The 56,185-nt window shown below is 66.6% G+C and carries 56 protein-coding genes and 2 pseudogenes (2 of these 58 only partly in view); 17 read left to right on the top strand and 41 right to left on the bottom strand.

Going from position 1 to position 56,185, the window contains the following annotated elements:
- Both PT015_RS19250 and PT015_RS19245 read left to right on the top strand, forming a co-directional pair.
- Positions 1-949, top strand: partial view of a sigma-70 family RNA polymerase sigma factor gene (locus PT015_RS19250; protein WP_285186557.1) — the 3' portion only. 119 nt of this gene lie to the left of the window's left edge; the window shows 949 of its 1,068 coding nt (coding positions 120-1,068); the start codon falls outside the window, past its left edge; its stop codon occupies positions 947-949.
- A 42-nt stretch (positions 950-991) separates the two neighbouring features.
- Entirely contained in the window at positions 992-1,570 is a 579-nt protein-coding gene (locus tag PT015_RS19245) for a dihydrofolate reductase family protein (protein ID WP_285186555.1), read from the top strand.
- Positions 1,571-1,651: 81 nt separating this feature from the next.
- Here PT015_RS19245 and PT015_RS19240 read toward each other — a convergent pair whose 3' ends face one another.
- Positions 1,652-2,788 carry an NAD(P)H-dependent amine dehydrogenase family protein gene (locus PT015_RS19240; protein ID WP_285186554.1) on the bottom strand — a complete coding sequence of 379 codons (1,137 nt, stop codon included), beginning with the start codon at positions 2,786-2,788 and terminating at the stop codon, positions 1,652-1,654.
- A 116-nt stretch (positions 2,789-2,904) separates the two neighbouring features.
- Here PT015_RS19240 and PT015_RS19235 point away from each other — a divergent pair, with 116 nt between their 5' ends.
- The 4 genes from PT015_RS19235 to PT015_RS19220 all read left to right on the top strand — a co-directional run bounded on the left by PT015_RS19235 (position 2,905) and on the right by PT015_RS19220 (position 6,975).
- Positions 2,905-3,729, top strand: a complete 825-nt coding sequence (locus tag PT015_RS19235) for a MarR family transcriptional regulator (protein WP_285191180.1) — start codon at positions 2,905-2,907, stop codon at positions 3,727-3,729.
- 4 nt (positions 3,730-3,733) lie between these two features.
- Positions 3,734-4,450, top strand: coding sequence for a pirin family protein (locus tag PT015_RS19230; RefSeq protein ID WP_285186553.1), 717 nt, complete (start codon positions 3,734-3,736; stop codon positions 4,448-4,450).
- Positions 4,451-4,477: 27 nt separating this feature from the next.
- Complete coding sequence (locus tag PT015_RS19225; RefSeq protein WP_285186552.1) at positions 4,478-5,779, top strand: YhgE/Pip domain-containing protein; 1,302 nt, start codon at positions 4,478-4,480, stop codon at positions 5,777-5,779.
- Between the two features lie 86 nt (positions 5,780-5,865).
- Positions 5,866-6,975 carry a phosphodiester glycosidase family protein gene (locus PT015_RS19220; protein ID WP_285191179.1) on the top strand — a complete coding sequence of 370 codons (1,110 nt, stop codon included), beginning with the start codon at positions 5,866-5,868 and terminating at the stop codon, positions 6,973-6,975.
- On the opposite strand, the gene PT015_RS19215 is transcribed toward PT015_RS19220, so the two are convergent.
- The 13 genes and pseudogenes from PT015_RS19215 to fadD5 form a co-directional block, all read right to left on the bottom strand.
- Entirely contained in the window at positions 6,972-7,685 is a 714-nt protein-coding gene (locus PT015_RS19215; protein WP_285186551.1) for a mammalian cell entry protein, read from the bottom strand. The genes PT015_RS19220 and PT015_RS19215 overlap by 4 nt on opposite strands.
- Positions 7,652-8,257 carry a mammalian cell entry protein gene (locus PT015_RS19210; protein WP_285186550.1) on the bottom strand — a complete coding sequence of 202 codons (606 nt, stop codon included), beginning with the start codon at positions 8,255-8,257 and terminating at the stop codon, positions 7,652-7,654. Before PT015_RS19210 ends, PT015_RS19215 begins: the two co-directional genes overlap by 34 nt.
- Positions 8,254-9,306 (bottom strand): RDD family protein, encoded by a 1,053-nt coding sequence (locus tag PT015_RS19205; RefSeq protein WP_285186549.1) that lies wholly within the window; start codon positions 9,304-9,306, stop codon positions 8,254-8,256. Before PT015_RS19205 ends, PT015_RS19210 begins: the two co-directional genes overlap by 4 nt.
- Positions 9,303-9,992 carry an Mce protein gene (locus PT015_RS19200; RefSeq protein ID WP_285186548.1) on the bottom strand — a complete coding sequence of 230 codons (690 nt, stop codon included), beginning with the start codon at positions 9,990-9,992 and terminating at the stop codon, positions 9,303-9,305. The genes PT015_RS19205 and PT015_RS19200 overlap by 4 nt, the downstream gene beginning before the upstream one ends.
- Positions 9,962-11,527, bottom strand: a complete 1,566-nt coding sequence (locus PT015_RS19195; RefSeq protein ID WP_285186545.1) for an MCE family protein — start codon at positions 11,525-11,527, stop codon at positions 9,962-9,964. Before PT015_RS19195 ends, PT015_RS19200 begins: the two co-directional genes overlap by 31 nt.
- Entirely contained in the window at positions 11,521-12,690 is a 1,170-nt protein-coding gene (locus PT015_RS19190) for a virulence factor Mce family protein (protein ID WP_285186543.1), read from the bottom strand. The genes PT015_RS19195 and PT015_RS19190 overlap by 7 nt, the downstream gene beginning before the upstream one ends.
- A complete protein-coding gene (locus tag PT015_RS19185; RefSeq protein ID WP_285186542.1) occupies positions 12,690-14,321 on the bottom strand; it encodes a virulence factor Mce family protein in 1,632 nt (543 codons plus the stop codon). Before PT015_RS19185 ends, PT015_RS19190 begins: the two co-directional genes overlap by 1 nt.
- Positions 14,318-15,895, bottom strand: coding sequence for a virulence factor Mce family protein (locus PT015_RS19180; protein ID WP_285186541.1), 1,578 nt, complete (start codon positions 15,893-15,895; stop codon positions 14,318-14,320). The genes PT015_RS19185 and PT015_RS19180 overlap by 4 nt, the downstream gene beginning before the upstream one ends.
- A complete protein-coding gene (locus PT015_RS19175; RefSeq protein WP_285186540.1) occupies positions 15,892-16,932 on the bottom strand; it encodes a virulence factor Mce family protein in 1,041 nt (346 codons plus the stop codon). The genes PT015_RS19180 and PT015_RS19175 overlap by 4 nt, the downstream gene beginning before the upstream one ends.
- Positions 16,929-18,230, bottom strand: coding sequence for an MCE family protein (locus PT015_RS19170; RefSeq protein ID WP_285186538.1), 1,302 nt, complete (start codon positions 18,228-18,230; stop codon positions 16,929-16,931). Before PT015_RS19170 ends, PT015_RS19175 begins: the two co-directional genes overlap by 4 nt.
- 6 nt (positions 18,231-18,236) lie before the next feature.
- Positions 18,237-19,105 (bottom strand): annotated as a pseudogene (locus PT015_RS19165) (ABC transporter permease).
- Between the two features lies 1 nt (position 19,106).
- Positions 19,107-19,823 (bottom strand): MlaE family ABC transporter permease, encoded by a 717-nt coding sequence (locus PT015_RS19160; RefSeq protein ID WP_390888037.1) that lies wholly within the window; start codon positions 19,821-19,823, stop codon positions 19,107-19,109.
- A gap of 299 nt (positions 19,824-20,122) precedes the next feature.
- Positions 20,123-21,781: a fatty-acid--CoA ligase FadD5 gene (fadD5, locus tag PT015_RS19155; protein WP_285186535.1), complete on the bottom strand. Its 1,659-nt coding sequence runs from the start codon at positions 21,779-21,781 to the stop codon at positions 20,123-20,125.
- A gap of 108 nt (positions 21,782-21,889) precedes the next feature.
- Here fadD5 and PT015_RS19150 point away from each other — a divergent pair, with 108 nt between their 5' ends.
- Positions 21,890-22,579: a GntR family transcriptional regulator gene (locus PT015_RS19150; RefSeq protein WP_285186533.1), complete on the top strand. Its 690-nt coding sequence runs from the start codon at positions 21,890-21,892 to the stop codon at positions 22,577-22,579.
- On the opposite strand, the gene PT015_RS19145 is transcribed toward PT015_RS19150, so the two are convergent.
- A complete protein-coding gene (locus tag PT015_RS19145; RefSeq protein WP_285186532.1) occupies positions 22,576-23,010 on the bottom strand; it encodes an SRPBCC family protein in 435 nt (144 codons plus the stop codon). The two genes, PT015_RS19150 and PT015_RS19145, sit on opposite strands and share 4 nt — an antisense overlap.
- Before the next feature lie 42 nt (positions 23,011-23,052).
- The gene (locus PT015_RS19140) at positions 23,053-23,511 is read right to left on the bottom strand and encodes an acyl-CoA thioesterase (RefSeq protein WP_285186531.1); all 459 of its coding nucleotides are present in this window, start codon (positions 23,509-23,511) and stop codon (positions 23,053-23,055) included.
- Positions 23,512-23,525: 14 nt separating this feature from the next.
- On the opposite strand from PT015_RS19140, the gene PT015_RS19135 reads away from it, so the two are divergent.
- Positions 23,526-24,632: an alcohol dehydrogenase catalytic domain-containing protein gene (locus PT015_RS19135; protein ID WP_285186530.1), complete on the top strand. Its 1,107-nt coding sequence runs from the start codon at positions 23,526-23,528 to the stop codon at positions 24,630-24,632.
- Positions 24,633-24,685: 53 nt separating this feature from the next.
- On the opposite strand, the gene PT015_RS19130 is transcribed toward PT015_RS19135, so the two are convergent.
- From PT015_RS19130 to PT015_RS19090, 9 genes and pseudogenes are all read right to left on the bottom strand, one after another.
- Positions 24,686-25,573, bottom strand: coding sequence for an alpha/beta hydrolase (locus PT015_RS19130; RefSeq protein ID WP_285186528.1), 888 nt, complete (start codon positions 25,571-25,573; stop codon positions 24,686-24,688).
- Positions 25,570-27,033: a flavin-containing monooxygenase gene (locus tag PT015_RS19125; RefSeq protein WP_285186527.1), complete on the bottom strand. Its 1,464-nt coding sequence runs from the start codon at positions 27,031-27,033 to the stop codon at positions 25,570-25,572. The genes PT015_RS19130 and PT015_RS19125 overlap by 4 nt, the downstream gene beginning before the upstream one ends.
- Complete coding sequence (locus tag PT015_RS19120; protein WP_285186525.1) at positions 27,015-27,725, bottom strand: SDR family NAD(P)-dependent oxidoreductase; 711 nt, start codon at positions 27,723-27,725, stop codon at positions 27,015-27,017. The genes PT015_RS19125 and PT015_RS19120 overlap by 19 nt, the downstream gene beginning before the upstream one ends.
- Complete coding sequence (locus PT015_RS19115; RefSeq protein ID WP_285186523.1) at positions 27,722-28,468, bottom strand: HpcH/HpaI aldolase family protein; 747 nt, start codon at positions 28,466-28,468, stop codon at positions 27,722-27,724. Before PT015_RS19115 ends, PT015_RS19120 begins: the two co-directional genes overlap by 4 nt.
- Positions 28,465-29,436 (bottom strand): zinc-binding dehydrogenase, encoded by a 972-nt coding sequence (locus PT015_RS19110; protein ID WP_285186521.1) that lies wholly within the window; start codon positions 29,434-29,436, stop codon positions 28,465-28,467. The genes PT015_RS19115 and PT015_RS19110 overlap by 4 nt, the downstream gene beginning before the upstream one ends.
- A 1-nt stretch (position 29,437) precedes the next feature.
- A complete protein-coding gene (locus PT015_RS19105) occupies positions 29,438-30,652 on the bottom strand; it encodes a cytochrome P450 (protein ID WP_285186520.1) in 1,215 nt (404 codons plus the stop codon).
- A complete protein-coding gene (locus PT015_RS19100; protein ID WP_285186519.1) occupies positions 30,649-31,353 on the bottom strand; it encodes an NIPSNAP family protein in 705 nt (234 codons plus the stop codon). Before PT015_RS19100 ends, PT015_RS19105 begins: the two co-directional genes overlap by 4 nt.
- Positions 31,353-31,895: a hypothetical protein gene (locus tag PT015_RS19095; RefSeq protein ID WP_285186517.1), complete on the bottom strand. Its 543-nt coding sequence runs from the start codon at positions 31,893-31,895 to the stop codon at positions 31,353-31,355. The genes PT015_RS19100 and PT015_RS19095 overlap by 1 nt, the downstream gene beginning before the upstream one ends.
- A 79-nt stretch (positions 31,896-31,974) precedes the next feature.
- A pseudogene (locus tag PT015_RS19090) lies at positions 31,975-33,142 on the bottom strand (CaiB/BaiF CoA transferase family protein).
- 32 nt (positions 33,143-33,174) lie between these two features.
- On the opposite strand from PT015_RS19090, the gene PT015_RS19085 reads away from it, so the two are divergent.
- On the top strand, positions 33,175-33,852 hold the full coding sequence (locus PT015_RS19085; RefSeq protein WP_285186516.1) for a DUF427 domain-containing protein: 678 nt from the start codon (positions 33,175-33,177) through the stop codon (positions 33,850-33,852).
- Here PT015_RS19085 and PT015_RS19080 read toward each other — a convergent pair.
- Genes PT015_RS19080 through PT015_RS19070 form a run of 3 tightly spaced genes read right to left on the bottom strand, consistent with a single transcriptional unit; the run spans position 33,831 to position 36,860 of the window.
- Positions 33,831-35,015: an acyl-CoA dehydrogenase family protein gene (locus PT015_RS19080; protein WP_285186514.1), complete on the bottom strand. Its 1,185-nt coding sequence runs from the start codon at positions 35,013-35,015 to the stop codon at positions 33,831-33,833. The two genes, PT015_RS19085 and PT015_RS19080, sit on opposite strands and share 22 nt — an antisense overlap.
- Before the next feature lie 5 nt (positions 35,016-35,020).
- Positions 35,021-35,902, bottom strand: a complete 882-nt coding sequence (locus PT015_RS19075; protein WP_285186512.1) for an acyl-CoA thioesterase — start codon at positions 35,900-35,902, stop codon at positions 35,021-35,023.
- 37 nt (positions 35,903-35,939) lie between these two features.
- Positions 35,940-36,860 carry an LLM class F420-dependent oxidoreductase gene (locus PT015_RS19070; protein ID WP_285186511.1) on the bottom strand — a complete coding sequence of 307 codons (921 nt, stop codon included), beginning with the start codon at positions 36,858-36,860 and terminating at the stop codon, positions 35,940-35,942.
- Positions 36,861-36,987: 127 nt separating this feature from the next.
- Between PT015_RS19070 and PT015_RS19065 the strand changes: the two genes are divergently transcribed.
- Both PT015_RS19065 and PT015_RS19060 read left to right on the top strand, forming a co-directional pair.
- Positions 36,988-37,842: an SMP-30/gluconolactonase/LRE family protein gene (locus tag PT015_RS19065; RefSeq protein ID WP_285186510.1), complete on the top strand. Its 855-nt coding sequence runs from the start codon at positions 36,988-36,990 to the stop codon at positions 37,840-37,842.
- Positions 37,839-38,645: a thioesterase family protein gene (locus PT015_RS19060; protein ID WP_285186508.1), complete on the top strand. Its 807-nt coding sequence runs from the start codon at positions 37,839-37,841 to the stop codon at positions 38,643-38,645. Before PT015_RS19065 ends, PT015_RS19060 begins: the two co-directional genes overlap by 4 nt.
- Before the next feature lie 3 nt (positions 38,646-38,648).
- On the opposite strand, the gene PT015_RS19055 is transcribed toward PT015_RS19060, so the two are convergent.
- Entirely contained in the window at positions 38,649-39,245 is a 597-nt protein-coding gene (locus tag PT015_RS19055) for an SDR family NAD(P)-dependent oxidoreductase (RefSeq protein WP_285186507.1), read from the bottom strand.
- Positions 39,246-39,369: 124 nt separating this feature from the next.
- On the opposite strand from PT015_RS19055, the gene PT015_RS19050 reads away from it, so the two are divergent.
- Positions 39,370-39,903 (top strand): TetR/AcrR family transcriptional regulator, encoded by a 534-nt coding sequence (locus PT015_RS19050; RefSeq protein WP_285186506.1) that lies wholly within the window; start codon positions 39,370-39,372, stop codon positions 39,901-39,903.
- On the opposite strand, the gene PT015_RS19045 is transcribed toward PT015_RS19050, so the two are convergent.
- Positions 39,900-41,252, bottom strand: coding sequence for an FAD-binding oxidoreductase (locus PT015_RS19045; RefSeq protein ID WP_390887863.1), 1,353 nt, complete (start codon positions 41,250-41,252; stop codon positions 39,900-39,902). The two genes, PT015_RS19050 and PT015_RS19045, sit on opposite strands and share 4 nt — an antisense overlap.
- Positions 41,253-41,298: 46 nt before the next feature.
- On the opposite strand from PT015_RS19045, the gene PT015_RS19040 reads away from it, so the two are divergent.
- A complete protein-coding gene (locus PT015_RS19040; protein WP_390887862.1) occupies positions 41,299-42,195 on the top strand; it encodes an alpha/beta hydrolase in 897 nt (298 codons plus the stop codon).
- On the opposite strand, the gene PT015_RS19035 is transcribed toward PT015_RS19040, so the two are convergent.
- Both PT015_RS19035 and PT015_RS19030 read right to left on the bottom strand, forming a co-directional pair.
- The gene (locus PT015_RS19035) at positions 42,185-42,958 is read right to left on the bottom strand and encodes an SDR family oxidoreductase (protein WP_285186503.1); all 774 of its coding nucleotides are present in this window, start codon (positions 42,956-42,958) and stop codon (positions 42,185-42,187) included. The genes PT015_RS19040 and PT015_RS19035 overlap by 11 nt on opposite strands.
- Positions 42,955-43,602 (bottom strand): TetR/AcrR family transcriptional regulator, encoded by a 648-nt coding sequence (locus PT015_RS19030; RefSeq protein ID WP_285186501.1) that lies wholly within the window; start codon positions 43,600-43,602, stop codon positions 42,955-42,957. The genes PT015_RS19035 and PT015_RS19030 overlap by 4 nt, the downstream gene beginning before the upstream one ends.
- A gap of 141 nt (positions 43,603-43,743) precedes the next feature.
- On the opposite strand from PT015_RS19030, the gene PT015_RS19025 reads away from it, so the two are divergent.
- Positions 43,744-43,875: a hypothetical protein gene (locus PT015_RS19025; RefSeq protein ID WP_285186499.1), complete on the top strand. Its 132-nt coding sequence runs from the start codon at positions 43,744-43,746 to the stop codon at positions 43,873-43,875.
- A 37-nt stretch (positions 43,876-43,912) separates the two neighbouring features.
- Here PT015_RS19025 and PT015_RS19020 read toward each other — a convergent pair whose 3' ends face one another.
- From PT015_RS19020 to PT015_RS19005, 4 genes are all read right to left on the bottom strand, one after another.
- Entirely contained in the window at positions 43,913-45,355 is a 1,443-nt protein-coding gene (locus tag PT015_RS19020; RefSeq protein WP_285186498.1) for an NAD(P)(+) transhydrogenase (Re/Si-specific) subunit beta, read from the bottom strand.
- On the bottom strand, positions 45,352-45,687 hold the full coding sequence (locus PT015_RS19015; protein WP_285186497.1) for an NAD(P) transhydrogenase subunit alpha: 336 nt from the start codon (positions 45,685-45,687) through the stop codon (positions 45,352-45,354). The genes PT015_RS19020 and PT015_RS19015 overlap by 4 nt, the downstream gene beginning before the upstream one ends.
- Positions 45,688-46,776 carry a Re/Si-specific NAD(P)(+) transhydrogenase subunit alpha gene (locus PT015_RS19010; RefSeq protein ID WP_285186495.1) on the bottom strand — a complete coding sequence of 363 codons (1,089 nt, stop codon included), beginning with the start codon at positions 46,774-46,776 and terminating at the stop codon, positions 45,688-45,690. It lies immediately after the preceding gene.
- A gap of 95 nt (positions 46,777-46,871) precedes the next feature.
- Complete coding sequence (locus PT015_RS19005) at positions 46,872-47,333, bottom strand: nuclear transport factor 2 family protein (RefSeq protein WP_285186494.1); 462 nt, start codon at positions 47,331-47,333, stop codon at positions 46,872-46,874.
- A gap of 67 nt (positions 47,334-47,400) precedes the next feature.
- Between PT015_RS19005 and PT015_RS19000 the strand changes: the two genes are divergently transcribed.
- From PT015_RS19000 to PT015_RS18990, 3 genes are all read left to right on the top strand, one after another.
- Positions 47,401-48,612 carry an acyl-CoA dehydrogenase family protein gene (locus PT015_RS19000; protein ID WP_285191177.1) on the top strand — a complete coding sequence of 404 codons (1,212 nt, stop codon included), beginning with the start codon at positions 47,401-47,403 and terminating at the stop codon, positions 48,610-48,612.
- Positions 48,613-49,434, top strand: a complete 822-nt coding sequence (locus PT015_RS18995; RefSeq protein ID WP_285186492.1) for a tyrosine-protein phosphatase — start codon at positions 48,613-48,615, stop codon at positions 49,432-49,434.
- A gap of 198 nt (positions 49,435-49,632) precedes the next feature.
- Positions 49,633-51,174, top strand: a complete 1,542-nt coding sequence (locus tag PT015_RS18990) for a PE-PPE domain-containing protein (RefSeq protein ID WP_285186490.1) — start codon at positions 49,633-49,635, stop codon at positions 51,172-51,174.
- A gap of 63 nt (positions 51,175-51,237) precedes the next feature.
- Here PT015_RS18990 and PT015_RS18985 read toward each other — a convergent pair whose 3' ends face one another.
- The 5 genes from PT015_RS18985 to PT015_RS18965 form a co-directional block, all read right to left on the bottom strand.
- The gene (locus PT015_RS18985) at positions 51,238-52,101 is read right to left on the bottom strand and encodes an SDR family oxidoreductase (protein ID WP_285186489.1); all 864 of its coding nucleotides are present in this window, start codon (positions 52,099-52,101) and stop codon (positions 51,238-51,240) included.
- Between the two features lie 50 nt (positions 52,102-52,151).
- Entirely contained in the window at positions 52,152-53,570 is a 1,419-nt protein-coding gene (locus PT015_RS18980) for an aldehyde dehydrogenase family protein (protein WP_285186488.1), read from the bottom strand.
- Positions 53,571-53,650: 80 nt separating this feature from the next.
- Entirely contained in the window at positions 53,651-54,589 is a 939-nt protein-coding gene (locus PT015_RS18975; RefSeq protein ID WP_285186487.1) for a class I SAM-dependent methyltransferase, read from the bottom strand.
- Positions 54,586-55,560 (bottom strand): class I SAM-dependent methyltransferase, encoded by a 975-nt coding sequence (locus tag PT015_RS18970; protein WP_285186486.1) that lies wholly within the window; start codon positions 55,558-55,560, stop codon positions 54,586-54,588. Before PT015_RS18970 ends, PT015_RS18975 begins: the two co-directional genes overlap by 4 nt.
- Positions 55,561-55,623: 63 nt before the next feature.
- Positions 55,624-56,185, bottom strand: the 3' portion of a protein-coding gene (locus PT015_RS18965) for a TetR/AcrR family transcriptional regulator (RefSeq protein ID WP_285186485.1). 74 nt of this gene lie beyond the right edge of the window; 562 of the gene's 636 nt are visible here — the last part of the coding sequence; the start codon falls outside the window, past its right edge; its stop codon occupies positions 55,624-55,626.

Raw genomic sequence — 56,185 nt, 5'->3', positions numbered from 1 at the left:
CGAATTAGCCGATGACGGCCACCCCGATTTCTCCGCGACGGCGGAACCCTACCGCCGCGAATTGCTCGCGCACTGCTACCGGATGACCGGGTCGCTGCACGACGCCGAGGATCTGGTGCAGGAGACACTGCTGCGGGCGTGGAAGGCCTACGACCGTTTCGAGGGGAAGTCGTCGGTGCGCACCTGGCTGCACCGGATCGCCACCAACACCTGCCTGACCGCGCTGGAGAGTCGGCAGCGCCGGCCGTTGCCGACGGGACTGGGCGCGCCCAGTTCTGACCCGACGGCCGATCTGGTCGAGGGTGCCGAGGTGCCGTGGCTCGAGCCGTTACCGGACCCGGCAACCGTCGTCGGCACCAGCGAATCGGTCCGCCTCGCATTCGTGGCGGCGCTGCAGCACCTCTCCCCGCGGCAGCGGGCCGTGCTGGTGCTGCGCGACGTGCTGCAGTGGAAGGCCGCCGAGGTGGCCGACGCAATCGGGTCCACCACCGCGGCCGTCAACAGCCTGCTGCAGCGCGCCCGCGCACAACTCGACGCCGCCGGGCTCAGCGCCGACGACCGGCTGAACGCACCCGGCTCCGCCGACGCCCAGAACCTGCTGGCCCGCTACATGGCGGCCTTCGAGGCCTACGACATCGAGCGACTGGTCGACATCTTCACCAGCGAGGCGATCTGGGAGATGCCACCGTTCGTCGGGTGGTATCAGGGGCCGCAGGACATCATCACGCTGATCCACCAGCAGTGTCCGGCCGAATTGCCGGGCGACATGCGGATGCTGCCACTGACCGCCAACGGTCAACCCGCGACGGCGATGTACATGCACGCCGGCGACCACCACGTGCCGTTCCAGCTCCACGTCCTGGACGTGACGCCCGACGGCGTCACCAAGGTGGTGGCATTCCTCGACACCGCACTGTTCGCGAAATTCGGCCTGCCCGAACGTCTTTAACGCGGGCGATGAGTTTCGCCGCGGCCGGCGGTCTGTATCTGCATGACGATTACCTACACCTTCGACGTCTTCTTCAGCCTCGACGGATTCGGCGGAGTCAACGGCGGCGACTGGGGCGGTTACTGGGGCAAGCAGGGGCCCGAACTGCTCGACCGGCTACTCGCCCTCTACGACGGGGAGCAGCGAATGGTGTTCGGCGCCAACACCTATAGGTTGTTCGCGCAGATGCTGGCCGAGAGCACCGAGGACTCCGACGTGCGTGACCCGTGGGTCGACCGGATGCGACACCTACCGGCGACCGTGGTGTCGACGACCCTGACGGGTCCGCTCGACTGGCCGGACGCAACCGTGGTGAGCGGCGACGCCGTCGACGTCGTCGCGCGACTCAAGTCGGAATCCGACAGGCCGTTGCGCTCACACGGCAGCCTGTCGATGAACCGGGCGCTGATGGCCGCCGGCCTGGTCGACCGGGTCCACGTCACGCTCTTCCCGGTGATCACCGGCCGGACCAGCGACGACCCGATCTTCAAGGGCGCGGCCGACTTCGACCTCGAACTGATCGAGAGCCGCACCCTGGACGGCGACATCCAGGAGCTGATCTATCGGCCGACGCTGCACTGACGGCTTCCGCGGTGTCGAACGTGAAGTTGGCTTCACACCGGTGACCGAACGTGAACCCAGCTTCACGCTCGGCGAGGACGGCTACGAGAACAACCGGCTGTCCGGCGGCGTCCCCTCCACCGCGCCGACCAGACCAACCCCGGTGACCAACGGCAGATCCAGTGCCGACAGCAGACCTGGCCGTGCCTGGCAGACCGCGGGAATCACGTTGACCATGCGCGACGCGCCGGCCATCCGGGCGCCGAGATCGTGGTCGTGGTCGTCGGCCATCTCGAACTCACACCGCATCGTCGGCGACCTCTCGATTTCGACGCGGTAGAGACCACGGCCCGATGCCGCCCCGTAGCCGAGGTCGCGCGGCGGGATCGAGATGTGCGGCTGCGGCCAGTCCGGCGCCAGGTCGTCGGACATCCGCGTGACGTGGTCGATGACGAAAGTCGGCCTGCCGTCGACATATCCGGTGAGGGTGGAGCGCATCGCGCCGACCGTGCCCGCCTCGATGCGCCCCGTGGGGGTGTCGAACGGCTCCTCAGCGACAACCCGCTCGACGTTCTCCTCGATGTTGTCGACCTTGACGCCCAGCCCCGCCGCGAGTTGGTGCACGACCGGACCCCAGCCGAACGTGAACATCCCCGGCGCCGCGGCGAAAGCGACGAATTCCGGCGGCTTGCCGAAGCCCAGAATCTCGTAGACCGCATCCTTGTCCGGGTAGGTCGCGTAGTTGAACATCTCGGTGATGCGCACCGACTCGACCACCCGGGACACCCCCGTAAGCACCAGTGGCAGAACGTCATTGGCGAAGCCGGAGTCGATGCCGGTGGTGAAGAACGATGCACCGCCGGCGGCGGCCGCCTCGCGCAGGGGCGCGGTGAATCCCGCGTCGACACCGTTGGGGTAGACCAGCGGCACCACCGAACACGACACGACATTCTTGCCGGCCCGCAGGAGCGAGACCATGTCGTCGATCGCCTCGGCCGGCCGCAGGTTGGCCGCCGCCGCGTAGATCACCGCGTCCGCGTCTCCGGCCAACAACGCGGCGGGATCCTGCGTCGCGGTCACGTCCGTCGTCCCCGCGCCGCACAATTCGCCCGCGTCCCGCCCCGCCTTCGCGTCGCTGTGCACGACGAGGTCGACGAGTTGCAGATGCGGGTGGTCGATCACCCCGCGCAGGGCAATCAGCCCCATCGAACCCGGACCCCAGACGCCGACCTTGTACATCGTGTTCTCCTAATATTAGGATATGTTTGGCTGTATTTTGGAAGGATCGTAGGAAGGCTTTCGTGGATTCGTCAACCGCGTCCCCGCAATCCAAGTCGCCGCCCACCGGCCGCGTGATGAATGTGCTTGCGGCGCTGGCGGATTCACCGGAGGGTCGAAGTTCGGCCGAGTTGGCCAAGCGGTGCGAGATCAGCACGTCGACCTGCGCGCTGGTGCTGGCCGAACTCGAAGGCCGCAACTGGGTGACGCGCCGCGACGACCGCCGCTACACCCTCGGCAGCGGATTGTTCGGACTGGTCCATGGCCTGCGGGCGCAGTTCCCGCTGCTGGACCGGGGCCGCGAGACGCTCGGCTACCTGCACGACACGCTGGGCGCGGGCTGCTCGATGTCGAAGATCGGCAAGACGCACCTGACCACCATCGACGCCGTCGGCCACGGAACCGATGGTGAGCATGCGGTGGGTCAACGCTTTCCAATCGGTCCGCCGTTCGGCCTGGTCGCGATGGCCTGGCGTGACGAAGAGACGATCGACGGGTGGCTGCACCGCGTGACGCCGCGGCTGACCGATGCCGACATCGCGGCACACCGGCTGGTGCTCGCCGAGATTCGCGGCCGCGGCTACGGGGCCTGGCGGTTCGACGCCGCGCACACCTCGTTGCACGACCGGCTGGCCACCGTGCTCGCTTCGCTTGAGCCGACCGCGCAGGTGACGCGCGAGCTCAACACCCTGATGACCATCGTGACGCTGCAATCGATCACCAGCCGGCTCGAAACGGACTTGGCGTCAGCCGAATTCGTGGTGCTGCCGATATTCGGCCGGGACAGTCAACCGGAGTACCAGATCGAGATCCACCTGGGCGGCCGCAGTGAACTGCCCCTCCCTGAGCTTGACGACGCCCTTCGACATGCCCAGGCACTGCTGCGCCCCGGAGTAGCGTGACACCGTGACAGTCGACATCCGTCGTGCCGGTGAGCGTGCGGTCACCACGACCTCGTGGCTGAACTCGCGGCACTCGTTCTCGTTCGGCGATCACTACGACCCGGGCAATACGCATCACGGCGTGCTGCTGGTCAGCAATGACGACATCGTCTCTCCGGCTGCAGGTTTCGACACCCATCCGCACCGCGACATGGAGATCGTCACCTGGGTGCTGGAAGGCTCGCTGGCGCACCGCGACTCAGCCGGCAACAGCGGCGTGATCTATCCCGGCCTGGCACAACGGATGTCGGCCGGTAGCGGGATCACCCACTCCGAGAAGAATGCCTCCGACACGGAACCGGTTCGGTTCGTGCAGATGTGGGTGCAGCCCGACGTCGCCGGCATCGATCCCGGATACCAGCAACAGACCATTACCGACGACGACCTCAACGGCCGCCTGGTGCCGATCGCGTCAGGCATCCCCGGCCACGATGCCGCCGTCAGCATCCACAACCGATCGGCCGCGCTGCACATCGCGCGCCTGCAGCCCGGCGACGAGATCACGTTGCCGGGCGCCGCGTTCCTCCATGTGTTCCTCGCTCGCGGGCGGGTCGAGTTCGAGCAGGCCGAGTTGCACGAGGGCGACGCTCTGCGTCTGACGGCAGCGGACGAGGAACGGGTGATCGCCCGCGAAATCGCCGAATTGCTCGTCTGGGAGATGCACGCAGGTCTCGGCGGCTAGGGTTGGCGCGGACGAACAGGAGCCGGCATGTCTGAACCGCACGCGCGCGATGTCGCTTACGACGACGGCGCATCCGCGAGCCACCGCTATGCCGGTCCGAAACCCACTCGGACAGTGAAGTTTTGGGGTCTACCCGTGCTGCTGACGCTGGTCATTGCGGCGGTGCTGTCGGCCTTCTATCTCACCGGCGTTCTGCAGCCGATGACCAACCTGCGCCACTTCCCCGTCGCGATCGTGAACGAGGATGCCGGGCCGACGGGCGCGCAGGTGGTCAAGGGGATGCTGGCCAGTTTCGACCACGACGCCTACGACGTCCGCGTGCTCGATCGCGACCAGGCCAAGAATCAGATGGACAGCGCTCAAATCTTCGGTGTGGCCGTGATACCGCCCAACTTCTCGACGAAACTCCAGTCCTACGCGAAGAGTGCCCTCACTCCCGGCCGGGTCGAACGCGCCGTCGTCATCGTCTCGACTAACCCGCGGGCGGGTGTTCTCGGCGCGACCATCGCCAGTCAGGCCTTGCAACGTGAGGTCACCTTGATCGACCAGCGTGTCGGCCAGAAGCTGTCGCAGGAAGTCGCACAGCAGACCGGCGAGAAGCCCGCGCCCGGTGCAATAGCACTCATGCTGGCCAATCCCGTTGAGGTCAAGACGACCGTGCACAACCTGCTGCCGGAAGGAACCGGTAATGGGTTGTCCGCGTTCTACTATGCACTGCTGCTGGTGTTGGCGGGCTTCATCGGCAGCATCGTGGTGAGTCGCTCTGTGGATGCGCGACTCGACGAGCAGACGCCGCGGCTGCGCACCCTGCTGATCAAGTGGGCGATGATCGCCGTGACGGCGCCGCTGACCTCCGTCGCCTACGTGGCGATCTCGGCCAAGCTGGGCATGCCGGTCCAAAACCCGCTCACGCTATGGCTTTTCGGTACTTTTGCGATTCTGGCGGTCGGAGTGACATCCACATCCCTGATCACCCTCCTGGGCGCGGTCGGCGTCCTGGTGAGCCTGTTCGTGTTCGTCATCCTGGGCCTGCCGTCTGCGGGCGCGACCGTGCCGCTGCAGGCCACGCCCGCGTTGTTCGAGTGGCAGGCGAAGTTCGAGCCGATGCACCAGGTCTTCATCGCCGCAAGGTCTTTGCTGTACCTGGACGGCCGCCCCGGCTCGGGTTTGTCGCCCGCGCTGGTGGCGATCGCGATCGATCTAGTGATCGGTCTGTTGTTGGGCGCCTTCGTGATTCGCGGCGAACTACGACGTCGCCGTCCGGCGTCCCCCGCGCCCGTCGAAGCCCCGTCCGACACCTTCCAGGAAGCCCCGCCCCAGGTGCAGTAAACGTTCAGTGGCCGAACGTCATTGGACTGGGGCCGAACCGTCATTCCGCTGTTACGCACGTTGCTGTGTAATACCTGAGCAATGACATTCGCGCTGAAGGGGCAACCGTGTCATCTCTCGCTGCCGCCTTCCGGCGTATCGCAGCCTGCTGTGCGAGCGGCGCACTGTGTCTGACGCTGGCCACCAGCACCGGGCAACCTGTCGCCCGGGCCGAGGCCCGCGAGTTGCTGGCCAGTGCGATCGCCAATACCCAAGGCTCCTATCTGGTGTACAACTTCGGCGGTGGCCATCCGGCGCCGATGCTCAACGCCGCAGGCAACTGGTATGACGGGGGCGGCGGCGGTCACCTGATGATCATCAAGGCCGCGTCGCAGCGACTCGAACCGCATCTGCTGGTGGACAGTCATCAGGGCTATCAGTCGCGCTGCGAGCGTAATCCACACGCGCGCACCGGCGACGGGCTGATCCAGGCCTCGGAGACCTATACGGCGGTGCAGGCCTGGCAGGCGCTGGGCAAGCCGACGATCGCGATCAACGCGAACTTCTTCGACATCCGCGGACAGAAGGGTGGCTCCTGGCGCTCGACCGGATGCAGTTCGCCGCTGGGCGCCTATGTCGACAACACCCGCGGACAGGGCCGTGCCAACCAGGCGGTCACCGGGACCATCCCCTACGCGGGCAAGCAGGGTCTGTCCGGCGGCAACGAGAACTGGAGCGCGCTCGCCACCATGATCGTGCCGAAGCACGGCGCACCATCGGTGTTGTGGCCCAGGGGCGGTCGCGACGGGCACGACTACGACGCCGCCACCTCGGTGGTCACCGGCCTGGTCGATCGCGGCGACCAGTTCGTCGCCGTCAGTGGACTCGGGCTGTTGTCGCCGGGAAACACCGGTCAGCTCAACGACGGCGGGCCCAGTGCCGCGCGGACCGCGCTGGCCTACTCCAAGACGCGCGACGAGATGTACGTGTTCCAGGGCGGCAGCTACACCCCCGACAACATCCAGGACCTGTTCCGGGGGCTGGGCAGCGACAGCGCGGTGCTGCTCGACGGCGGCACCTCGTCGGCGATCGTGCTGCGCCGCGACACCGGCGGCATGTGGGCCGGAGCCGGTGTGCCGAAAGGCAATTGCGACAACTACGAGGTGCTCTGTGACGCGCACGAGCGGTCACTGCCAGGTTGGCTGGCGTTCAACTAGAACTTGGGCGTGAGGTCCAGCGAGGTGATCGTAGTCATCTTGGTGACCAGCCAGCGCTGGTGATCACGTTGCAGCACAAGTCGATACGAAAGGTACTTCAGCGACGGCACGTCCTTGGTGGTCGGACTCGTCGAGGCCGTGTTGGTGTAGACGATCGCGGTGGCGTCGGATCCGGCGAGTGATTCCACCGCCGCGCCCACCACCTGCGTGGTGTTGGTGACCTTGGCCTGCTTGTTCGGCGCGACGAGCGCGTCGAGATATTTGCGGTACGCGGCTTGGAAGTCACCGCTGAGGTACTGCGACGCCCGGTCGGCAAGCTTGTCGATGTTGTCCGGGTTGTAGGTCCACAGCGTCGTGATCGCGTTGGCCGCGGTGCGGGCGACGTTCAGTTTGGTGGCGACGGCGGCCCGGTCGGCAAGGTACGGCTGCATCATCGCGCCGGCGAAGGCTCCGGCGCCGACGAACAGCACGGCGGCCACCGCAGCCGCGATGGTCGTCCACTTGGTGGCCGGCCGACGTTCGCGAAAGCGCACGATGCCGGCGTCGTCCTCGGTAGACTCGTCAGCGTCTTCGCCTGCGTCGTCGATGTTTTCGGCGTCGACCAACTCCTCGGTGGCGGACTCGACGGGCGCGGCTTCGGTCTCAGCGGCGGCGGTGTCGACGGCCGACGCTGAAGTCAGATCACCTGTTGCAGGCTGCTGATCTTCCACTGCTTACCTTCCCGCTGAGCGGTCACCACCCAACGATTTGTGTTGTCGATCTTCTGCTTACCGTCGGGCGACTTCATCGAGACGTCGGTCGCCACCATCACGTTGACGGTGCCGTCGTCATTCCAACGCTCAACCCCGGCCGCGAGGGTAGTGCCCTTCGTCGGCTCGGCCTGGGCGATCTGGACCAGGATCTCATTGTGCTTGTCGTGATACTGCTTGGCGAAATCGCCGGTGGCATTGGCCATTACCCGGTCGTAGTACGCGTTGGCGTGGAACGGGTCCAGCGTGGTGAAACCGGCCATGAACGCCTTGACGTAGCCGAGCACGTCGACTTCCTGCATGGCGTCGCGGTGATGCGACCGCTGATCGACCAACACCACCGAGGACGTCGCGATGGCGCCGAGCGTGAGGACCGTCGCGCCGGCCACTGCCGTCGGTAGCGCCCACGACCGCGACGGCTTCCACCACTGGTCCGAGAGCGTCGGCCGCCACGGCAACTTCGACCACAGCGTCGCCTTGGGCGCCTTCAGCAGCGGCTCTTCACCGGGCTGAATTCGCCTGCGGGGACTCACTTCTCGCCCTTCGGCGGAGCGGGCGGCGCCGGCGATGCGGGGCCGGGCGGTGCCGGGTTGGGCGCGCTCTTGGCCGGCGCCGGCTTGGGTTTGGTCACCACGTCCAGGTTGTCGACCAGCCACTGGCCGTTGCCGCCCTTGACCAGCGCCACCCGGACCGTCGCGGTGATGAAACGCTCTTCGTCCCCGCCGCCCCGGTGGCCCTGCATGAACAGCAACATGTTCGCGCTGCGCCGCGACGCCGACAGCACCGTGCTGTCGGTCACCCAGTATTCATTGATCACCGGATGGCCCTTCTGGACCGCCTCCTGCTGCTTGACCAATTCCGGCCGGTACTTGTCGGTGGTCAGCGAGCGAGCGTGATCGAAGTCCTGCTGCAACGTCTTCGGGTCGTAGGTGAGCATCTGGGCGACGATCCTGGGCCCTTGCGCGTTGACCTCGGTACGGGTCTGGTCCGCCGCGCGGTCCGGCAGAAAGATTGCGAAAATGCTGATCGCGGCGCCCGCGACACAGAGTGCCACCGCCACCCCGACCGCAATTGCGGTGCGCCGCTTGATGTCCGCGGGTCGCGCCGCCGCGTCGACGACGCGCACCTCGGTGCCCGTCAGCAGGTCGGCGAAGGTGCGCCGGCGCGAGTCCCACAGCGGCCACAGCCATCCGACGAAGACCGACAGCGTGTCGAGCAGATGGGCGAGCTCACGCACCATCAACCGGCCGACACCGACCGCGGCGCCGTCCTGCCGCACGACCGAGATGCCGAACAGCGCGCGCCCCAAGCTCCACCCGAGGACAGCCGGCAGCACCGCCCGGTTGGCCATCGTTGCGAGCGCGGCGAAGACGAGGATCGAGATCGAGACCCACCACCACAGTCCTTGCGGCGGCACCGCCAGCCAGACCAGCGCCATCGTCGCCACCACGGCAACGCCGGGCACCACGTCCACTGCCAATGCGGCGGCGCGAATGTGCCAGCTCGCCAAGTCGTCTGGCGCTGCCTCGTCGACTGCCGGTGCGGCGGGGGTGTCAGTGGCCTTCTCGACCAGCACCGTCACCTCGCCACCTGGTCGAGCTTGGCGATCCGGTACTTGCCCTCTTCCTGCACCATCGTCACCCGCAGTCGGTATCCCGCCTCCTGGTTTTCGGAGTCGGCATTGGACACCTTCACCCGCAGCGGCACCAGGATCTCGACGGAACCGTCGGGGTTGTTGCGTTCCACCGCGCCGCGCAGATCGGACACCTCGACGTGGGCGTTGGCGGCCTGATACGCCTCGACGAGCAGCCCGCTGTACAAGATCGCCTGCGAGCGGAAGGCACCCGCGCCGCACTCGATGATCTTCTGCGCACTGGTCGCCATCGCCCCGATGTCGGGTGCCTGGGTGGCGCCGACGCAGTCCTTGGCGGCCTCCAGTGCGAGGGCGTCACGATGCGCGGTGGCCTGGCTCTCCTGGTGGGCGCGCAACGCGAAGTACCCGCCGGCGCCTATGCCACCGGCCACCACCACAAGCCCGGCCGCGATACCGATGAACCACGCGCGGCCCAGCCGGGACGGACCGCGTGGGTCGTCCTCGACTTCGGTGTTCTCGTGTTCAGTTTCCGATTCGTCCGCAGCGTCGGATTCGGTTGAATCCTCGGTACTTTCGTCGGCGGTGGACTCGTCGGTCACCGAATCCGGCTCCAACGACGGATCTTCATCCGTCTCGTTCGGGGTCAGCTGGCTGGCGCCAGCATCTCCTTCCATCCGTCATCTCCTGTGTTGCGCGAGTTGTTGACGGAGTACTTAGAACCGTCGGGGCCCGCTACCTCGCCACTCATCGGACTATAGACGGCCGCCGGCGGCCCGCCCGGAGTGTAGATGCACGGGTTGGGTTGTTGTCCGTTGCACTGGACCGAGCCCGAACCAGGCCGCTGCAATGGGTCGCTGGTCGGGGGCGGGGTCTGCCCAGCCGGTGGGAGCCGGTTGGCGGGCAACGGGTTGAGGCCGTTGTTGACCGACGGCGCGGGGATCACCTTGCCGGGGTCTACTGGCTGGTCACACCGGGCGCCGGGCGCCGGGCAGTTGCGGATCTGGTTCGGGTCGCCGTACCAGGGGTTGGTGCCCAGCGGCTCGTAGGGTTTGTTGCTACGACAATCCGCCGGCGTGGGTGCCCGCTTCCCGGGCACGTCCATGCATGGAATGTTGCGAACGCCGCGCACGGCGTTCCCCTGAAAGTCTTGAGGAATACGGCAGTAGTTGTTGTCACGCAACTGGCCAATACTTGTGTCCGCAGGTGACCTCCATTCGGGTGCAGGCCTGAATCCCGTCAAGCATGGCGGCGGATAGTTGATTGCCAGAGTCAGGTCGAGCGCGGCCATCCGATCCTTTTCGTAAGGCGCGGAGACAGCCTGGACGATCGATCCAAGTTGCGGCAGGAACACCAATGTCTGCTCAAGCCCCGGGTGGTAGCGCTTGAGCATGTCGATGACGATCTCGAGGTTCGCCAGGGTTTGGGGCAGGGCTTCGCGAACGCCGCTGAACACCGAGTTGACCTGATCAGCGGTCGGCGCCGCCTGATTCAGGATGCTCTTGAGGTGGCCGTCATTGTTGGCCGCTTCGCCGCCCAGGATGTTGAGATTGTGCGCCCACCGCTCGATCGCGTTGCTCGAGACAGCCTGGCTGTCCAGGATCGGCGCCGAATTCTGAATGATGTCGTCGACCTGGTTGATGTTGGTCTTGAAGTCGCCGACGATCGCTTGGGTCGAGTCGACCAACCGCTGCAGCGCCGGCCCCAGGCCACCCACCGACTCCGCCGTCTCGTCGAGCAGCTTACCGATTTTGTCCTTGGGCAACACCGTGAGACCGCGGTTGGCGGTGTCCAGGGCTGGGCCGATCTCACTCGGCACGGTGCCCTTGATCATCGTCTGGCCAGGCGAGAAGAAGCCGTGCGACTTGCCCTCCGAGACCAGGTCGAGGTATTGCTCGCCGACCGCCGACACCGAGTGCACGTTCGCCGAGGCATCGAGCGGAATCTTGAAGTTGCTGTCGATGCTCATCGTCGCCTCGGCGCCCTTCTCCGTCGGCTCGACGGAGGTCACCTTGCCGATCGTGATGCCGCGATAGGTCACGTTGGACGTCGGGTACAGACCGCCCGACGCCGGCAACTCGGCCTTCAGCTGGTACTGCCCGATACCGACCAGCGACGGGATGCGCAGGTAGTACACACCGAGAACCAGCAGCGCCACCGCGGTCAGGATGCCAAAGATGACCAGCTGACGCCTGATGAACTTGGTCAGCATTGCCGGTCCGCCCTCTCCACCAGTGGCCCGCCGGGCGCGTCGTTCGGGTTCGGCGTGTAGCGCACGTCCGGGATCATCGTCGCCGGGTCGCGGCCGTAGGACTGCTCCAGCGCCCGCAGAGCGCCGGAGAATCCGGTACCGGTCAGGAACGCATTGTCGATCGCCGACAGCGTGGTGTCGATCTCGAGCGACGAGTTCATAAAGTCACCACGGATCAGCTTCGGCAAAGTGTCCAGGTCGAACGGCGCGGTGAAGATCAGCTTAAGGGCCCCCAGCAAATACGGCGATGCCTTGCCCAGTTCCCTCAGCGGGCACTGCAGCGCCTGCAAGTCTTGGTGCAAGGGTCCGCGCGCTTCCCCGGCATACTGCGCCGTAGCCCGGCTGAGCGCGCCCACCGAGTCGACAGCGTCGATCAGATGCTTGGTGTACTCGGGGCTCGCCAGGTACTTGATCAGCGGCGGGAACTCGGTCAGTGCGCGGTCCAGCGTCGCCGATCGGGTTCCGACGTACTCCAGCAGCCGGTTCGACGAGTCGATGGCGTGGGTGATGTCGTCGCTCTGCTCGTTGAGCCGGCGGGTGAAGGTGTCCAGCTTGCCCAGGAATGCGCGGATCTGCGGTCCGCGGCCGGACAGGATCTTGTTGACCTCGTTCTGTAGGACTTCCAGGTTGGGCAGTCCGCCGCCGCGGACCACCATCGCCAAGCTGGCCAGCGTCTGCTCGGTGCTGGGGTAGGACGACGAGTTCTTCAGCGGAATCGTGTCGCCGTTCTTCAGCATCTGAGAAGACGGGTCGGCGGGTGCGGCCAGTTCGATGTGCTGCGAACCGAGGAGGCTGGTCTGGCCGATCTTGGCCGTGGCGTTCTTCGGCAGCTTGACGTTCTTGTCCACGCCCAGCGTCAGCGTCGCGACCCAGTTCTTGAGTTCGATCTTGCGGATCGAGCCGACGAACACATCGGCCACCATCACCTTGCTGTTGCCGTTGATGGCAAGCGTGTCGGGCACCTGCACGTACAGCGTGTAGCCGTGGGCGCCACTGCCCGGACCGCCGGGCAGCGAGACGTTCGAAATACCCTTCCAGCCACACGAACTCAAAACCAATGCGGCAACGAGCAATACGAGGCTCTGCCAGATCCGGTGACGGACCTTGCACAAGATCACGCGCATCATTGTCCCCCTCCTGGCGCCTCAGCAGGCAACGCGGGCCCGGGCGGCGGCGCCGGCGCTCCTAGCGGCGACGGCACCGGTGGCGGCGGGCCTGGGATGACGTTTGGCCCCGGTGGCGGAGGCGGTACGGGAGCCGGGTTCCCAGGAACGCCGATGAACGGCGCCGGGCCGGGCTCTTCGTTGTAGGCATTCGGGTATCCCGGCGGCGTCTGATAATGCGACTGGACGGGCGCGATGTCTGGCCCACCCATCAATTCGGCCAGTGATTCAGGTGTGAGCAAGCTTGCCGTGACGGCACTAACTTTGACACCTTGCATGCCCGGTGCGGTAATCCAGCCGTGTTGAGTGTTGCGGTGTGAAGTCGGGGTGTCAGGGACCCAGATACCTGGCACGGTGGTGTCCTTATACCCATTCGGTGGGTGAAGCCTGTCCTCTGAGTAGGCAACTTCCTTCGGTGTGGTTGCCGCGAGATTGAACAGGTTCAAGCCGAAGGGTGGGTAGTTGAACTTGATCGCATCGAGAATTGGCGCGAGATATTGGGCGCAAAGCTCGGCCGATTCTTGATAGCCCAGCCGACTGGCCGCCTGTATGGAGCTGCAGAAGAATTCCATCGGGTTTGCGAACCCCATCATGCCCAAGAGGCCTACCGGCTGGGCCGCAATGGCACTGTGGGCGGGATGGTAAATAGTATTGGCGTTTGCTAGCGCCGTCGGTAGTACGTGTAAGACGTTCTCCAAGCCGGCGAGCGCATCAGGCTGCACGAGAGTATTAGTCGTATCGCCAAGGTTGTTAATGTCCTGAGTCAGCACGTCGCGGTTCTTATCCAAAAATGGTCGGACTGTGGTGAGCAGACCGTCGAACTGCTGCAGCGCGTTGGACAGGTCCTGATCCGAACCGGTCAGGCTGCTGGTGAACTGCGCCAGGTTCTTGTTGAGCTGGACGAACTTCTGGTCGTCGGCGTGCAGGGCATTGACGAACAGCGCCAGGCTCCGGATCACCCCGAAGAAGTCGCCGCGACCCTGGTTCAGCGCAGTCAGCGCGCGCGACAGGTCGTTGAACGTGGTGTTGATCTGCTTGCCCTTGCCCGACAGTCCATCGGCGTAGGCCTCGATGACGTCACCGAACGGCCCCTTGGGCTGCTGCTTGGTAGGTCCCAACTTCGAGATGACGTTGGTGATCGTGTTGCGCAGCTCGTCCCACTCGGTCGGCACCTGAGTGCGCTCCTCGGGGATCACCGCGTTGTCGGCCAGGGTCGGGCCACCCTTGTACGGCGGCTCGAGCTGAATCAGGCGCGACGCCACCAGCGTCGGGTTGAGGATCACGGCCTGTGCGTCGGCGGGCACCTTGTACTTGTTCGCGTAGTGGAAGGTGACCTTCATCTTGTCGCCGGCGGGCTCGACCTTGTCGATCGCACCGACCTTGACGCCCATGATCTCGACTTTGTCGCCGTTGTAGAGGGCGTTGGCCACCGGGAAGTACGCAACCACGGTGTTGTTGGTCAGCTTCTTGTAGAGCTCGAGGCCGAGGTAGGCCAGCACCAGCGCCGCAACGATCGCGAGCGAGCCGATGATGATCGCCGCCCGCGACACCTTCGGCATACGGAGGTTCCGGAAATCAAAGACGGTACTCAATTCCCGTTACCTCCTTGCGCTCCGCTGCCGCCGGCTCCGCCGGTGTTAGCGATGTAGGGCGCAGGTAGCTGCGCACCCGGTCCCGGCGGTGCCGGGGGGACCGCCATCGGCGCCGGGGGTGGCGCGGCCGCCGGGTTGCCCGGAGCCGGTCCGGGCAGCGGTCCGAGCGGTTCGGTGCGCCCGCCCGGGGGGCCCGGCGCGATCGGCACGGGTGTACCCGGCACGTCCGGCTGTACCTGGCCCGGCCGTCCGGCGATTGGGATGCCCGGGGTCGGCGGCAGCCCGTTCGGGTTCGGCGGCGACGACGCGATGTTCGGGTTCGGGTACGGCCCGTTGGGCCCGAACGGACCGGCGTTCTGGTCGGCGCCCGCGCACGGCATCGGGTTGCCCGGCCGCGGAAGGAACTCTGGCGGCGGCGCGTACGAGCACGGCGATCCCGGCGGGATGGCCGGACCCGGGTGGTCCGCGGTCCCTTCCAGCAACTGCGGTGCGGGCGGCGGGGCACCGTTGGGGAATCGGGTGCCGTTGGGGTCGGGGAACTTGCCCGCGGGCAAACCGGCGCTGCGCCAGAAGTCTTCGGGGTCGATGCCGCGCTTCTTGAATGCTGCGTCCACCCACGGCTGCAGGATCCAGTAGGGCAACAGATTTGTCACCTGCACCTTGAAGTAGGGCGCCGACGCCACAGTCTCATTCAGACCCGAAACGGTCTTACCGAACGTCTTGAGTACTTGTGCGAGATCGTCCTTGCGCTTGTCCAGTAGGTCACTGACCGTGCGCAGTTGCTCGAGGACGTGATTCAGGTTCGGGTTGTCGTTGATCAGGTTTTGTACCTGAGCCGAAAATGCCGAGACGTTACTTAGCAGCGCGCTGACCGCGGCACTGCGCTGATTAAAGGCGGCCAGCAGGTTGTTGGAGTTCACGAACAACCGGTCGACCTGCTGGCTGCGGTCACCCAGGATCTGAGCGATCTGGTTGGCCTGCGCGAGCAGGTGGGTGATCTGCTCGTCGCGCTTGCCGACGGTGTCAGAGAACTTCGCCACGCCGTCTAGTGCCGCGCTCAGGTGCGGCGCCGTCTGATCGATTGTTTCAGACAAGACATTCAGCGACTGTTTGACGGTATCGATGTTCCAACCGGCCGCGGCCTTCGTAACGTCGAAGAACGCGTCGTAGATCTGGTAGGGCGTGGTGCTCTGTCCAAGCGGTAGCGTGCCCCCGGGCCGCAGCGTCGTGGTACCGCGAGGCTCGATCTCGAGCACCTTCTTGCCGAGGATGGTGTCGGTCTTGATCGCCAACCGACTCTCGGTACCAATGGTGTCGCTACCGGTCGAGAATTTCATCACGACATGGTCGCCGTTGATCTCGATAGCCTCGACCTGGCCGACGTCTACCCCGGCGATGCGAACCTTGTCACCCTTGTTCAGCTGTCCCGAGTCGGTGAACTGCCCGAAGTAGCTGGGCTGCGCGAAAATCTGCGGGATGCTTGTCAGGGTCTGACCGACCGCGACGGTCAGCACGGTCACGATCAGGCCCATCAGGCCGATACGCTTACGGTTGGCCGGCTCTAGTGTTCTCATTGCGGCGTGCACCTACCAGTCGGTTGTGACCACACTTTGACTGTCCGGACTGGTCCTCCTGCTTGCAAACCGTTGGTCTTCAAGCTCAAGTCGCACAGGTAGAAATTTATCCAGTCGCCATAGTTACCGACTGCGTTGCCGACGATGTTGATCCCAGCGGGCGTGCGGTGAATCTGATCGTCGTACGCATCCCTCTGGTCGACGATTGGCTGCTGAATCGGCTCCAGATAGTTAAGTGTCTTGTGCAGCAGCTGACGGTTGTCGGCCAGCAGCTCGGCCACCGTTCCGGCGCCGTTGCTGATGTTGGCGATGCCCCCGGCGAAGCCGTCGGCGTGGTTGTTCAAACCGCTGATCAGCTTCTCGAAGTTGTCGACGGTCTCGTCAAAGTTCTTGCGGTGCTTCACGGTTGTGTCCAGCACAATGTTGAGGTTCCTCACCACCTCCCCGATCGCCTCGTCGCGCTCGGCGATCTTCGACGTCAGTTGCGCGGTTTGGTCGAGGATGTCGTTGATCGTGCCGCTCTGCCCCTGGAAGACAGTGATGATCGAGGTCGCTATGTTGTTCACCTTCTCCGGGTCGAGCGCGCGGAACAGCGGCTTGAAGCCACCGATCAGTGCGTCGAGGTCCAGCGCCGGTGAGGTGTGCGAGAGCGGGATGAACCCCTTGGCCGGCAGCACCCGGTCCGAGCCTTCGCCCTCGCCGCGCTTGAGCTCCAGGTAGCGGTCACCGATCAGGTTGAGATAACGCACCTGAGCGGTAGTCGACTGGTATAGCGGGACGTCGTGGTCGACGTCGAAATCAACCCGCACCCGGTGGCCGCCGTCGACCAGCTTGATGGTCTTGACCTTGCCGATCTCCACCCCGGATGCCCGGACGAACTGGCCGTTACGTAGGCCGCTGATGTTGTTGAACTCAGCAGTGTAAGTATTGGTCCGATCAAAACGCATCTGACCGAACACCACGACGATGAGTGCGGTGAAGAGCAGCAGCACCGTCGCGACGATGCCGAGTCTGACGAGGGTTCCGGTAATTTTCATGGATTGATCGTTTGGTCTCCCATTTGGCGACCCCACACGTACTCGACTGCATACGGGGAGCCGGTGTCGACATGGTTGTAGGGAGCAATGCTGTTACCGGTGTCCATGACCAGCGTCGGCGCCGGCCAGAGGTCACGGGTGATGGTCTGCCAGCACCCGGGCGCCCCACCGGGACCGCCGTGCGCGTTGACGCGCGGCAGATTCTCCGGGTAGGTGAAGGGGTTCGGGGATCCGCCGACCAGACCGCCGAGTGCGAGCAGTCCACCGCTCGCAAGGGTGAGTCCGAGTCCGGGTAGGCTAAGCGTCAGCCCGAGGCCGGAGAAGATCTCTGTCTCCGACCGCAGCGAGTAAGGGCTGGTGAACGCCGCGACCTTCGGCTCTGAGTCATGAAGGTTACGAACCGAGCAGAACAACTCAGGACTGTAAGTATCGAGCAACTGAGCCGTCGGCACGAGGTCCTTGGCTCCACGTGCCAGATAAGGTCCTCCGCGGTTGACGATGTCGGCGCCGGTGGCTCCGAATCCGGTGGCCGCCAGCAGCGCCTGGTCGAGATCCTTCTCCTGTGCGTGCACGGTGTGCGCCGTCGTCGACGCGTTGTTCAGGAAGTTGAACAGATCCGGCGAGGCGTCGGCGTAGGTGTCACCCAACCGGGCCAGCTGCTGGATGTCGTGGCGGATGATCGGCATCCGTGGGTTGACGTCATCGAGAGCGGCGCTGCCGTTGATGATCGACTGGCCGAACTTGTCACCCAGACCGCTCAGCGCTTGAGCGGCCGCGCTCAGTGTCAGGTTGACCTTGACCGGGTCGACCTTCTCGGCGATCTCGGTAATGGTCTGGAACAGCGTGTTGATCTCGGTGGTCACCGAGCGGGCGTCGATCGTCGTCTTCGGCGTAATCCGTTGCGGCGACGGGTTTTCCGGCGCCGTCATCGACACGTATTTCTCACCGAACACAGTGGTCGCGACGATCTTGGCATCGACGTTGGCCGGGATCAGATGCAGGTACTTCGGGTAGACGTCGAGGCCGAACTTCACCGCGGGCTTGCCGTCCCGCTGGATTTCGTCGATGCTGTCGACCCGGCCGATCTGCACGCCGTTGTAGGTCACCTTCGAACCCGGGTCCATCACCAGACCGGCCCGATCCGACAGCATGGTCAACTTCGTCTTCTCGACGAACTCGCCCTTGTATTGCAGGTACACCAGCCATAGGACCAGCGCGAAGATGAGGAACACGATGAGGCCCGCCACCCGATAGGGCTGGAACGGCGCCTTGTTGACCTTCCCCCGTGGACTCGTCATAGCCGCCTACACCGTGAAGTTGAAGTTGGGATTGACGCCGTAGAGCGCCATCTCGGCCAGCAGGATGACGATCGGGTTGGCCACCAGCGAGAAGCGCATCGACCGGCCGACGCCCTCCCCACCCCGACGGGACCGCCGCTGGCGTTGTAGCCGTAGTAGCAGTGCGACAGCATCACCACGATCGAAATGATGATGACTTCGACGAACGACCAGAACACGTCGTCGGGACGCAGGAACGTCCGGAAGTAATGCTCGTAGGTACCCGAGGTCTGGCCGTACAAGAAGGTCGTGACGATCTGCGGCGACAGGAACGACAGGATCAGACCGATCGAGTACAGCGGGATGATCACCACCAGGCCGGCCAGCATCCGGGTCGACACCAGGTAGGCCGTCGACTTGACGCCCATCACCTCGAGCGCGTCGATCTCCTCGCTGATCCGCATGGCGCCCAGCTCGGCGGTGGCGCCGGCGCCGACCGTGGCCGCCAACGCGATGCCGGTGACGATCGGCGCGACCAGTCGCACGTTGATGAAGGCCGCGACGAATCCCAGCAGGGTCTCAATACCGATGTGGCCCAACGACGCAAGACCCTGGATGGCGACCAATGAACCGGCCGACAGTGTCACGAAGGCGATGATGACCGCGGTGCCGCCGACCACCGCCATCGCGCCGGTACCCATGCCGACTTCAGCGATCAGCCGCAGGACTTCCTTGCGGTAGCGGGTGAGGGCCCACGCCATGTCGCGCACACCGATGACGGCGAACCAGCCGATCCGGCCGGCCTCGTCAAGCGGTTTACTGGCCGCGCTGCCGTACTTGGAGAGGTTTTCGGAGACCCGCGGGAAGCGGCCGCGGATTACCTGAGCGGTCGACACGTCACATCCCCGTTCCGAAGCGAACACCGATAGTGGTCAGCACGACGTTGACCGCGAAGAGCGCGACCACGCAGAGCACGACGGTTTCGTTGACGGCGGTGCCCAATCCCTTGGAGCCACCGCTTACGGTCAGGCCGCGGTAGCAGCCGACCAGTCCGGCGATGAGTCCGAACATGAGGGCCTTGATCGTCGCGATGACAACCTCGGGCAGGCCGGTGACCAATGTCAGCGTGGCCAGGTAAGCGCCGGCGGACACGTTCTGCATGTAGACACCGAACAGGAATCCGCCGACCAGGCCGACCATGCTGACCAAAGCGTTGAGCAACATCCCGCACAGTGCGCAGGCCAGCACGCGCGGGACGACGAGCCGGTGAATCGGGTCGATACCAAGCACTTCCATCGCGTCGATCTCTTCGCGAATGGTGCGGGCGCCGAGGTCGGCGCAGATGGCCGTCGACACCGCGCCCGCGATCACCAGCACGGTGTTGATCGGGCCGATCTGGGTGATGACGGCGATGCCGGCGCCGGCGCCGGAGATGTCAGCGGCGCCGACCTGGATCAGCAGGATGTTGAAGGTGAAGATGAACAGCGCGGTGACCGGCACGGAAACGGCCATGGTCGGGAGCAGCGCGACCCGCAGGATGAACCAGCACTGCAGGATGAATTCTTTCCACTGAAATGGCGGGCGGAACAAGGCTTTTCCGGTGAGAACACACATCCGGAAGAAGCCACCGACCAGAACCAGCGGCGGCCCGATCTGGTCGCGAATGTAGTCCGTTACTCGCGGCTGCGTCGTAGTCACTGGCACCCCCTCCCGTTGCAACCCTGCGCCGTGCGGGGGAGCGGCGAATAGTCTCGCATAGCTCCTCCTTGCCCCGTTCCTAGGTGTGTGACCCGCGTCTCACTACCGGCAGGTAGTAAGGCGGACCACAGGACTGTACCCGATGGGATCGCGGGCGTGCATGGCATCGGCGTTATTGGCCTTTCATTGGGTTGACCTGCAACTTCATCGTTATGTCAGCTTGATCCACCATCCGCCGAATCCGTTGATGTGGAACCGCTTTGAGTGCCGGTCGAGGCACCGTAACGCGTCCGCAATTCGGTCTTTAATACCTTGCCCGCCGGGTTGCGCGGCAGCGCGTCGACGATCTCCAGGCCCTTCGGATGCTTGTAGCGGGCGAGTCGCTCACCGAGAAACTCGTCGAGGTCTTCGAGGCTGAGATCGGCCGCCCGGCCGTCAGCGACCGCCGCGACGGCCACCGGAACCTCGCCCCACTTCTCGTGCGGACGGCCGATCACCGCGACTTCGACGATCGCGGGGTGACTGGCCAACACGTTCTCCACTTCGGCGCAGTAGATGTTCTCGCCGCCGGAGATGATCATGTCCTTCTTGCGGTCGACGACCCAGACGTAGCCCTCGTCGTCCATCCGGACCAGATCACCGGAGTGGAACCAGCCACCGTGGAACGCCTCGGCGGTGGCCTCCGGGTTGTTCCAGTAGCCGCTCATCAATGTGGGTGCGCGATAGACGATTTCACCGACCTCGCCTCTTGCCACGTCGTTCATCGCCTGGTCGACTACGCGGGCGGCCACGGTCGGGATCACCTTGCCCACCGAACCGAGCTTTCTGATGGCGTCCTCGCCGAGCAGCATGCAGGTCACCGGCGACATCTCGGTCTGGCCGAAGGCCGCCAGGATCTGCGCCCCGGGGAAGGTGTCCGCCATCTGGCGCAGCAGGGTATCGGACGCCGGCGCGGCGCCCCACGAGATCACCCGCAGCTTGACGTCCCGCGGATTCGCCTGTTGCGCAGTACAAACCGCCTGCCACTGGGCGGGGACCAGAAAGATCCCGGTGACCTTTTCGGCGGCCAGCACGTCGAGCAGGTGGCCGGGGTCGAAGGCACCGAGCGGATGGATCACCGTCGGCAGACCCATCAGCAGCCCGGTCAACAGGTTGCCGATGCCGGCGATGTGGAAGAACGGCACGCCGATGAAGCCGACGTCGTCGGCGGCGACCCCGTGCGTGTAGAGGTTGGCGGTGGTCTGACAGCTCAGGTTGGTGTGGGTCAGCACCGCGCCCTTGGGCCGGCCGGTGGTGCCGGAGGTGTACATGATCAGCGCCGGCGAGTCGTTGGGCACGTCGGCGGCGACGGCCGGGTCGCCCGGCTCGTCCAGGAGATCCTCGTAGGCGAGCAACCCCTCGTCGGCCGAGTCACCGGCGACCACGATCGTGCCCAGCACCGAGGTGACACCGCGCACGGCGGCCGCCACCGGGGCGAGCACCGGTTCGGTGATCATGACGTGGGCTTCGCAGTCGTCGACCAGGAACGCGATCTCCGGTGGGGTGAGCCGGAAGTTGACCGGGACGGCGATGGCCCCGATCAAATTGGCGGCCAGCACCGACTCGACGAACTCGGTGCGGTTCAGCATCAGGATCATCACCCGGTCGCCGCTGCCGACGCCCCGGCGGTTCAGTGCCCCGGCCAGCTTCCCGACCCGGTCGCGCAGGCCCGCCCACGTGATGGTGTTGCCAAGGAATCTCAGCGCGGTCGAACCCGGCTGCATGTAGGCATGCCGTTCGAGTTGGTTGACCCAGTTCTGTCGTCGCGCCAGGTACGGCTGCTCGTTAGCGGCGTCGGTGTCATGGGCACCGTGGCCGGTCAACTGCGCGGTCAACTGGTCGCTTCCCTTCGTCGTAGTAAGCAGGGCGATTAAGTTGATATTTGATCAAATGTCGTGTTGTGTGGGTCACACTATGGTCTGGCCGTCGCAAAGACAACCCCGATGAGTTCGGCGAGCGCGCTCGCCGCGACGCGCCTGCCACTGCGCCGGGCGCAGTTGTCCGACGAGGTCGCGGGACACCTGCGTGCGGCGATCATGTCGGGGGTCTTGAAGCCGGGGACGTTCATCCGGCTCGACGAAACCGCCGCCAAGCTGGGCGTCAGCGCGACGCCGGTGCGCGAGGCGCTGCTGAAGTTGCGCGGCGAGGGGATGGTCCAACTCGAGCCGCACCGCGGGCACGTGGTGCTACCGCTGAGTCGCCAGGACGTCGTTGACATCTTCTGGGTGCAGGCGACCATCGCCAAGGAGCTTGCCACGTCGGCGGCCGAGCGCATCACCGACGCCGAGATCGACGACCTCGAACACCTCACCGACGTGCTGGACGCGGTCGTCGCCGCCGGCGACGTCGAGGCGATCGCGACGACCGAGTTCGCCTTTCACCGGACCTTCAACCGCTCCACCGGGCGGATCAAGCTGGCGTGGTTCTTGCTGCACGTCGCCCGGTACATGCCGCTGATGGTCTACGCGACCGACCCGGCGTGGGGCGCCGCGGCGGTCCGCAACCACCGCGAGGTGATCGCGGCGCTACGTCGGCGGGACACCGCCGCGGTGGTCGAGCACACCGCGTGGGGTTTCAACGATGGCGCGCGTCGCCTGACCGAACGGTTGGCGAGCACTGGCATCTGGGACTAAGCGAGCTCTTCCGCGCGCTTCTTCAGGTTCTCGGCGAGGTAGTCGATCACGTTGCCGGCCAACTGCTTCACCATCGGCGCGGGGATCGGCAGCGACGGTTCCACGTCCAGGTCGACGGTCAGCAGCGACGACGAGCCGGTGTCGACGACGCTGAACAGCTGCTCCTGCTTCTTGAACAGGTTGCCCTGCTGCAGCACGGTCTGGATCTGGGTCGGGCTCGGGTAGTAGACCGCCTGGATCAGGCTGTCCTCGAGCGCTTCGAATTTGGCGTCGAGACGCAGCTGGCTGGGACGTCCGTCGTCGTAGCGGGCCAGCACCCACAGGCCCTCGACGCCGTCGTTCCACTCCGGGTACTTCTCGAAGTCGGCGACGATGGCCAGGATCGAATCGGCTGTGGCTTCGACCTCAACGGTCTTGCTGACAAAAGGCATTCGCCGAGCTTACCGAGACGCCTTGGCCGCCGAATTCCCCAGTTAGACGGTGGCGGTCGACAGCAGCGCCCGGATCTCGTCGGGAATCGGCGTGGGCCGGCGGGTGGCTTTGTCGATGTAGACGTGCACCCAATGGCCTACCGCGGCGACGGGCTGCGGTTCGTCGTCGTCGGCAGAACGGAACACGCCGAGCCGGTAGGTGACGCTGCTGTTGCCGAGGCGAGTCACCGACACCCCGACCGCAAGCGGTTGCGGGAAGTGCAGTTCGGCGAAGTAGCGGCAACCCGATTCGGCGACGATGCCCTGCGCTGACGTGGTCACCGGGTCGAGGGTGACGTTGGTCTGGATCCAACCGTTGATCGCGGTGTCGAAAAGTTGGTAGTACACCGCGTTATTCAGGTGACCGAACATGTCGTTGTCGGCCCAGCGGGTCGGCACCGGCCAATGCACCGGGAAGTCGCGACTGGTGAGGCCGTCGGATGCAGGCGGAACCGAACTCATGGTTGTATTCGACCATGCTGGAAATCCGCGGTGCCGTGCTGGAGCGGATCGGCTCACCCCGGCCCTACGCGGATTCGCGGCCCATCACGATTGCCGATGTCACCCTGGCCCCGCCCGGTCCCGACGAGTTGTTGGTACGGATCGAGGCCGCGGGCGTGTGCCACTCCGACTTGTCAGTGGTGGACGGCAATCGGGTGCGCCCCACACCGATGCTGCTCGGGCACGAGGCGGCCGGGGTCGTCGAGATCGTCGGCGACGGCGTGAACGACGTGGCGGTAGGCCAGCGGGTGGTGATGACGTTTTTGCCCCGCTGTGGGCATTGCGCGGCATGTATGACCGATGGACTCACCCCGTGCAAACCGGGCAGTGCCGCCAACAACGCCGGGACGTTGCTGGGTGGCGGAATGCGCTTGAATCGCGCCGGCGACAACGTGTTTCACCACCTCGGGGTGTCGGGCTTCGCGACGCACGCGGTGGTCAACCGCGCCAGCGTGGTGCCGGTTCCCGACGACGTGCCTCCCCCGGTCGCCGCGCTACTCGGCTGCGCGATGCTGACCGGCGGCGGCGCCGTGCTGAATGTCGGCAAGCCGCAGCCGGGGCAGACGGTGGCCGTGGTCGGCCTGGGCGGCGTCGGCATGGCCGCGGTGATGACCGCGCTGTCCTACGCGGGTGTGCGGGTGATCGGAGTCGACCAACTCCCCCAAAAGCTCTCCGGTGCACGAACTCTGGGCGCACACGAGGCTTACACGCCGCAGGAGGCGCTGGATGCCGGCGTCAAGGCGGCGGTGGTCGTGGAGGCCGCCGGGCATCCCGCCGCACTCGAGACATCCATCGCGCTGACCGCGCCCGGCGGGCGGACCATCACCGTCGGGCTACCCCGGCCAGACGCGCGAATCAGTGTGTCGCCGTTGGGTTTCGTGGCTGAAGGCCGGTCGCTGATCGGCAGTTACCTCGGGTCGGCGGTACCGGATCGCGACATCCCGCAGTTCGTCGAGCTGTGGCGGTCGGGGCGGTTGCCGGTGGAGTCGTTGGTGTCGTCGCGCATCGCCCTCGAGGACATCAACACCGCGATGGACAATCTCGCCGACGGTATTGCGGTGCGACAGTTGATCGAGTTCTGATCTCGTCCAGCGTGAACCTGGCGACGCCGCAACGGCGTGTCGCGTCGCGTCGTTCACACTCGCGACCCCTGGAACGCCCGCCGCAGCGCGCGACCCTGAAGCGCGAACAAATGCTCGGCGACCTCCCAGTCCGGGATTAGCGAGTCGAACCCGTGGCAGGTGCCGGCGACGACGTGCAGTTCGGTGGCGACGCCATCGCTCAGTAGCCGCCGCGCGTAATCCAGCGCCTCGTCGCGTAGCGGGTCGATGTCCGAGCAGCTGACGAATGCCGCTGGCAATCCCTGCAATCGCCCACGCCGCGCGGGCACGGAATCCGCGGACGGTTCAACGGAGCCGAGGTAGTGCCGCCACATCAGCTCGCAGGCCGGCCCGTCGAAGGCCGGGGTGTCGACGAACTCCGCCTTCGATCCGGTGATCCGGTCGTCGAGCACCGGCTGATGCAGGAGTTGGAACACCAGCCTGTCGGCGAAGCGCTGCGCCAGGCAGGCCGCCAGCGCGCCCCCGGCACTGCTGCCGGCCACCGCGAGCCGCGCGGCATCGTCGGCGTTGGCAGCCGCCCAGGTGAGCACGGTGGTCGCATCCTCGAGGGCCGCCGGGTACGGATGCTCGGGCGCCAGGCGGTAGTCCACCGATATCACCGTGCAGTGTCCTCGGCGCGCCAGTTCCACACACTGCCGGTGGTCGGTGTCGAGATTGCCGAGCACGAATGCGCCTGCATGGCAATAGATCACGGTCGGCGCCGGCGCCGGGGCACCACGATAGATCCGCACGGGCACCCCGTCGGCCAGCCGATCGCTGATCGAGACGTCGCCGGTGTCGACAGCCGCGACGGCCGAGCGTCGGCGTTCGTTCAGCCCGGCGCGGATCGGACCGACATTCGACAGGTCGGTGCGGGTGGTCGCGACGGCGCGCAGCACGGGGTCGAGGCGGTCGTCGATCACGACGGCTCGAAAACGTAGTCGGCCGGCTTGAACCGTCGCGTCATCGACCAGAACGCGCGAGCGCTACGCGGCCACTGGGTCACCACACGACCGTTGGCGGCTCGAAAGTAGTTGCTGCACTGTGTCGTCCACACCGTGCCCTGCATCCATTCGTCGATCTTGGCCAGGAAACGTTCCATCGCCTCCGGACGGACCGCCACGTAGCGCTTGCGGGTGCGCCGCAGATGGCGCAGCGCCCGCACGACGTAGCGCGCCTGCGCCTCGAGCACGAAGATGACGCTGTTCGAGCCGACGTTGGTGTTGGGCCCGTACAGCATGAAGAAGTTGGGGAATCCGGGCACGGCCATGCCGAGGTAGGCGTGCGCCCCGTCGCGCCAGACGTCGCGCAACGCCACCCCGCCCTCGCCGGTCACGTCGATCTCACCGAGGTAGTCGGCCGCGGCGTAACCGGTGGCGCACGCCACCACATCGACCTCGCGTTCGGTGCCGTCGCTCAGCACCAGCGAGCGGGCCCGCAGGGAGTGCGCCGGGCTGCTCAGCACCTCGACGTTCGGCCGCGTCAACGCCGCGAGGTAGTCCGACGAGAACACCAGGCGTTTGCATCCCATCGGATGATCCGGCGTCAGCGCACGCCGTAACCGCTCGTCGGGGACCGAGGTCTCGAGCAGACGATGCGCGATCGCGGTGAAGTCCCGGGTCTTCTCGCTACCATGCTCGATCACCGAGATGTTGGCCTCGCTGCGCAGCCACAGTCGGGTGCGGTAGATCTTCTTCGCGAGGGGTATGTGCGCGAAAACCCAACGCTCCCTTGCGGTGTAGGCCCGGTCGGGCTTAGGCAGTATCCAGGTCGGCGAGCGCTGCACCGAGTAGACCATGTCGGCGACCTTCACCAATTCCGGCACCAACTGCGACGCCGTCGATCCGGTGCCCAGGACGGCGACCCGTTTGCCCGCCAGGTCGATCGAGTGATCCCAGCGCGACGAGTGCATCACCGTCCCGGCGAACGGCTCCTGCTCGACCAGATCGGGCAGCACGGGCTGGGTGAACAATCCAACAGCCGACACCACGACGTCGAACTCGTGGTCCTCCCCCGCCGATGTCGTCAGCCGCCAGACTCTCGCGCGCTCGTCCCAACGCGCGGAATGGATCTCGGTCCCCAACCGCAGGTGCGGCCGCAGCCCGTTGTCGACGACACAGCGCTCGAAGTACCGCAGGATCTCCCGCTGGCCCGACCACAGCCGCGACCAGCGTGGGTTCAGGTCGAACGAGTACGAATAGAGATGGGACTTGACGTCGCACGCGAGTCCCGGATAGGTGTTGATCCGCCAGGTCCCACCCACGCCGTCTTCGCGGTCGAACAGGGTGAAGTCGTGAAAGCTACTCCGGCGCAGCAGGATTCCGAGAGCGATACCACCGGGTCCGGCGCCGATGATGCCGACCCTCATTGGATCTTGAGGCATTGGCCGCCGTCGATGACGAGCTCCGAGCCGGTAATGAACGATGCCTGGTCCGATACCAGGAATGCCACCGCGTCAGCCACTTCCGATGGCTGGCCGATCCGGCCGAACGCCGCCGACGCCGCCAGTCGCGTCTGGGTTTCGGCATCGAGCATCGGTGTCGCGATGGGGCCGGGGAAGACGGCATTGACCCGAATCCCCGCGGTGGCAAGCTCGCCCGCCGCGGCGACGGTCAGGCCGCGCAGCGCCCACTTCGCCGACCCGTAGGCGATGTGGTTGGGAAACGGCCGGATCGCGCCGGTGCTGCAGGTGTTGACGATCGCGGCCCCCTCGGCCGCACGCAGATGCTCGAGTGCCGCCTGGATGCCGAGGAAGGGGCCTAAACAGTTGACCCGCCATGATCTTTCGAAGCCCGCAGCCGACTCATCGGCTATCGAAGCGCGGTGCAGGACGCCCGCGTTGTTGACCAACGTGGTCAGCGACCCGAACCGGTCGACGGTCCTCGCGACGGCCTGCTGCCAGGCCGACTCCGAGGTGACGTCGAGATGGATCCCGATCAGCCCGTCGTCGCCTGAATCCTCGACCTCGTTGACATCGCAGGCCGCGACCGAGAACCCGTCGGCGCGCAGCCGTTTTGCGATGGCCAAACCCTGCCCGCGCGCGGCCCCGGTGACGAGTGCGACCCGCTCGGTCATTCGCTGCCCTTCGCTTCGTCGAGACCGGCGGCGGCCCCGCGTCGCAGTGCCTGGGATTCCGCGGCCAGGGTGATCATCCGAAAGCCTAACTGCGCCATGGCATGTCCGACTTTGCCGTTGCCGGCGTGGATGGCCGGCACGAGGCCGGCCGCCGACGCTGCTTCGCGGATGCGGCCGATCGCCTCGCGCACGGCGGGGTCCGCGGTGGCCTTCGCGACCTCGACGCCCATCGAGATGGCCAGGTCCGCGGGGCCGACGTAGATGCCGGCCAGGCCGGGCACGGCACAGATCGCCTCGACATCGGTTAGGGCAGCGGCGGTTTCGATCATCGCGAACACGCTCACCCGCGCTTCGAGCGCGACGGTGTCGACGCCGAGGCCGGCCCGCAAGGGACCGAAGCTGCGGGTTCCCGCGGGCGGGTAGCGGGTGGCCGCCACCGCGGCGGCGGCCTGGTCGGCCGACTCGATCATCGCGACGATGATGGCGTCGGCACCCGCGTCGAGCACCCGCCCGATCGGCGCCGCGTCGGCGTTGGGCAGACGCACCGCCGTGCCGATCGGAACGTGTTCCAGGCGGCGCAATATCTGCGCGATGTCGGCGTCGTCGAGGTAGCCGTGTTGGGCGTCAAAGCCGACGTAGTCGTAGCCGGCGCGGGCGAACTCCTCGGGCCCGATCGCGGTCGGCCCGGTGATCCAGCCGCCCCACAAGGGGTCGCCGGATGCGAGCGCCTGCCGGAACGTCATGACGCCACGATCGCGATCTTGCCGCGGTCGGAAACGGGACGGGCGGCCAACTCGAACGCGGCCTGGACGTCGTCGATACCGAAGGTGTGCGTCGAATAGCGGGCCAACAATCCGGGGTGGTCAGCGGCGAACTTGTTGGCCAGCTCCAACATCCGCGGACGGTCCAGCGCTACACCGGATTTCAGCGTCAGGTTACGCCGAAGCATGGTGCGCATGCTGATCGGATAGCTGTCGTCGTCCGGCACGCCGAAATAGAACACTGTGCCGCCCGGCGCGGTCGCTTCGATCGCGTGGTTCAGCGTGGCCACCTGATGGCCGACGGTTTCGATGACGACGTCCGGCCGGTCGGCGGGCTCGAGGTGGCTGACCCAACGGTCGCTGGTGGCCCGCACATAGGTGTCGGCGCCGAATTGCGCCGCGATCTCGGCGCGGTCGATCGGGTCGACACCGGTGACCTGCCGCGCGCCGGCGGCCTTGGCCGCGGCCGCGAACAGCAGCCCGATCGAGCCCTGACCGATCACGCCGACATGCCGGCCCGCGAGGTCGGGCAGCTGCTCGATCGCGTAGAGGACGCACGCCAACGGTTGCAGTCCGATCGCCTGCGCAGGGCTCAGGGTGGGGTCGTAGGACGCCACTTGGTTGCCGTCGGTGATCACGCGTTCCATCAGGCCGTCGAAGCCGGATGCCCAGCCCACCACCCGATCTCCGGGCCGATGCCGGTCGTTGCGGCTGGCGAGCACCTCGCCGACGACCTCGTGGATCGGGAAGCCGTCTTTCTCGGCGCCGCTGCGCCCGTGGTCACCCGGCAGCAGGCCGCGCACGCCGCGGAAGGCCGGCATGTCGCTGCCACACACCCCGGCGGCCAGAAACCGCAGCAGCACTTGGCCATCGGCCAGTGACTCGGGCGTCTTTTCGTCGATCGCGATGCGTTCGAACTGATACGGCGCGGTCAGCCGGTAGCACCACATCTCACACCTCCACGGGCAGGCTGCTCCAGCCCCATTGGAAGCTCGACGGTGGCCGATGCGCCGACTCCTCGATGATGCGGAAGTCTGGCACGCGGCGCAGCCATTCCTCGATCATCACGGCGATTTCCAGGCGAGCCACGTGGAAACCCAAGCAGAAGTGCTGCCCGCGGCCGAATGCCAGTGTCCGCTGAATGGGACGGTTCCAGATGAAGTCGTCGGGGTTCTCGTATTCACGCTCGTCACGGTTGGCCGATGCGAGCAGCGTGATGATCCGCTGACCCGGTTCGACGGTGGTGTCGTGAATCGTGAATGGCCTGCGGGCGGTGCGGGCGAACCACTGCGCGGGAGCGCAGTAGCGGATCATCTCGTCGCGCGCGACCGGGACGGTCGCAGGCAAATCCTTCCGTACCGCGGCGAGTTGTTCGGGATGGCGCAACAACTCCCACAGCCCGTGCGCCACGATCTTCGGCACGGTTTCGGTGCCACCGATGAACACGCAGAGCATCTGGGTGGCGACTTCGACGTCGTCGAGCGCGGTGTCGTCAGGCAGTCGATAGCCCATCAAGCCGTCCACCACCGGCAGTTCACCGTCGTCCGGGTTGGCCCGCCGCCGCCGCACCGACGGCAGCAGGTAGTCGAGGTAGCCGGGCCTCGAATGGGCGGTGTCGACGCCCTTGCCTTCCTGCGGAAGGCTGCCCGCATTGACGGTATCCAGCACCTCGGATGCCAAATTCACTGGTATACCGAGGAATTCGCATACCACCGATGCCGCTACCACCCCACCGTATTGTTGGGTGAGATCGAAGGTACCGCGCGGCAGCAGTTCGTCGAGCCGCTGGTTGGCCAACTCGCGGATCCTGGCTTCGAGTTGCGCTGCCGCCCGCGGCCGGAACGGCTTGCTGTGCGACTGGCGGACGCCGTCATAGATCGGCGCGTCGAACACCGCGTGAAACGGCAAGGGATGCAACGGCGGATCGGCGACAGGGCCGTCGTTGTGGCGCGCCAACACGGTCGCGGGCGGCAGCGTCCCCTCCGACGCGACGAACGTTCCGTCGTTGAGCGCCAGCACATCCCAGATGTCGTCGAACCTCGACAGCGCGAACGTGTCCCACTCCGGGAGGTAGTACACCGGATGCTCGTCGCGCAGAACCCGGTAATACGGCAGCGGGTCGGCCATCACCGCGGGGTCGAACGGGTCGTAGGAGAACTCGCTCATTGCAGCGGCGACGGTGGAAGCGCTTGCAGGATCGAGTCTTCCCAGCCGTCACGCAGGGCGGGGGCGACGCTCATCCAGGTGACGATCTCGGCCGGCGGGCTGTCCTTCCACGACGGGTAGTGGTTGGCGAAGCACTCCCAGCCGCCTTCGAGCGCCCAGTAGTGGATGACCTCGTTGAAACGGAAAGTGGTGGTGAACGAACCCAACCAGTGTTTGCCGGTGCTCTCCGACCACGGCACGTACAGCCGCTCCAATTCGCGGATGTAGTCGTCCTGCCGGCCGGGCTTGGTCTGCATGATCTCTTGAATCACCAAGCCCGCACTGAAATTCGCCTCGCGCAGTTGAGCCAGCGTCTGGTTGCTCGGCCCCGGGTACATGATCCGTCCCTCACCCGACGCGCCGATGCCGGCCAGGAAGGCCGCCCACTGTTGCGCCACGGCGTGGTGGCTACCGCCGGGGGCCTGCGCCGTACCGATGCGCGCGTAGTCGGCGAACGCGTCGATCTCCCAGATGACCGTCACCTGCGGCCAGTGTCCGTTGTAGGGCGTGGACTCCCAGAGGGCGAAGAGTCGCGCGCCAAGATCCTGCATCATCGGCTGGTAGATGTCCGTGAAAGCCTGGGTGAACCGCCCGCTCGATCCCGAGCCCAGCGCGATCGTCTCGTGCAGATACAGCAGGGTGTGGCTGTGATACTTACGCATCAGCCAACCGGGATCAGTTCGGTATCCATCGGCAGCGAGGCCTTCATGTCACTGCGCAACGTCTCGGTCGGTCCGACGGGGCCCGCGATACCGGCCGCGGTCAGCGCATGTCGTTTGAAAACCTTTGCGGCGCTGGAGAGTACGTGCTGCACCGTGGTGGTTCGGTGCCCGATGCTCAGCGGCCAAGGGTCATGCCAGAGAGTCACTTCCGTCATCCAGCGATCCAGCGCGGCCAGCACTTCCTGGCGGATGCGGGTGTCGGCGGAGAACATCTCCGCGCTGACGGCGAGACCGCGGGCAGCGCAGTCGGTGCTGGCGGCCAGGATGTGCGGGTCGAGATCCACCGCGTGCATGCCGAGTATCTCCAGCGGGCGATGGTCGCAGTCCTGCGCCAGCAGCACGTGCACGTCCCAGCCGGCCCGCACCCTGTCACAGAGCCAGCCGCCGATCGAGCCCACCACGTCCGCGGCGTTGGTGGCGACGACATCAAGACGGTACGCAACCGATCCAGGGTGAGGGCGTGGCTCCTCCAAGGTCCTCATCGCATCCCTTCACGCGTCGTCGATGACCCGGCGGACCCAGCGTGACACTTTTACATCAATCTGTAAAGCTTCGATTCGATCAAGACTGGCGGCGGGCTTCGAGCTCGGCAAGCACCTCGTCGGTGTGCTGGCCCAGCTCCGGCGCGCAGGACCGCGGCGCCCAAGGTGTGCCGTGGAAGTCCGCGGGCGTCGCCACCATCGCCACGGCCGCAGGACCGTCGGGCACGTCGACCATGCCGCCGGCGGCGTGAAACTGCTCGTCAGCGATGACGTCCTCGATGCTGTTGACCGGTGACCAGAAGAAATCGGGCTCGCCGGCGAACACCTCGGCCCACTCGTCGAGGGTCTTGGTGGCAAAGATCCGATCCAGCTCGCCGATCAGCTCGACGGCGTTGACGGCGCGCGACCGGGCGTCGGTGAAGCGCGGATCGTCCAGCCATTCGGCCTTGCCGACAGCCCGGCACAGCGGGGGCCAATGCCGGTCGACTTCGAGCCCGACGATCCAGAACCGTCGCCCGTCGGCGGTGGCGTAGTTGTTCATGCACGGGTTGAACATCTTTTCGCGTTGCCCGATCGCGATCGGCTGGCCCGACATCAGGTAGGTGTTCAGGTCGAAGCTGACGGTGTAGGCGCCCTGGCGGTACAGCGACGTGCTGACCAGTTGACCGGCACCGGTGTTGGCCCGCGACACCAGCGCGGCGCAGACCGCCGCGGCGAGCGTCATGCCGGCCGAGTGGTCACCCATCCCGCCGCGCTGGAACGGCGGCGTCTCGCCCGGCCGGGTGAGCAGGTGCGCCAGGCCGCCGCGCGCCCAGAACGCCGCCACGTCGTACGCCGCCCGGTCGGCGTCCGGCCCGGACTCGCCGTATCCGGTGATCAAGCCGTACACCAGCGTCGGGTGGTCGGCGGCCAGTGACTCGTAGTCGAGGCCGAGGCGGCGCAACCCCCGGGCGAACGTTGGTGATGAAAACGTCTGCACAAGAGATCAATTCGAGCGCCGTCTGGTGACCGTCCGCAGTGGTGAGGTCTACCACGACGCTGCGCTTGGACCGGTTGTCCATCTCGAAGGGTGGGCTGACGTCGACGTCGAGGCCGAGCATGCGGCCGAACATCCGGGCCGGATCGCCGGCCGGCGGCTCGATCTTGATGACGTCGGCGCCCCAGTCGGCGAGGATGCCGCCCGTTGCGGGTCCGGCTACCCACACGCCGAGCTCGACGACGTTGACACCCTCCATCGGTCCGGCCATGCCTCACACCATGCCACGCTAGGCTCGATTCCATGAGCATGGTCACCGGTCATGGACCGCTGAGCAGTTCTCCGGCCGGCCGGTTTTCGCCGGCCATTCCGGCGGGGGTGGTCTACGTCGAGCCGCATCCCCGCCGCATTCAAGCGTCGCAAAACGGACAGACCGTCATCGACACCGAGCACGCGCTGCTCGTGCATCGCCCGAATCACCCACTCAGCTATGCCTTTCCGGCCGGCGAGGTGTCGGACCTGCCCAGCGAACCGGTGGCCGAGGCGCCGGGCTTCGTGCACGTGCCGTGGGATGCCGTGGACGCGTGGACCGAGGAGGGCCGCACACTGGTGCACTACCCGCCCAACCCGTACCACCGCATCGACTGTCGGCCGACGACGCGGCGACTGCGCGTAGAGGTGGGTGGCAAGACGGTGGTCGACACCGACGATACGGTGATCGTGTTCGAGACGTCGTTGCAGCCGCGGCTGTACGTCGACCCCGCTCATGTGCGCACTGAGTTTCTGCTGCAATCGAATACGTCGACCTACTGCAACTATAAGGGCTGGGCCACCTACTGGTCGGCGGATGGAGCCGAGGACGTGGCGTGGAGCTATCTGGACCCGCCGGCCGAAGGCCAACCGATCAAGGGGTTCGTCAGTTTCGACGCCGACCGAGCCGACGTGTTCGCCGAGTTGCCTCAGGCCCTCGGCGGCGAGTAGTTCGGCCGGCCCAGCCCGAGCGCGTGCTGGGCGATCATATTCCGGAACACCTCGAGAGTGCCGCCGTAGATGCCGACGGGTGAGGCCAGCCGAAATGCGTATTCGGCCCCGCCGTTGTCCGCGGCCCCATCGGCGTCGACGGGCAATGCCGACGCGGCGCCCAGGATGTCCATCAGGTCGGGTGCGCAGTCGCGCATGGTCTGCGCGTTGGCCACCCGGCCGAACATCCCGGGCGTGCCGAGAGCCGCTTCGGTGCGAGCGACGCTGCGCCCCAACCGATATGCCACCGACGAGTCGTCGATCAGCCGGCTTCCGTCGGGGCGCTCGCGCCCGGCCAGCGCCGCGATGCCGTCCATCGCCTCAGCCATCAGGGTCAGATGTTCGCTCATCACCGCGATGCGCTGCAGCCCGTCCTCTTCCTTCTCGGCAGTGCCGTGCTCTTGGTCGAGAGCGCCGCGCAGCACGCCCCAGCCGCCGTTGACCGGGCCGATGCGATAGCGGTCGTCGACCCGCACGTCGCTGTAGAAGACGATGTTGGTGCGGTCGCCGTCGACGGTACGGATCGGTTGAATGTCGACGCCGGGTGAATCGAGCGGGACCAGAAACATGGTGAGGTTCTTGTGTTTTGGCCCGTTCGGATCGCTGTTGGTCAGCAGGAACACGTACTTGGCATTGTGCGCGTTGGACGTGAACATCTTGGAACCGTTGATAATCCAATTGTCGCCGTCACGGGTCGCGCGGGTCTTGCAGGTCGCGACGTCGGAGCCGCCCTCGGGTTCGGTGTAGCCGAGGCAGAGGCGCGTCTCGCCGGTCAGCACGCCGGGCAACACTTCCTCGGTGAGTTCCGGTGGCCCGAAGTCGCGCATCATCTTGGCGACGACGGCCGTCGTGCCCCAGTGGAACCACGGCGTGTGGGCCCGGCCGATCTCCAGGTCCCAGATGCGGCGGCGCAGCGATCCGAACCCGCCGTCGGATTCGTCGTTGAAGTCGTCGGCCAGGTAACCCTCGGTGCCCAGCGCCAGGTGGACACCCTCGTCGAAGTTCTCCCCGGTCTCGCGGTCGCGCCGGATCACCTCGGCGGTGACCACGTTGGCCAGGAATTTGCGCAGCCGGTCGCGGAATTCCTCGTCTTCGGCCTCGAGTTCGACGGCGGAGAAATCCATGAGAGTTACAGCCGCGCTTCGGTTTTGATGGTGGTGTCGCTGGTGCGCAGAGGGCGGATCAGAGCGTCCTGTGTGAACGAGGCGATCAGCTCACCCTCCTCGGTGTGCACGGCGCCGCGGATGTAGGACATCCCAGCGCCCGCCTGGGTGCTCTCGTGGGTGTAGAGCAGCCATCCGGTCCACGTGACCGGCTCGTGAAAGCTGACCGACACCGTCATCGGCGCGGTCGACACGGTCAGGTGCGACTGCGCGGTGCCGATGCCTTCGTGGGCGCGCATCGACGTCGAAATGCCAAGGTAGCCGGTGAAATACGCGACCAGCGCCTTGGCCAGGTCGTCGCGGCTCGGTATCGGGTCGTAATGCAGCCAGGCGTACAACTCCGGCGGACCGACCTCGTCGGGGCTGTTCACGTCGACGACGTCGACCAGGCGCAGTTCCCGGCCGGCCATCGGCATCCCGCCGTCGTTGGCATCGCGGGGCGCGGTCACCTCCGGCTTGGGGTGGTGGTGGCGGATCACGTCGGCGGAGGGCACGTCGAGCAGTGCGGTCACGGTGATCGCACGACGGCCGTTCTGCGAGACGCCGACCACCGCGGTCGCGGTCGAGCGACCCTGGGCGACGACGTCGATGTCGATCTCCACCGGGGGGCCGACCAGGACCGCGCGGGCGAAGACCGCATGCACCGAGCGCACCGACTTCTCCGGAAACTGCTTGGCGACAGCGACAATCACCTGTGCGAGCACCTGCGTGCCCTCGACCACCTGGCGCTCGTCCTCGGCCGCGATGCCGGTGTCCGCGGTGAAACGGCCGTCGCCGGCGTCGCGCGCATCGAACAAGTCCAGGAGGCCGGCGACCGACCAGTGCGTCTGCTCAGAGTCTGTTGTCACGTAGCGAGAATGACATTCTCGCCAAAACTTGTAAAGCCTACGACGCGTCGACCACCATGGTCTTGAACTTGTCGACGACCTCCAGCGCGTGAGCCAGGCTGTCGCCCGGCAGGCCCACCTGCACCCAGGTAACGCCGAGCTTAGCCAGCCGATCCAGCCCGGCCAGGTAGGCGTCGGCGTTGAAGTCGGGATCGCTCGGATTGCCGCCCTCGATGTTGCCGAAGACGATGTCTACTCCCCCGGGGTCACGGCCCGCGGCGTCGAGTCGGCGGCGCAGGTCCTCGATGCCCTCGGCCAGCGCGTCCACCGAATCCATCGACGCGGTCCGCGCCGTCTGGGCCAGTGCGGGCGGCGCGGCGAAGGGGCACCAGCCGTCGCCCTTGGCGGCGACCCGGCGCCGCGCGGCCCCGGTGTTCCCGCCGACCCAGATCGGCGGATACGGGCTGCTCACCGGCCGCGGATGCGCGGTAATGCCCTTGGCGCTGAAGTGCTTGCCCTCGTAGGAGATGTCATCGCCGGTCCAGATCGCGGTGATCACGTCGAGCGCCTCGTCGAACAGCGCGGCCCGCTCCTCGAAATCGACACCGAGAGCGGCGAACTCCCGTTTGAGGTAGCCGACACCGACGGCCAGCGTGAACCGGCCCCCGGACAGCAGATCCAGTGTCGCGCCGGACTTGGCCACCACGAACGGATTTCGATACGGCAGCACCACGATGTTGGGGATCAGCCGTAGCGTGCTGGTCCGTGCGGCGGCAAACCCCATCGCCACGAACGGGTCGAGAGCGTCGTGGCCGCCGGCCTCCAGCCATCGCTGGGTCGGTGCGGGATGGTCGGTGAAGCCGAAGCCGTGGATGCCGGCAGCCTCGACGGCCGCGGCCACCGTGGCGATGCCGTCGCCGGTCACCAGTTCCGGGTTGTACGGATGGCTGTGCATCGGGTGGGTGACGGTGAATTTCATCTGCCGCATTCCTTAGCTGAGCGCCGACGATGTCCCTGCACGCTATCGCGTGACATTTGTACGATAATCTGTAAAGCCTGCCGGGTCACTGTCCGGTCTGTTCCACCGCCGCAAAGGAGCGACGACGTTGGCCGCTACCACGACCGTTGACGGTCTCACCCCGTTGGCGGCGGGGTTCTGCTTCGGCGAGGGTCCGCGCTGGTTCGAGGACCTGCTGTGGTTCTCCGACATGCTCGGCGAGGCCGTGCACACCGTCACGGTCTGCGGGTCGATGACCACGCTCCCGTTGCCTGGGCACGCGCCGTCGGGGCTCGGCTTCCGGCCGGACGGGACGCTGCTGATCGTGTCGGCCGAGAACCGCACGCTGCTGGCCTACGATGGCGAAAACATCACCACCGCAGCAGATTTGAGCTCTTTGGCGCCAGCCGACCTCGGCGACATGGTGGTCGACGGTCGCGGCCGGGCCTACATCGGATCGCAGGCGTTCGAGGGCGGCGCGCTCCTGCGCGTCGACCCGGACAACAGTGCCCGTGTGGTGGCGACCGACCTGAACTTCCCCAACGGGATGGCCATCACGCCCGACGGCCGCACGCTGATCGTCGCGGAGTCGATCGGGCGCCGGCTGACCGCGTATTCCATCGACGAGGACGGCGACCTGTCGAACCGTCGGGTGTTCGCCGACGGCCTGGACGGCCCGCCGGACGGCATCTGCCTGGACGCCGGGGGCGGGGTGTGGACGGCGATGACGCTGGCTCACCAGTTCGAGCGCATAGTGGACAGCGCCGGCGGCAAGGCACGAGTCAGTCACCGGATCGACATCGGCGACCGGGTGGCGATCGCGTGCATGCTCGGCGGCGCCGCCGGACGGACGTTGTTCATGCTGACGAGCAGCGAGGCCTACCCGAAGAAACTGGTCGGCACGCGACTGTCCCGGGTCGACACGGTCATCGTCGACGCGCCCGCAGTCGAGGCCGGGCGATGAGCGACTCCTACTACGAACTGGTCGACGCCGACGACCCGATCGGCGAAAAGTTCACTGCCACAGACCTTGTCCGCAGCACCTGGACCGCGAAGATCCAGCACGGCGCCCCGGTGTCGGCCCTGCTGGTGCGCGCTCTGGAACGCTGCGCGCCCCGCGACGACACCCGGCTCAGCCGGGTCGCCATCGACCTGCTGGGCCCGGTCCCCGCCGACGGCGACCTGTGGGTACGGGCGAAGGTCGAACGCCCGGGCAAGCAGATCGAGTTGGTCAGCGCCGAGACGCTGGCCGTGGGCCCCGACGGCCAGCCACGGCCGACGGCGCGGGCCACCGGGTGGCGGCTGCAGCAGCAGGACACAGGAGAACTCGAGCACGCGTCCGCGCCACTGCCGGCGCCGATCAGCGAGGCGCACAGCCGCGACCTGGCCAAGAATTTCGACCGCAACTACGTGCACAGCCTCGACTGGCGCTGGCTGACCAAGCCTCTCAGCGAGGGACCGGGCGAGTCGTGGATCAAGCCACTGGTCACCCTTGTCGACGGCGAGGCGGTGACGCCGTTGCAGCGCCTCTTCGCGGTTGCGGACTGCGCCAACGGGATTGGCTCCAAGATCGACATCGCCCGGTGGACATTTCTGAACAACGATCTCGTCGTCCATGTGCACCGGATTCCCGACGGCGAATGGATCGGCATCCGGGCCGAGACCAACTACGGGCCCGATGGCATCGGCACCACGATCGGCACGTTGTTCGACGAGACCGGCGCCGTGGGCAGCATCCAGCAGTCGGTTCTGGTGCGACGCCGCTGAGTCTCAGCCCGCTCGCGTCGATCGCTGTGCTGCGGGGGTCGACGGGATGACCTGCACCAACCGCAGATGCATGTCGTCAGGCGCACAGATGGTCGCTGCGATCAGGCGGCCGGCGTCGTCGGGCGGCACCGCGCCATCCGCCCGAACAATCGATGCCCGCACCCCGGTGCCGACGAATTCGGCGTCCAGTCCGCTGACCCACGCCTCGAGCATCCGGTCGGCCTCTGTGTGCGGCACGCCAATGAGCTCTGGGCCGAGCAGCACCACGTCGCCACGGCCGTGCTCGATCATCGGCGTAACCAGTTGTGTCACAAGGTGTTGCGCGCCGACCCAGGACTTCGCGGCGACGCCGACGGTACTGATCAACGCGTCGACCTCACCGACGACGTATTCGACGGACTCCAGGAAGCCATCGATCGATAGCGGGTCCGCGAGATCGAGATGCGCGGCAAAGACTTCGGCGCCACCGGATCGCAACCGCGCGGCGAATTCCTCGCAGACCTGAAGACGGCGACTGCCCATCACGACCGTGTGTCCGCCCGCCGCCAGTCGGGCAGCGGTCGCGAATCCGACCGACGAAGATGCTTCGGTGATAGCCACCGCCCTGGCGTGGCTCACCGCGGACGCCCGTCTTCCTGGGCCTGCCCGGCTAAGCTCGGGGAGTCAGCGACCAGTGACACGAAAACAGCGTGACACTTCGACCTATCTTTGTAAAGTTGCGGGTATGGACCAGACGTCGACCATCGAGGGCGACACCTCGACGCAGCAACGGATCCTCGCAGCCACCGCTGAGGTCCTCGGCCGCAACGGCAAACGCAAGCTCAGCCTGTCCGACGTCGCCGTGCAGGCGGGGGTGTCGCGGCCGACGCTCTATCGCTGGTTCGCCTCCAAGGAAGACCTGCTCTCGGCGTTCTCCAAATACGAGCGGCTCACCTTCGAGGACGGCATGAGCCACGCGACCGCCGGCCTCAAGGGTGCCGACAAACTCGATGCGGCGCTGCGTTTCATCGTCGACTATCAGCACTCCTACACCGGGGTGCGGATGGTCGACATCGAACCCGAGCACGTCATCACCCAGTTCTCCGCGGTCATCCCCCAGATGCGCGACGGCCTGCAACGGCTGATCCCCGGGCCCAACGCCGCGGTCAAGGCGGCGACGGCGATTCGAGTCGCGTTCTCGCACTACATGATTCGCAGCGACGACGCCGAAGAGTTCCTGGCTCAGCTGCGCCATGCCGTCGGCATCAAATCCAGCTAGTCGAACAGCACCGCCGCGTTGAGATAGCCGGTGGGATCGAAGGCCGCCTTGAGGGTGCGCATCGCCGCGATGTCGGCGACATCACGAGACATTTCGAGGTAGCGGCGTTTACGGCTACCGACCCCGTGCTCGGAGCTGACGTTGCCGCCGCAGTCGGCGATCAGGTCCATCATCGCGGCATAAAGCTGCTGTTCCTGTTCGGCGCTGCACCGCAACACATTCAGATGCAGGTTGCCCTCGCCGATGTGTCCGAACAGCACACCGACCGCGGCCGGTGCGTGACGCTCGACCAGGCTTTCGGCCTCGTCGGCGAACCGGCCCACCGCGTCGAGCGGTAGCGACACGTCGAACTTCAACGGTGGCCCGAATAGCCCGACGACCTCTGCAAGTGATTCGCGCACCCGCCAAAGCCGTTGCTGCGCAGCGATATCGATGCCGACAGCGGGCTCGCCGGAACCAGCTACGCCGTCCAGCGCGTCGGCGAGGCGATCGGTCTGGTCATGGTCGGAGGCCAGCTCCACCAGCAGCAGCCAGCGCCCACCCACCGGCGGGGCAAAACCCAGGTGCTCGTCTGCCAACAAGGCAGCCCGACCGTCGACCAACTCCAACGCCGCAATGCCGTCCAGGTCGCGAAACATCCGGCCCGCGTCGACCAGCGCGTCCAACGAGTCGAAGCCGCACACTGCGGTCACCCGATCAGACGGATCAGGGTGCAGCCGTAGATCGAGGGCGGTGATGACGCCCAGTGTTCCTTCGGCGCCGACGAACAGCGCCGGCAGGTCGTAGCCGGTGTTGTCGGCCCGCACGCGCGAATGCCGGCGCACCACAGACCCGTCGGGCAGCGCGACGTCCATCCCGATGACTTGGCTGCCCATGTTGCCGTACCGCACGGTCCGCAGCCCGCCGGCGTTGGTCGAGGCCATCCCGCCGACGGTCGCGGTGTCACGCGCGGACAGGTCGACGCCGAACACCAGCCCGGCCGCGCCGGCCGCGCGCTGCACCGCGCTCAGCGTCGCCCCCGCCCCGGCTTCGACGCGAAGCTCGACAGTGTCGACTTCGCCTACCGCACAAAGTCTTTCGGTAGACAGCAGCACGTCGTCGTGTTCGGGCACGGTGCCGGCGACCAACGACGTGCGGCCGCCCTGGATGGTCACGTGCACTCCGGCGTCGCGGCAGACCCGCAACACGTCGGCCACTTCGTCGGCCGAGCCCGGGCGGACCAGCGCGCTGGCGGTGCCCCGGTATCGGTCCGTCGAGTCGGCGCTGCGACCGGCCAGCACGTCGGGATCGGTGCTGACGTAGTTGCCGCCCACCAGTGACGACAGCTGCTGCACCACGTCCACGGCCATGCCGTGGGTCTATCACACTGGCGGGAGACCATGCAGGATGGCTGTCATGCAACGAGAAGACGTCTGGTTCAACTCCGGCAGCGACCGGGTCAGCGCGTGGCTGTACCGCCCCGACGGTGGCGGGGACGCGCCGCTATTGGTGATGGCGCACGGGCTCGGTGGCGTGCGCACCATGCGCCTGCCTGCCTACGCCGAACGCTTCGCCGCCGCCGGGTACGCCTGCCTGGTGTTCGACTACCGCAATTTCGGCGACAGCGAGGGCGCCCCGCGTCAGCTCCTCGACGTCAAGATGCAGCTGCAGGACTGGACGGTGGCCGCCGCCTTCGCGCGCACGCTGCCGGGCATCGACCCGAAGCGAATTGGCTTGTGGGGCACGTCGTTCAGCGGCGGTCACGTGATCGCGACGGCGGCCCGGGTGCCGGGCATCGCAGCGGTGGTATCGCAGTGCCCGTTCACCGACAGCGTCGCCTCGCTGGGCGCGGTGAACCCTCTGGTGAGCGCGCGCCTGACGGCCTTGGCGGCCCGCGATCTCGTCGGCGCCCGCTTCGGCGCGAATCCGGTGATGGTGAAGACGGCGGGGCACCCCGGCGAAGTGGCACTGATGACGTCGCCGGATGCCTACCCCGGCTTTCTGAAGCTGGTGCCCGACGGCGGCGAATTGCGCAACGAGGTCGCCGCGCGCATCGGCATCAAGCTCCTGCCCTACCGCCCGGGCCGGCATGCGGCCAAGGTGCCGTGCCCAATCCTGTTCTGCATCTGCGAAAACGACACCGTCGCGCCGTCGGGTCCGACCCGCAAGTACGCGGCCACCGCCCCGAAGGGCGAGATAAAGCTCTACCCGGAAGGGCATTTCGAGATCTACGTCGGCGACGCGTTCGAGCGCGTGATCGCCGACCAGCTCGAGTTCCTGGCGCGGGTGCTGCCGACCGGGGTCAGCGGATGACGGTGACGCCGCCGTCGACCGGGATCACCGCGCCGGTGATGTAGGCGCTGGCCCGGCTGGCCAGAAACACGGCGATGCCCGCCATGTCGTCGGGCTGACCGATGCGACCGAGCGGGAGGAAGGAGCCGACCGCGTCCGGTCCGGCCGCCAGCAGCTCCTTCGTCATCCGCGACTGAAACAGCCCCGGAGCGATCGCGTTGACCAGGATCCGCGGCGCCAGCTCCCCGGCCAGATGCTGGGTGAGCATGTGTACGGCGGCCTTGCTGGCGCTGTAGGAGAAGTTGTCCCGGCCCTTACCAGGCGGCACGATCCCGTCGATGCTGCCGGTGTTGATCACCCGGGCGGGGTCGGCCTCGCTGGCGCCGGCGGTCAGCAACGGCACCAACGCGCGGGTCAACAGGAAGACGCCCTTGACGTTGACGTTCATCACCTTGTCGAACCCGGACTCGGGGAACTCGCCCAGCGGGGCTCCCCAGGCCGCGCCGGCGTTGTTGAACAGCGCGTGGATTTTGTCCTCCCGCTGCCCGACCGCGGCGACCAACGCGTCGACACCCTCGGCCGTCCCGAGGTCCGCCGGGATCGCGTGCACCGAACCGAGCGACGACAGTTCGGCGACGGCGGCCTCCAGCTCGGCTTCCTTGCGGCTGGACAGGTACACGCTGGCACCCGCCTGCAGCAGCCCGCGCGCGATCATCAGGCCGATTCCGCGGCCCCCGCCGGTGACGACGGCGACCTTGCCATCGAGCCGAAACAGGTCGGTCACGGCGCGACGGCCTCGGTCCGCGGCGTGCCCAACGGCGACTCCACCCGGACCGCCTCGTCGCGAATGAGGCCCCGCAGCAGCGCGGTGCTGAACTCGGCGGCGATCTCCTTGGCGCTGCGTCGCCCGCTCGGGCGCAGCCAGCGGTATGCACCGAGCGTCATCCCGATGTAGCCGAGCGCCACGACGTGGGAATCGCACTCGAAGAATTCGCCGTCGGCGATGCCCCGGTCGATCAGCCCGTGCACGTGCTCGTAGACCTGGGTCTCCTTCTCCCGGACCTCGGCGACCTGCTCCTCGGTGAACCACTCGGTGATGTAGGGCTGTTCCTGGAAATACACCGCCGCGCCCTCGGGATTGACGGCGATGTTGTTGAGCAGCCGCACGGTGTACTGGTAGAGCGCCTCACGGGCCGACATCGTCGGATCGTCGTGGACGGCGTCCAGTGTGCGCTCGGCGGCCTGCTGATAGATGTCGTACAGGATCAGCGACTTGCTGGCGTAGTAGTGATACACGGTGGCCTTGTTCAGGCCAACCACGTCGGCGACGTCGTCCATCCGGGTGCCGTGATAGCCACGCGCGGCGAACAGTTTGGTGGCTACTATCAGGAGCTCCTCGCGGCGGGTGAGCCCGTTCTCGGATGGCATGTCTACTCGCTATCGGCAGTCCGGGGGGTGGCCCGGAGTCAATCAACTGGTGGGTAGTCTAGGCAACACGACAGTTCACTGTTGCGCGTTGTCGGGTAGGACTAGACTCACACCAACCGCTTATCCACTCGAGAGGTAGTCATGCAACCGGATCCCGATCCCAGCTACGACTTTTCCGACGAGCTCGAGTTCTACTTCAAGTTCCTGCCGTGGGGCCTGCGCGGTGTCACCGACGGCCAGGGCTACCCGCCGCCGTCCTACCCGCCGGTCTAGACCCTCGGCTCTCCGCGCCGTGCGCTGAAAGCGCTGGTTATAGCGCCTTCAGCTCCTCAGCCACCTCGGTCACCGACTTCTTCGCATCGCCGAACAGCATCGAGGTGTTGTCGCCGAAGAACAGCGGGTTCTCGATGCCGGCATAACCCGAGGACATCGACCGCTTGAGCACGATCACCGAGCGAGCCTCGTCGACATTCAGGATCGGCATGCCGTAGATCGGGCTCGACGAGTCGTTGCGCGCGGCCGGGTTCGTGACGTCGTTGGCGCCGATGACGATCGCGACATCCGTGCGGTTGAACTCACCGTTGATGTCGTCCATCTCTTTCATCGCGTCGTATTCGACGTCGGCCTCGGCCAGCAGCACGTTCATGTGTCCGGGCATCCGGCCGGCCACCGGGTGGATGGCGTACTTGACCTCGACGCCCTTGGCCTCCAGCAGGTTGGCCATCTCCTTGACCGCGTGCTGTGCCTGCGCGACCGCCAGCCCGTAGCCGGGCACCACGATCACCTGGTTGGCGTAGGCCATCTGGATCGCGGCGTCGGCCGCCGAGGTGGCTTTGACGGTGCCCTGCTCGCCGCCCGGGCCGCCGGCTGCGCCGCCGTCGCCGCCGAACGAGCCGAACACGATCGCCGGGATCGAGCGGTTCATCGCGACGGCCATCAGGTTGGTCAGGATCGAACCCGAGGCGCCGACGATCATGCCGGCGACGATCATCGCGGTGTTGTTCAGCGCCAAACCTGCTGCGGCTGCCGATAATCCGGTCATCGCGTTCAGCAGCGAGATCACCACGGGCATGTCGGCGCCACCGATCGGGAACACCACAAACAGGCCCATCACACCGGCGAAGGCCAGCACCAGCAGCACCCACCAGACCGGCTGGCCCGGGTTCAGCCCCAGGTAGACCGCGACACCAACCGCGCCAATCAGCAGCAGGATGTTCGAGAACTGGAACAGCTTGGCCGACGAAACCAGCCGCTTCTCAACGTTTTTCGGGATCGACTCCTGCAGCTTCAGGAATGCCACCAGCGAGCCCCAGAAGGACACCGAGCCGATGATCGCGCCGAACAGCGACCCGACGACCACCGCGACGGTCGGCGACTGGTCCGGGCGGAACACCGAAAAGCCCTTGGTGCCAATGAATTCTGACCACGCGATCAGCGCGACGGTGCCACCGCCGACGCCGTTGAACAGCGCCACCAGCTGCGGCATGGCCGTCATCTTGGTCTTCTTGGCCGGCGGCACACCCAGCACGACACCGATCGCCAGGCCGGCGGCAATCAGAATCCAGTTGATCGGCGCGGTGTCGCGCACCTTGATCAGCGTCGCGACCACCGCGACGCCCATGCCCACTGCGGCGATCCAGTTGCCGCGCACAGCGGTCTTCGGACCGGTCAGGCCGGACAGGCCGTAGATGAACAGTGCGAACGCCGCGATGTAGAGGACGTCGACGGCGTAGTTGACGTTTTCAGTGCTCACTTGGCCACGCCCTTCGCTTCGACCGACGTGTCGGCGGATGGCTTGCGCGACTTGAACATGCCCAGCATCCGGTCGGTCACCAGGAAGCCACCGATGACGTTCAGGGTCCCGAAGATCAGGGCGACGAATGCGATCGCCCGCACGCCCCAGCTGGCGTCGGCCGGCAGCTCACCCAGGACCAGCAGCGCGCCCAGCACGACGATGCCGTGGATGGCATTGGTGCCCGACATCAACGGGGTGTGCAAGGTGTTGGGCACCTTGGAAATGACGGCGAATCCGACGAACCCGGCAAGCACCAGGATCGCAATGTTCTCCAGCAGTTGGTCGTACATCTAGGAGTCCTCTCGGGTGACGCACGAACCGGCGACGACCTCGTCCTCGAAATCCGGGGCCAGCTTGCCGTCGGTGATCAGCAGGTCGAGCAGCGCGGTGATGTTCTTGCTGAACAGCTCGCTGGCGTGCTCGGGCATGGTGGCGGGCAGGTTCAGCGGCGAGGCGATCGTGACGTCATGCTTCACGACGACCTGTCCCGGCTCGGTCAGCTCGCAGTTGCCACCGGTCTCACCGGCGAGGTCGACGACGACGCTGCCGGGCTTCATCGCCTCGACGGCGGAGGCGGTCACCAGTCGCGGCGCGGGCCGACCCGGCACCAGCGCGGTGGTGATCACGACGTCGAACTTGGCGATCGCCTCTTCGAGCGCCTTCTGCTGCTGCGCGCGCTCCTCGTCGGTGAGCTCGCGCGCGTAGCCACCTTCACCGGCGGCGTCGATGCCCAGATCCAGCCACTGAGCGCCCACCGAGCGCACCTGGTCGGCCACCTCAGGGCGGACGTCGTAGCCCGTCGTCTTGCCGCCGAGGCGCCGCGCGGTCGCCAGGGCCTGCAAACCGGCGACGCCGACTCCGAGCACCAGCACGGTGGCCGGCTTCACAGTTCCGGCGGCGGTGGTCAGCATCGGGAAGAAGCGGGTCGACTCCGAGGCGGCCAGCAGCACGGCCTTGTAGCCGGCGACGTTGCCCTGCGACGAGAGCGCGTCCATGGCCTGCGCGCGCGAGATACGCGGGATGGCTTCCAGCGCGAAGGCCTGCACCCCGGCCGCCTTGAGCGCGCCGATCGCGTTGTCGGCGTTGCGGGGCGCCAGGAAACCGATCAAGGTCTGCCCGCTCTTGAGCTTGCCCACCTCGTCGGCGGTCGGCGGTGCGACCTTGACCACGACGTCGGCCGACCAGGCATCGCCGATCGTCGCCCCGGCCTCGGTGTACAGCGTGTCGGGCAGCAGCGCCCGCTCGCCCGCTCCGGCCTCCACGACGACCGCGACGCCGCTCTTCACCAGCGGTGCGATCACCTTCGGCACCAGCGCGACGCGTCGTTCGTCGGCACCCGATTCGGCCACCACGCCGACTGTCGTCTGCGTTTCTGTCATTTCCTACTCCCCAGTAGATCGGCAACCACCCTAGCCTCCTGTTCCGCCTCCTCCTCCCGCCGCTCCACGGCGGGCATCGTCACCGGTGGTGAGGGTCACCAAAGCGGGAAGTCGTGCCCGTACTCCTCAGTTGGCCGCGGGCCGAAGATACGGCGCTGCGATTCCTCGATCGCGACGTCGTTGATGCTCGCCTCGCGACGGGTCATCAAGCGGCCCGCGTCGAAGTCCCACAACTCGTTGCCGTAGCTGCGCCACCACCGGCCGTCGGCGTCACGGCATTCGTACTGGAACCGGACGGCGATGCGGTTGCCGTCGAAGCTCCACAGGCTCTTGCGCAACGCGTAGTCGAGTTCGCGCTGCCACTTGCGGGTGAGGAACGCGACGATCGCCTCGCGGCCGACGACGTGTTCGCCGCGGTTACGCCATTGGGAGTCAACGGTGTACGCGCGGCTGACCTTCTCCGGATCGCGGGTGTTCCACGCGTCTTCGGCGGCCTGGACCTTCTCTATTGCGGTCTCCCGGGTGAACGGCGGGAGCGGCGGGCGGGCATCAGTCACAGCGTTCATCCTGCCCCCGACGGGGCCTTCCTGCGGGTGGCTTATCGTGACGGTCATGGACTTCGCAATGTCAGCCAAAGCCAGTGACTACCACAAGCGACTGAGCGAGTTCATCACCGATCACGTCTTCCCCGCCGAAGCCGAGTACGACAAGTACCGCGAGGAGGCCGGGCCGAAGGACCACACCGTCCCGCCGATCATCGAGGAACTGAAGACGAAGGCCAAGGCCGCCGGGCTGTGGAACCTCTTCCTGCCGTCGGAGTCGGGCCTGACCAACCTGGACTACGCGTCGCTGGCCGAGCTGACCGGCTGGAGCCTCGAGATCGCGCCCGAGGCGACCAACTGCGCCGCGCCGGACACCGGCAACATGGAGACCCTGCACCTGTTCGCCACCGAGGAGCAGAGCGAGAAGTGGCTCAAGCCGCTGCTTGCCGGCGAGATCCGCAGCGGCTTCTCGATGACCGAACCGGCCGTCGCCAGCAGCGACGCCCGCAACATCCAGACCTCGATCGTGCGCGACGGCGGCGACTACGTCATCAACGGCCGCAAGTGGTGGACCTCCGGTGCGGCCGACCCGCGCTGCAAGATCCTGATCGTGATGGGCCGCACCAACCCCGAGGCGGCCAGCCACCAGCAGCAGTCGATGGTGCTGGTGCCGATCGACACACCCGGCGTGACGGTGGTCCGCTCGACAAGCGTGTTCGGCTACCAGGACCAGCCCGGGCACTGCGAGATCATCTACGACAACGTCCGGGTGCCGGTGACCAACCTGCTCGGTGAAGAGGGCGGCGGCTTCGCGATCGCCCAGGCGCGACTCGGGCCGGGCCGCATCCACCACTGCATGCGCGCACTGGGTGGCGCCGAGCGTGCCCTGGCCCTGATGGTGGACCGGGCCAACACCCGCATCGCATTCGGCAAGCCGCTCGCCGAGCAGGGCATGGTGCAGAACGCAATCGCGTTGTCGCGCAACGAACTCGACCAGGCTCGGCTGCTCTGCGAGAAGGCCGCCTGGACCATCGACCAGCACGGCAACCGCGCCGCGCACCTGCTGGTCTCCCAGATCAAGGCCGTCGCTCCGATAATGGCGTGCAACGTCATCGATCGTGCGATCCAGGTGCACGGCGCCGCGGGCGTCAGCGAAGACACCGTGCTGGCGCGGATGTATTCCTGGCAGCGTGCGATGCGGATCTTCGACGGGCCCGACGAGGTGCACCTGCGGACGGTCGCGCGCGCCGAGCTCGGCCGGGAGAAGAGCGCCTTCGCCGCGGCGGTCACCTAAGTGACCACCGGCGTACGGGATCTGCAGGGCGCCTGGAACTTTCGCGACGTCGCCGACACCACCGGTGCGATACGCCCCGGTCGGCTGTTTCGGTCCGGCGAGCTCAGCGAGCTGGCCGACGAGGGCCGAGATGAGTTGCGCCGCTTGGGCATCACCGATGTCGCCGACCTGCGCTCACGCAGCGAGGTGCTACGCCACGGCCCGGGGTTGGTCCCCGACGGTGTCGACATCCACCTGCTGCCCATTCCCGACCTGCCGCCTGACGACGTCAATCCCGACGGCGAGGCCCCGCACGAACACGCGTTCAAGCGGCTGTTCGACGAGAAGCCGGACGGCGAATCGGTCAGCGACGCCGCGAGCCGCTACATGGTCGAGGAGTACAGCCGCTTCCCGACCTATCCCGGCGCGCGCGAGGCACTGCATCGGATGGTGACCCTGCTGGGCGACGGCCGCACGATGCTGGCGCACTGCTTCGCCGGCAAGGACCGGACCGGGTTCACGATCTCGCTGGTGCTGGAGGCCGCGGGTGTCGACCGCGACGCGATCGTCACCGACTTCCTGACCAGCAACCAAGCCGTGCCGTTCCTTCGGGAGCGCATCCTCGAGGCGATCCGGCAACGCACGGACGTCGAGGTGACGCCGGAGTTGCTCTCGACCACCGAGGCCCGGCTGTCCGAGGAGGTGCTCGGTGTTCGCGCGGAGTACCTGGATGCCGCACGGCGGACGATCGTCGACAACTTTGGTTCGCTCGACGGCTACTTCCGCAGCGCGGACATCTCCGAGGCCGACGTGCATCGGCTGCGCGACGCGCTCGCTGGCTGATATCGCCGGCGCTCCCGATTCGAAAAAAGTGTGCCACCCGAGACCGGTGACGGCTGGGGCTGCTGAGGCCAAGGCACACTCAACGCCTACACCTATAGATAACTTAATTTTCGCCAACGAAAAGCTGTGTATTTCTCAGACAACGCCCTCCAAGCGGAGTAAAACATATGGCGAATACTCCCGCCGAAAGGTCGCCTCATGTCTTCTCGCACGCTTCGTTTCATGGGTCTCGGGATGGTCGCCGCAGCCGGTGCCGGCTTCCTCAGCCTGGCCGCGATGACCAACCCGGGCCACGCCCGCGCCGACGACATCGGTCTGGTGCTCGGCGGCAGCGGCACCCCGATCCCGGGCAACCTCTACGTCGAGTCCGCGGCGGGCCATTACCTCTTCCCGACCTACGGCACTGACATCTCGTTCTATCAGGGCACCCCGACGAATCCGTTCGGCGAAGGCCTCTACACACCCGAGGGCCTCTACCCGCTGACCGGTGTGCACACCTTGCCGCTGAACTACCCCGCGGGCACCGACGGCTTCCCCTCGGAGAGCACCTCGGTGGGCCAGGGCGCGACGATCCTGACCAACACGATCGAGTCGGAGATCGCCAACGGCAACACGGCGACGGTGTTCGGCTACTCGCAGAGCTCGACAATCTCCAGCATCGTCATGCAACAGCTGGCGGCCGATCACATCTCGTCGGACGACGTCCGGTTCCTCTTGGTCGGTGACCCGAGCGCGCCCGACGGCGGTCTGCTGTCGCGCTTCGACGGCTACACCGACATGGCCGGCATGGCGCACAACCTTCAGCTGAACCTGCCGAGCCTGGGCGTCGCGTTCGACGGCGCAACGCCGTCTGACGATTACGTGACCAGCATCTACTCGATCGAGTACGACGGCTTCACCGACTTCCCGAAGTACCCGCTCAACTTCCTCGCCGACCTCAACGCGTTCCTAGGCATCCAGACGCTGCACGGCCACTACCTCGACGGCGGCAACGGGACCGGCGGGCTCGGCACCGGACCGTCGCTCGCCGACATCGCCAACGCGACGCATCTCCCGACGTCGACGGACGTCTCGACCGAGTACTACATGATCACCACGCTCGGTGGTACGGACACCGTGCCGGGCGCCGAGATCACCCCGCCGCTGGTCGCGCTGCTGCCGGCCCCGCTGCAGCAACTGCTGGGTCCCGACCTGACCTACCTGATCAACCTGGGCTACGGCGACGGTTCTCAGGGTTGGGCCGACGGTCCCGCCGACGTCAACACCCCGTTCGGTCTGTTCCCCGACGTGAGCATGTCCGAAGTGTTCTCCAACCTGGCCGCCGGCTGGCAGCAAGGGCTGGACAACTACGCCGCCTACATGTTGGACCCGGGCGCGGTCGACCCGACGGTGGCCGATCCCGGTGCTGGACTGGACTTCTCCGCCTTGCTGGAGAACCTGGCGGCCGATCCCACGGGTTTCTTCACCGACTTCGTCAACGCACTCACGACCGCGTCGTCGGCGCTGTACTCCACGCTGTTGCCGACGGCGGACATCATCAACGCGCTGGTGACCAGCATGCCCGCCTACGACTTCGCGCTGTTCGCGGACAACATCGCCAACGGCGACCTGCTCGACGCGATCGGCTTGCCGTTCGCCGCCGACACGGCGCTGTTCACGCTGGCAGGAGGCTTCGAACTCGAGGTCCTGCAGAGCGCGGCAACCGACATCACCAACGCGTTCGCGGGCCTGTTCTCGTAAGCGCCTGACAAAGAGAAAGGCGCCGCACCCAGCGAGGGGGCGGCGCCTTTTTCTATGGCTGGGTCAGCGGATGGAGAAGTTGGCCGCCTTTGCCGCGGACAGGTCGTCGATCTCGCCCCAGTGCGAGGCGATGTCGTCGACCGATGGCGGGGTCTTGAAGGTGACGCCCTCGTTCTGGAACAGCGCTGTGCGCTGCACCTTGCCGCCGCCGACGATGAAGATCGAGCCACTGTCGGGCACCTCTTCGGTGACCAGGTAGGCCACCACCGGCGCCACGTACTCCGGCGTCAGGTTCTTCAGCACCTCCGGCGGCAGGATGTCCTCGGTCATCCGGGTGGCGGCGATCGGCGCCAGCGCGTTGGCCTTGATGTTGTACTTGGCGCCCTCCTGGGCCAGCGTGTTGATCAGGCCCACCAGGCCCAGCTTTGCGGCGCCGTAGTTGGCCTGCCCGAAGTTGCCGAACAGTCCGCTGGTGGACGTGGCCACGAGTACCCGGCCGTAGCTCTGCTCGCGGAAGTGCGGCCACGCGGCACGAATCACGTTGTAGCCGCCGTAGAGGTGCACCTTGAGCACCGAGTCCCAGTTCTCGTACGACATCTTGTGGAACGTCCCGTCGCGCAGGATGCCCGCGTTGCTCACGATGCCGTCGATCTTGCCGAACTCGTCCAGCGCGGTCTTGACGATGTTCTCCGCGCCCTCGGCCTCGGCCACGCTGTCGTAGTTGGCCACCGCGCGACCGCCGGCGTCCTTGATCTCCTTGACGACGTCGTCGGCCATGTTGTGTCCGGCACCGGTGCCGTCGCGGGCCCCGCCGAGGTCGTTGACGACGACGCTGGCGCCTTCTTTTGCGAGGGTCAGCGCGTATTCACGCCCCAGACCACCACCGGCTCCGGTGACGACGACAACGCGATCCTGCACTCCGGGCATGAACTTCCTATCTCTCGATCTTCATTGACCTGCAAGGGAATTGGGACAAGCTAGAAAAGCCGACGGGCCAGCTTCCACGCCTTCTCCGTGTAGGGCGGGTAGATGAAGCTGGCAATGTCGGGGCGGGTCGGCTTGGTCAGCACCGACTTGCGGTGGCTGAACTCCTCGAAGCCGAACTTGCCGTGGTAGGCGCCCAGCCCGGACGGGCCGACGCCGCCGAACGGCAGCTTGTGCGTGGCGAAGTGGAACAGTAGGTGGTTGACCACCATGCCGCCCGCCGGCACTTCCTTGATCACCCGTTCGCGAACGGCCTTGGCCTTGGTGAACAGGTATGCCGCCAGCGGCTTGGGCCGCGAGTTGACGAAAGTGATTGCCTCATCCAGGTTCTGGACGGTCACGACCGGCAGGATCGGGCCGAAGATCTCGTCGGTCATCAACGGCTCGTCGGCGGACGGGTCGACCACCACGGTCGGCTGGATGTTCAGCTTGGCCGGGTCCGAACCGCCACCGATGGCGACCTTGCCCTGCGTCGCGGCCAGCGCGGTGGTGAGCCGGTTGAAGTGCCGCTCGTTGACGATTCGCTTTCCGCCAGAGGCGTTTTGGGCCTCGAACGTGCTGACGGCTTTCTGGATCTCGTCGACCAACTGGTCACGGATCGGCGCCTCGGCCAACACATAGTCGGGCGCGATGCAGATCTGTCCCGAGTTGATCAGCTTGGTCCACGCGATGCGCTTCGCGGCGACCTTGATGTCCGCGTCCTTCGAGACGATGACCGGGCTCTTGCCGCCGAGTTCGAGGGTCACCGGAGTCAGGTGCTTGGCGGCGCCCTCGTAGACCTTACGGCCGATCTCGGTGCCGCCGGTGAAAATCAGGTGGTCGAAGCCCTGCGCGATCAGTTCCTGGCTGACCGAGCCGTCGCCCTCGATCACGGCGATCGCGTCGTTGTCCAGGTAGCGCGGCACCAGCTCGGCCATCAACGCCGACGACGCGGGTGCGACCTCAGAAGGCTTGAGCAGCACCGTGTTTCCCGCAGCGATCGCGCCCGCGGCTGGGCCGAGCGTCAGCGCGAACGGGAAGTTCCAGGCCCCGATGATCAGCACCGTGCCGTAGGGCTCGTACTCGACGAAGCCACGCCCGGGCAGTTGCGACATCTCCAGCAGGCGGTGCTTGCGCTTGGCCCACTTCCCGACGTTCTTCGCCGCGTAAGCAGCCTCGCCGGAGGTGCTGGCGACGTCGGCCAGCCACGCCTCGAACGGCGAACGGCCGAGGTCCTTTTCGAGCGCCTCGGCAACCTTGGCCTCGTTCTCGACCATCAGTCGCTCGAGCGCGCGCAGTTGTTCCTTGCGCCATTCGATGTTGCGGGTCCGACCGGTGGCGAAGGTCTGGCGCAGGCGCGCCACCGTCTTCGCGACATCGGAACCGGCGGCAGGAGCAGCGGGTGCAACCGGAGCGGTGATTTCGGTGGTCATGGGGATCCCTTCCTCGACCGACGAAATCCCAATCCTAATCAACCACCCGGTTGGGCAACAGGGTCCCCCTGGCTAGCCCCTCACACGCGTTCGGCGGTTACGAACTGCGAGAATGCCTGCTTGTCGTCGGCCGACGGCACTCCCTCGACCCAGCGGTTCAGCCGGCGCATTTCGTCGTCGGAGCTCTGCGCGGTGGCCCGCCAGCCGTGCTCGTTGAGCCAGGTGGCGACGTCGGCGCGCGCCTCGTCGCGGTACATCAGGTCCTGGATGTCGACGTTGCGCTCGATGCCGAGCTTGGCGGCGACCCGGTCGAGACGCTCCCGCATCTCCTGGCGACGCTCGTCGGCGTGGTTGGCAGCGGTCTCCGCGGCGATCCGGCTACCCGGCGCGCTCAGCTCGCCGATCTGGGTGAACAGCCGGTCCTGGGCCTCGGCGGGCAGATACATCAGCAGGCCCTCGGCCAGCCACGCCGTCGGAGCCTTCGGGTCGAAGCCCGCCGCGATCAGGGCCGCCGGCCAGTCCTGCCGCAGGTCGATCGCGACCTCATGACGGTTGGCCGACGGCGTCGCGCCGTGCGCGGCCAGCGTTGCCGCCTTGTACTCCAGCACCTTGGGCTGGTCGATCTCGTAGACCGAGGTGCCGGCCGGCCAGTCGAGCCGGTAGGCCCGCGAGTCCAGACCGGACGCCAGGATCACCACTTGCCGGATGCCAGCCTCGGCGGCGCCGGCGAAGTGCGCGTCGAAGAAGTGGGTGCGCACCGCCTGATAGCCGCGCATGTGCTCGAAGACCGCGGCGGCCTCGGCGTCGATCTCGGCGACCTTGTCCAGCAGGTCGCTGTCGAGCATCTTCTCCCAAACCCCGGTGCCGGCCTCGGCGACCAGGATTCGCGCGAACGGGTCGCGGATCAGCGGTTCGGGCTTGTCAGTCTCGGCGGCGCGGGCCGCGGCCACCATGACAGCGGTGCTTCCGACGCTTTCGGTGATGTCCCAGGTGTCGTCGTGGCTGCGCAGGGTGCTCATCGCGTCTCCTCGTCGTTGTCGTTTCGGTCGCCGCCGAGTTCGGCGCTGAGCAGTGTGGTGGTGAAGGCCTCGTCGACCAGGTCGGCGGGAATCGCCCGGCCCAGTCTCGCCATCTCGTCGGTATTGCTGACGGCGTCGACGTGCCAGCCGTGCTCGGTCAACCAGTCCGCGGCATTCGCCCGGTCGCCCCCTTGGTAGGTCAGGGTCTCGACGTTGATGTCCAGGCCGAGTCGCTGACGCATCCGGTCGAACCGGGCCCGCCGCGCGACGCGACGCGCCTCGCTGTCGGCGGCGCCCAGGCTGAAGGCCTCGACGGCGACCCGACTGCCGGGCGCGCTCAACCCGGTCAGGATGTCGAACAGCCGGTCCTGGGCCTCGGCCGGTAGGTAGGGCAGCAGGCCCTCGGCCAGCCACGCGGTCGGCTGATCGGCGTCGAAGCCCGTCGCCGTCAGCGCGGCCGCCCAGTCGTCGCGCAGGTCGATCTGCACGGTCCGGCGCTCGGCCGTCGGCGCGGCCCCGGCCGACTCCAGCGTGCTGGTTTTGTAGGCGACGACCTGCGGCTGGTCGATCTCGTAGACCGTGGTGCCGACGGGCCAGTCCAGCCGGAACGCCCGAGAATCGAGACCAGCCGCGAGAATGACCACCTGCCGGATGCCGGCCGCGGCGGCGGCGGCGAAATAGGCGTCGAAGTAGTGGGTGCGCACTGCCTGGTAGTCAACGGCCAGCCGGTGTGCCCGGCGGCCGTGGTCGTCGTCACCGATCCACTCCAGCGACGTCGCGAGCCGCGCCCAAGGCTGCCCGGCGGTTGAGACCAGCAGGTAGGCGAAGTCGTCACGGATCAGCGGATCGTCCGAGCCGGTCTCGACTGCACGCGCGGCGGCCACGCTCAGGGCGGTCGCGCCCACACTTTCGGTGATGTCCCAGCTGTCGCCTTCGGAACGAACTGAGGTCGCGTTCTGTACATCAGTCATAGCGCCATCATGTTACCTAGTAAGTTAGGCAACCTATATGGTTCTGTGTGCTACATCACTGCGTCAGCCAGGAGGGGTTGCGAGGCTACGGGCCAGCAACAGTTTTAGCTGGTCAGTGATGGCGTCGAACTCGTCACGACTACCGACGAAGCCCGCGTAGAAGCCGACCCCGAGTAGGACCGCCAGCAGCATTTCGGTGAGCGCCACGGCGTCGGTGTCCGGGTTGAGCTCGCCACTCTGGATGCCGTCATTGATCGCCCACAGCAGGAAGCTCCGCGTGGTGCTGACGGAGTCGCTGCCCGGCCTACTCAACTCCGGATGACGCTGCGACTCCAACGTGGCAGCGATCAAAAAGGCCGACGCGGCGTGGTTTTCGATTTCGCCCTCGATGGCGGCCTCGATGAAGGCCGACACCCGGCCGGTCAGGGTGGTCTCGCTGCGCGCCCGCTGGGTGCTCGCGGCGACGAGCGCCTTGTTGGTCTCGTCGAGCACCTGCCAGTACAGGACGCGCTTGTTTGCGAAGTAGTGGTTGATCGCGGGCCGGGTCAGGTCCGCCCGGACCGCGATCGCCTGGAAGGTGGCGGCGTCGTACCCGCGTTCGCTGAAGACTTCGCGCGCCGCGCGC

The organism is Candidatus Mycobacterium wuenschmannii (assembly GCF_030252325.1).
In the GTDB taxonomy this organism is placed as follows: Bacteria; Actinomycetota; Actinomycetes; order Mycobacteriales; family Mycobacteriaceae; genus Mycobacterium; species Mycobacterium wuenschmannii.
The sequence above is the reverse complement of the archived record's forward strand: the minus strand, read 5'-3'. Positions and strand labels throughout refer to the sequence as shown.

Bases quoted from the DNA above. Each gene is read 5' to 3' on its own strand.
- PT015_RS19170 (WP_285186538.1), bottom strand. From the start codon at position 18,230: ATGACGAGTCCACGGGGGAAGGTCAACAAGGCGCCGTTCCAGCCCTAT.
- PT015_RS19120 (WP_285186525.1), bottom strand. From the start codon at position 27,725: ATGACCGAGCGGGTCGCACTCGTCACCGGGGCCGCGCGCGGGCAGGGT.
- PT015_RS19085 (WP_285186516.1), top strand. From the start codon at position 33,175: ATGAGCATGGTCACCGGTCATGGACCGCTGAGCAGTTCTCCGGCCGGC.
- PT015_RS19040 (WP_390887862.1), top strand. From the start codon at position 41,299: ATGCAACGAGAAGACGTCTGGTTCAACTCCGGCAGCGACCGGGTCAGC.
- PT015_RS19235 (WP_285191180.1), top strand. From the start codon at position 2,905: ATGAATGTGCTTGCGGCGCTGGCGGATTCACCGGAGGGTCGAAGTTCG.
- PT015_RS18970 (WP_285186486.1), bottom strand. From the start codon at position 55,560: ATGACTGATGTACAGAACGCGACCTCAGTTCGTTCCGAAGGCGACAGC.
- PT015_RS19245 (WP_285186555.1), top strand. From the start codon at position 992: ATGACGATTACCTACACCTTCGACGTCTTCTTCAGCCTCGACGGATTC.
- PT015_RS19010 (WP_285186495.1), bottom strand. From the start codon at position 46,776: ATGACAGAAACGCAGACGACAGTCGGCGTGGTGGCCGAATCGGGTGCC.
- PT015_RS18990 (WP_285186490.1), top strand. From the start codon at position 49,633: ATGTCTTCTCGCACGCTTCGTTTCATGGGTCTCGGGATGGTCGCCGCA.
- PT015_RS19105 (WP_285186520.1), bottom strand. From the start codon at position 30,652: ATGAGCGAGTTCTCCTACGACCCGTTCGACCCCGCGGTGATGGCCGAC.
- PT015_RS18975 (WP_285186487.1), bottom strand. From the start codon at position 54,589: ATGAGCACCCTGCGCAGCCACGACGACACCTGGGACATCACCGAAAGC.
- PT015_RS19110 (WP_285186521.1), bottom strand. From the start codon at position 29,436: ATGTGGTGCTACCGGCTGACCGCGCCGTATCAGTTCGAACGCATCGCG.
- PT015_RS19175 (WP_285186540.1), bottom strand. From the start codon at position 16,932: ATGAAAATTACCGGAACCCTCGTCAGACTCGGCATCGTCGCGACGGTG.
- PT015_RS19115 (WP_285186523.1), bottom strand. From the start codon at position 28,468: ATGACGTTCCGGCAGGCGCTCGCATCCGGCGACCCCTTGTGGGGCGGC.
- PT015_RS19050 (WP_285186506.1), top strand. From the start codon at position 39,370: ATGGACCAGACGTCGACCATCGAGGGCGACACCTCGACGCAGCAACGG.
- PT015_RS19045 (WP_390887863.1), bottom strand. From the start codon at position 41,252: ATGGCCGTGGACGTGGTGCAGCAGCTGTCGTCACTGGTGGGCGGCAAC.
- PT015_RS19140 (WP_285186531.1), bottom strand. From the start codon at position 23,511: ATGAGTTCGGTTCCGCCTGCATCCGACGGCCTCACCAGTCGCGACTTC.
- PT015_RS19240 (WP_285186554.1), bottom strand. From the start codon at position 2,788: ATGTACAAGGTCGGCGTCTGGGGTCCGGGTTCGATGGGGCTGATTGCC.
- PT015_RS19125 (WP_285186527.1), bottom strand. From the start codon at position 27,033: ATGCCTCAAGATCCAATGAGGGTCGGCATCATCGGCGCCGGACCCGGT.
- PT015_RS19135 (WP_285186530.1), top strand. From the start codon at position 23,526: ATGCTGGAAATCCGCGGTGCCGTGCTGGAGCGGATCGGCTCACCCCGG.
- PT015_RS19225 (WP_285186552.1), top strand. From the start codon at position 4,478: ATGTCTGAACCGCACGCGCGCGATGTCGCTTACGACGACGGCGCATCC.
- PT015_RS19190 (WP_285186543.1), bottom strand. From the start codon at position 12,690: ATGCGCGTGATCTTGTGCAAGGTCCGTCACCGGATCTGGCAGAGCCTC.
- PT015_RS19030 (WP_285186501.1), bottom strand. From the start codon at position 43,602: ATGCCATCCGAGAACGGGCTCACCCGCCGCGAGGAGCTCCTGATAGTA.
- PT015_RS19195 (WP_285186545.1), bottom strand. From the start codon at position 11,527: ATGCTGACCAAGTTCATCAGGCGTCAGCTGGTCATCTTTGGCATCCTG.
- PT015_RS19015 (WP_285186497.1), bottom strand. From the start codon at position 45,687: ATGTACGACCAACTGCTGGAGAACATTGCGATCCTGGTGCTTGCCGGG.
- PT015_RS19200 (WP_285186548.1), bottom strand. From the start codon at position 9,992: ATGGAAGGAGATGCTGGCGCCAGCCAGCTGACCCCGAACGAGACGGAT.
- PT015_RS19070 (WP_285186511.1), bottom strand. From the start codon at position 36,860: ATGAAATTCACCGTCACCCACCCGATGCACAGCCATCCGTACAACCCG.
- PT015_RS18980 (WP_285186488.1), bottom strand. From the start codon at position 53,570: ATGACCACCGAAATCACCGCTCCGGTTGCACCCGCTGCTCCTGCCGCC.
- PT015_RS19180 (WP_285186541.1), bottom strand. From the start codon at position 15,895: ATGAGAACACTAGAGCCGGCCAACCGTAAGCGTATCGGCCTGATGGGC.
- PT015_RS19025 (WP_285186499.1), top strand. From the start codon at position 43,744: ATGCAACCGGATCCCGATCCCAGCTACGACTTTTCCGACGAGCTCGAG.
- PT015_RS19160 (WP_390888037.1), bottom strand. From the start codon at position 19,823: ATGTGTGTTCTCACCGGAAAAGCCTTGTTCCGCCCGCCATTTCAGTGG.
- PT015_RS19100 (WP_285186519.1), bottom strand. From the start codon at position 31,353: ATGCGTAAGTATCACAGCCACACCCTGCTGTATCTGCACGAGACGATC.
- PT015_RS19060 (WP_285186508.1), top strand. From the start codon at position 37,839: ATGAGCGACTCCTACTACGAACTGGTCGACGCCGACGACCCGATCGGC.
- PT015_RS19095 (WP_285186517.1), bottom strand. From the start codon at position 31,895: ATGAGGACCTTGGAGGAGCCACGCCCTCACCCTGGATCGGTTGCGTAC.
- PT015_RS18985 (WP_285186489.1), bottom strand. From the start codon at position 52,101: ATGCCCGGAGTGCAGGATCGCGTTGTCGTCGTCACCGGAGCCGGTGGT.
- PT015_RS19000 (WP_285191177.1), top strand. From the start codon at position 47,401: ATGTCAGCCAAAGCCAGTGACTACCACAAGCGACTGAGCGAGTTCATC.
- PT015_RS19145 (WP_285186532.1), bottom strand. From the start codon at position 23,010: ATGCCTTTTGTCAGCAAGACCGTTGAGGTCGAAGCCACAGCCGATTCG.
- PT015_RS19080 (WP_285186514.1), bottom strand. From the start codon at position 35,015: ATGGATTTCTCCGCCGTCGAACTCGAGGCCGAAGACGAGGAATTCCGC.
- PT015_RS19150 (WP_285186533.1), top strand. From the start codon at position 21,890: ATGAGTTCGGCGAGCGCGCTCGCCGCGACGCGCCTGCCACTGCGCCGG.